The organism is Bifidobacterium mongoliense DSM 21395 (assembly GCF_000741285.1).
Classification (GTDB): Bacteria; Actinomycetota; Actinomycetes; order Actinomycetales; family Bifidobacteriaceae; genus Bifidobacterium; species Bifidobacterium mongoliense.
This window is the reverse complement of sequence record NZ_JGZE01000001.1, coordinates 1-57671: the sequence shown is the minus strand read 5'-3', so window position 1 is coordinate 57671 and position 57671 is coordinate 1. Positions and strand designations below refer to the sequence as shown.

General features: G+C 64.2%; 48 protein-coding genes (1 of these 48 running past the window's edge). 37 read left to right on the top strand and 11 right to left on the bottom strand.

All coding sequences use genetic code 11. From position 1 onward, the window contains the following. The 4 genes from BMON_RS00235 to BMON_RS00220 form a co-directional block, all read left to right on the top strand. A protein-coding gene (locus BMON_RS00235) for a tetratricopeptide repeat protein (RefSeq protein ID WP_156098602.1) crosses the window boundary here: on the top strand, positions 1–81 show its 3' end. 2712 nt of this gene lie to the left of the window's left edge; the window shows 81 of its 2793 coding nt (coding positions 2713–2793); its start codon lies beyond the left edge, outside the window; its stop codon occupies positions 79–81. A gap of 218 nt (positions 82–299) precedes the next feature. Further along, the gene (gene ligA / locus BMON_RS00230) at positions 300–2831 is read left to right on the top strand and encodes an NAD-dependent DNA ligase LigA (protein WP_152595736.1); all 2532 of its coding nucleotides are present in this window, start codon (positions 300–302) and stop codon (positions 2829–2831) included. Between the two features lie 196 nt (positions 2832–3027). After that, the gene (locus BMON_RS00225) at positions 3028–4149 is read left to right on the top strand and encodes an Mrp/NBP35 family ATP-binding protein (RefSeq protein WP_033511992.1); all 1122 of its coding nucleotides are present in this window, start codon (positions 3028–3030) and stop codon (positions 4147–4149) included. Positions 4150–4497: 348 nt separating this feature from the next. Then, a complete protein-coding gene (locus BMON_RS00220; RefSeq protein WP_034881684.1) occupies positions 4498–6150 on the top strand; it encodes an ATP-binding cassette domain-containing protein in 1653 nt (550 codons plus the stop codon). A 33-nt stretch (positions 6151–6183) separates the two neighbouring features. On the opposite strand, the gene BMON_RS00215 is transcribed toward BMON_RS00220, so the two are convergent. The 3 genes from BMON_RS00215 to BMON_RS00205 form a co-directional block, all read right to left on the bottom strand. Continuing rightward, positions 6184–6819: an ATP-binding cassette domain-containing protein gene (locus tag BMON_RS00215; protein WP_033511994.1), complete on the bottom strand. Its 636-nt coding sequence runs from the start codon at positions 6817–6819 to the stop codon at positions 6184–6186. A gap of 20 nt (positions 6820–6839) precedes the next feature. Further along, positions 6840–7094, bottom strand: a complete 255-nt coding sequence (locus tag BMON_RS00210) for a hypothetical protein (RefSeq protein WP_033511996.1) — start codon at positions 7092–7094, stop codon at positions 6840–6842. A 65-nt stretch (positions 7095–7159) separates the two neighbouring features. Beyond that, entirely contained in the window at positions 7160–8935 is a 1776-nt protein-coding gene (locus BMON_RS00205; protein WP_033511998.1) for a hypothetical protein, read from the bottom strand. A gap of 364 nt (positions 8936–9299) precedes the next feature. Here BMON_RS00205 and BMON_RS00200 point away from each other — a divergent pair, with 364 nt between their 5' ends. The 7 genes from BMON_RS00200 to BMON_RS00175 all read left to right on the top strand — a co-directional run bounded on the left by BMON_RS00200 (position 9300) and on the right by BMON_RS00175 (position 15627). Next, entirely contained in the window at positions 9300–9914 is a 615-nt protein-coding gene (locus tag BMON_RS00200; protein ID WP_237745276.1) for a response regulator transcription factor, read from the top strand. A 258-nt stretch (positions 9915–10172) separates the two neighbouring features. Continuing rightward, positions 10173–10991 (top strand): hypothetical protein, encoded by an 819-nt coding sequence (locus BMON_RS00195; protein WP_152595726.1) that lies wholly within the window; start codon positions 10173–10175, stop codon positions 10989–10991. 396 nt (positions 10992–11387) lie between these two features. Continuing rightward, positions 11388–11705: a lactococcin 972 family bacteriocin gene (locus tag BMON_RS09365; protein ID WP_161786308.1), complete on the top strand. Its 318-nt coding sequence runs from the start codon at positions 11388–11390 to the stop codon at positions 11703–11705. Between the two features lie 92 nt (positions 11706–11797). Beyond that, positions 11798–13783, top strand: a complete 1986-nt coding sequence (locus tag BMON_RS00190; protein WP_156098601.1) for a hypothetical protein — start codon at positions 11798–11800, stop codon at positions 13781–13783. A gap of 10 nt (positions 13784–13793) precedes the next feature. Beyond that, complete coding sequence (locus BMON_RS00185) at positions 13794–14492, top strand: ABC transporter ATP-binding protein (RefSeq protein ID WP_033512005.1); 699 nt, start codon at positions 13794–13796, stop codon at positions 14490–14492. A 174-nt stretch (positions 14493–14666) separates the two neighbouring features. Continuing rightward, entirely contained in the window at positions 14667–15098 is a 432-nt protein-coding gene (locus BMON_RS00180; RefSeq protein ID WP_033512007.1) for a hypothetical protein, read from the top strand. Positions 15099–15120: 22 nt separating this feature from the next. Next, positions 15121–15627: a HipA domain-containing protein gene (locus tag BMON_RS00175; RefSeq protein WP_081882706.1), complete on the top strand. Its 507-nt coding sequence runs from the start codon at positions 15121–15123 to the stop codon at positions 15625–15627. Positions 15628–15692: 65 nt separating this feature from the next. Here BMON_RS00175 and glnA read toward each other — a convergent pair whose 3' ends face one another. The 4 genes from glnA to BMON_RS00155 form a co-directional block, all read right to left on the bottom strand. Next, complete coding sequence (gene glnA, locus BMON_RS00170; RefSeq protein ID WP_033512008.1) at positions 15693–17129, bottom strand: type I glutamate--ammonia ligase; 1437 nt, start codon at positions 17127–17129, stop codon at positions 15693–15695. A 227-nt stretch (positions 17130–17356) separates the two neighbouring features. Next, positions 17357–18142, bottom strand: coding sequence for a DUF4191 domain-containing protein (locus BMON_RS00165; protein WP_033512009.1), 786 nt, complete (start codon positions 18140–18142; stop codon positions 17357–17359). A 98-nt stretch (positions 18143–18240) separates the two neighbouring features. Continuing rightward, positions 18241–19845, bottom strand: a complete 1605-nt coding sequence (locus BMON_RS00160) for a dihydrolipoyl dehydrogenase family protein (RefSeq protein WP_081882705.1) — start codon at positions 19843–19845, stop codon at positions 18241–18243. 13 nt (positions 19846–19858) lie between these two features. Continuing rightward, the gene (locus BMON_RS00155) at positions 19859–20467 is read right to left on the bottom strand and encodes a DUF3043 domain-containing protein (protein ID WP_033512011.1); all 609 of its coding nucleotides are present in this window, start codon (positions 20465–20467) and stop codon (positions 19859–19861) included. 110 nt (positions 20468–20577) lie between these two features. Here BMON_RS00155 and BMON_RS00150 point away from each other — a divergent pair, with 110 nt between their 5' ends. The 3 genes from BMON_RS00150 (at position 20578) to BMON_RS00140 (ending at position 25791) form a co-directional block, all read left to right on the top strand. Next, positions 20578–21945: a dipeptidase gene (locus BMON_RS00150; protein ID WP_033512012.1), complete on the top strand. Its 1368-nt coding sequence runs from the start codon at positions 20578–20580 to the stop codon at positions 21943–21945. A 249-nt stretch (positions 21946–22194) separates the two neighbouring features. Continuing rightward, entirely contained in the window at positions 22195–22821 is a 627-nt protein-coding gene (locus BMON_RS00145; protein WP_033512014.1) for an ECF transporter S component, read from the top strand. A 390-nt stretch (positions 22822–23211) separates the two neighbouring features. Then, positions 23212–25791: an ATP-binding cassette domain-containing protein gene (locus tag BMON_RS00140; protein WP_051917721.1), complete on the top strand. Its 2580-nt coding sequence runs from the start codon at positions 23212–23214 to the stop codon at positions 25789–25791. Here BMON_RS00140 and BMON_RS00135 read toward each other — a convergent pair. Together BMON_RS00135 and BMON_RS00130 are read right to left on the bottom strand one after the other, a co-directional pair. Continuing rightward, positions 25760–26692 (bottom strand): ABC transporter ATP-binding protein, encoded by a 933-nt coding sequence (locus BMON_RS00135; RefSeq protein ID WP_237745262.1) that lies wholly within the window; start codon positions 26690–26692, stop codon positions 25760–25762. The genes BMON_RS00140 and BMON_RS00135 overlap by 32 nt on opposite strands. A 91-nt stretch (positions 26693–26783) precedes the next feature. After that, positions 26784–28469: an ABC transporter permease gene (locus BMON_RS00130; protein WP_033512016.1), complete on the bottom strand. Its 1686-nt coding sequence runs from the start codon at positions 28467–28469 to the stop codon at positions 26784–26786. A 224-nt stretch (positions 28470–28693) separates the two neighbouring features. Between BMON_RS00130 and BMON_RS00125 the strand changes: the two genes are divergently transcribed. The 17 genes from BMON_RS00125 to BMON_RS00045 all read left to right on the top strand — a co-directional run bounded on the left by BMON_RS00125 (position 28694) and on the right by BMON_RS00045 (position 49262). After that, on the top strand, positions 28694–29566 hold the full coding sequence (locus BMON_RS00125; RefSeq protein ID WP_033512018.1) for a TrmH family RNA methyltransferase: 873 nt from the start codon (positions 28694–28696) through the stop codon (positions 29564–29566). A gap of 120 nt (positions 29567–29686) precedes the next feature. Further along, on the top strand, positions 29687–30742 hold the full coding sequence (gene pheS, locus BMON_RS00120) for a phenylalanine--tRNA ligase subunit alpha (RefSeq protein ID WP_193345826.1): 1056 nt from the start codon (positions 29687–29689) through the stop codon (positions 30740–30742). 6 nt (positions 30743–30748) lie between these two features. Further along, complete coding sequence (gene pheT, locus BMON_RS00115; protein ID WP_033512021.1) at positions 30749–33358, top strand: phenylalanine--tRNA ligase subunit beta; 2610 nt, start codon at positions 30749–30751, stop codon at positions 33356–33358. Between the two features lie 21 nt (positions 33359–33379). Next, a complete protein-coding gene (locus tag BMON_RS00110) occupies positions 33380–34096 on the top strand; it encodes a hypothetical protein (protein WP_033512023.1) in 717 nt (238 codons plus the stop codon). A 128-nt stretch (positions 34097–34224) separates the two neighbouring features. Further along, positions 34225–35316 carry an N-acetyl-gamma-glutamyl-phosphate reductase gene (gene argC, locus BMON_RS00105; protein ID WP_033512025.1) on the top strand — a complete coding sequence of 364 codons (1092 nt, stop codon included), beginning with the start codon at positions 34225–34227 and terminating at the stop codon, positions 35314–35316. Continuing rightward, a complete protein-coding gene (gene argJ, locus BMON_RS00100) occupies positions 35313–36482 on the top strand; it encodes a bifunctional glutamate N-acetyltransferase/amino-acid acetyltransferase ArgJ (RefSeq protein ID WP_033512026.1) in 1170 nt (389 codons plus the stop codon). Before argC ends, argJ begins: the two co-directional genes overlap by 4 nt. 36 nt (positions 36483–36518) lie before the next feature. Beyond that, positions 36519–37478, top strand: coding sequence for an acetylglutamate kinase (gene argB / locus BMON_RS00095; RefSeq protein ID WP_033512028.1), 960 nt, complete (start codon positions 36519–36521; stop codon positions 37476–37478). Then, the gene (locus tag BMON_RS00090; RefSeq protein WP_081882702.1) at positions 37465–38820 is read left to right on the top strand and encodes an acetylornithine transaminase; all 1356 of its coding nucleotides are present in this window, start codon (positions 37465–37467) and stop codon (positions 38818–38820) included. Before argB ends, BMON_RS00090 begins: the two co-directional genes overlap by 14 nt. Before the next feature lie 74 nt (positions 38821–38894). Further along, complete coding sequence (argF, locus tag BMON_RS00085; RefSeq protein WP_033512030.1) at positions 38895–39860, top strand: ornithine carbamoyltransferase; 966 nt, start codon at positions 38895–38897, stop codon at positions 39858–39860. Between the two features lie 4 nt (positions 39861–39864). Then, positions 39865–40410 carry an arginine repressor gene (locus BMON_RS00080; RefSeq protein ID WP_033512032.1) on the top strand — a complete coding sequence of 182 codons (546 nt, stop codon included), beginning with the start codon at positions 39865–39867 and terminating at the stop codon, positions 40408–40410. 58 nt (positions 40411–40468) lie between these two features. Continuing rightward, positions 40469–41725 carry an argininosuccinate synthase gene (locus BMON_RS00075; protein WP_184937179.1) on the top strand — a complete coding sequence of 419 codons (1257 nt, stop codon included), beginning with the start codon at positions 40469–40471 and terminating at the stop codon, positions 41723–41725. Positions 41726–41794: 69 nt separating this feature from the next. Continuing rightward, positions 41795–43282, top strand: a complete 1488-nt coding sequence (gene argH, locus BMON_RS00070; protein WP_033512034.1) for an argininosuccinate lyase — start codon at positions 41795–41797, stop codon at positions 43280–43282. A gap of 124 nt (positions 43283–43406) precedes the next feature. Beyond that, positions 43407–44765 (top strand): tyrosine--tRNA ligase, encoded by a 1359-nt coding sequence (gene tyrS / locus BMON_RS00065; protein WP_051917671.1) that lies wholly within the window; start codon positions 43407–43409, stop codon positions 44763–44765. Positions 44766–44841: 76 nt separating this feature from the next. Further along, on the top strand, positions 44842–47139 hold the full coding sequence (locus BMON_RS10275; protein ID WP_420307189.1) for a helicase: 2298 nt from the start codon (positions 44842–44844) through the stop codon (positions 47137–47139). Positions 47140–47152: 13 nt separating this feature from the next. Continuing rightward, a complete protein-coding gene (locus tag BMON_RS00050; RefSeq protein WP_033512039.1) occupies positions 47153–48196 on the top strand; it encodes an HAD-IIA family hydrolase in 1044 nt (347 codons plus the stop codon). After that, positions 48193–48363 carry a hypothetical protein gene (locus BMON_RS09760; protein ID WP_156098600.1) on the top strand — a complete coding sequence of 57 codons (171 nt, stop codon included), beginning with the start codon at positions 48193–48195 and terminating at the stop codon, positions 48361–48363. Before BMON_RS00050 ends, BMON_RS09760 begins: the two co-directional genes overlap by 4 nt. Next, entirely contained in the window at positions 48360–49262 is a 903-nt protein-coding gene (locus BMON_RS00045; protein ID WP_081882700.1) for a TlyA family RNA methyltransferase, read from the top strand. The genes BMON_RS09760 and BMON_RS00045 overlap by 4 nt, the downstream gene beginning before the upstream one ends. Positions 49263–49272: 10 nt before the next feature. On the opposite strand, the gene BMON_RS00040 is transcribed toward BMON_RS00045, so the two are convergent. Further along, complete coding sequence (locus BMON_RS00040) at positions 49273–49851, bottom strand: hypothetical protein (protein WP_156098599.1); 579 nt, start codon at positions 49849–49851, stop codon at positions 49273–49275. Between the two features lie 233 nt (positions 49852–50084). Between BMON_RS00040 and BMON_RS00035 the strand changes: the two genes are divergently transcribed. From BMON_RS00035 to BMON_RS00020, 4 genes are all read left to right on the top strand, one after another. Beyond that, positions 50085–51059: an NAD kinase gene (locus BMON_RS00035; protein ID WP_051917718.1), complete on the top strand. Its 975-nt coding sequence runs from the start codon at positions 50085–50087 to the stop codon at positions 51057–51059. Next, positions 51052–52764 carry a DNA repair protein RecN gene (recN, locus tag BMON_RS00030; protein ID WP_034885181.1) on the top strand — a complete coding sequence of 571 codons (1713 nt, stop codon included), beginning with the start codon at positions 51052–51054 and terminating at the stop codon, positions 52762–52764. The genes BMON_RS00035 and recN overlap by 8 nt, the downstream gene beginning before the upstream one ends. Positions 52765–52859: 95 nt before the next feature. Then, positions 52860–53507: an HAD family hydrolase gene (locus tag BMON_RS00025; protein ID WP_184937193.1), complete on the top strand. Its 648-nt coding sequence runs from the start codon at positions 52860–52862 to the stop codon at positions 53505–53507. 166 nt (positions 53508–53673) lie between these two features. Further along, on the top strand, positions 53674–54078 hold the full coding sequence (locus BMON_RS00020) for a GntR family transcriptional regulator (RefSeq protein WP_033512235.1): 405 nt from the start codon (positions 53674–53676) through the stop codon (positions 54076–54078). 15 nt (positions 54079–54093) lie between these two features. Here BMON_RS00020 and thrC read toward each other — a convergent pair whose 3' ends face one another. Then, positions 54094–55581 carry a threonine synthase gene (gene thrC / locus BMON_RS00015; RefSeq protein ID WP_033512043.1) on the bottom strand — a complete coding sequence of 496 codons (1488 nt, stop codon included), beginning with the start codon at positions 55579–55581 and terminating at the stop codon, positions 54094–54096. A gap of 139 nt (positions 55582–55720) precedes the next feature. Between thrC and BMON_RS00010 the strand changes: the two genes are divergently transcribed. Further along, the gene (locus tag BMON_RS00010; RefSeq protein WP_033512044.1) at positions 55721–57043 is read left to right on the top strand and encodes a glutamate-5-semialdehyde dehydrogenase; all 1323 of its coding nucleotides are present in this window, start codon (positions 55721–55723) and stop codon (positions 57041–57043) included. Continuing rightward, entirely contained in the window at positions 57040–57633 is a 594-nt protein-coding gene (locus BMON_RS00005; protein ID WP_152595729.1) for a phosphoribosylglycinamide synthetase, read from the top strand. The genes BMON_RS00010 and BMON_RS00005 overlap by 4 nt, the downstream gene beginning before the upstream one ends. The last annotated feature ends 38 nt before the right edge of the window (positions 57634–57671 follow it).

Below are 57671 nucleotides of genomic sequence, written 5' to 3'. Positions count from 1 at the left end.
GCTGCGGCCCGGATGAACGATTCCGCCGACGGGGGCATCGACATCGTGCAGGCGCAGTTCCTACGTTCGCTCAACACCTGAGACGAGAGGGCGGCTTCCGTCGCCCAGCGGTCGCACTATCCTCGGGTAGGGATGCCGGGTGAACGGCATATGGACGACGGGTATGAGGTGAGATGAGCGGGACGACGGACAGTCAGCGTGCGGACGGCGATCGGGACAACGGCCATCGGCGGGGCGGTACCTCGTCGACGGGCGAACAGCTTGCGTGGGATTTCGCGTCCCGGGGGAACGGCGACGCCATGTCGGATGCCGACGGTGCCATCGACCCCGGTGCCGATCTCGATGCCGCGTTGCGCCACACGACCACCGGGTCCTTGGCGTGGGTCGCGGCGCTGCGCGGCACGGATGCCGACGCGATGCTGCTTGAGACCCTCGATGTCTCCGCGTTGTCGGATGAAGCCGCGGCACGATTGTGGGCCAAGGTGGCCGCGTGGGTCGAAAGCGATCAGATCGCCTATTACGTCAACGATGCGCCCGTCTCCTCCGATGCCGCCTACGACGTGCGCATGCGCTGCCTGCAGGCCCTCGAGCGAGCCTTCCCCGCGTTGCAGTCCCCGCAGTCCCCGACCCGCCGGGTCGGCGGCGTGTTCTCGAACGACTTCGTTTCCGTGCGTCACCCCTCACGCATGCTCAGCCTCGACGACGTGTTCTCCATCGAGGAACTGCGGCAGTGGTACGACGGTGTGAGGCGCGACCTCGACTGGCCTGAGGGCAAGGCGTTGCCGATGACCTGCGAGGTGAAGATCGACGGTCTGGCGCTCAACCTCCTGTACCGCAACGGCGTGCTCGAGCAGGGGCTGACCCGCGGCGACGGCGTCATCGGCGAGGACATCACCATGAATGTGCGCACCATCGCCTCCATCCCGCCCAATCTCGGCGGTACGCGCGAGGACATCCCCGAATTCGTGGAGATCCGCGGCGAGGTGTTCATGCGGTGGGATGATTTCAAAGCACTCAATGCGCGCAACGAGGATGCCGGGCATCCGCCCTTCGCCAATCCCCGCAACGCGGCGGCCGGATCGCTGCGGCAGAAGGATCCGCGCATCACCGCCACCCGACGGCTCAGCTTCTACGCCCACGGCCTGGGCACCCTGCGCTGGCCTGCGGGAGACATGCGCCATGAGCGGGTCGACGACCAGTCCGAGGCCTACGGCAGCTATGAGTCCTGGGGTGTGCCCGTGTCCCCGCACAATCGCAAGGTGACGCGATTCGACGAGATCCTCGCCATGATCGACTACTACGGCCGTCATCGCGGCGATATCGAGCACGCCCTGGACGGCATCGTCGTCAAGATCGACGACTTGGGCCTGCAGCGCTCGCTGGGAGCGACGTCCCGGGCCCCCCGCTGGGCGATCGCCTACAAGTACCCTCCCGAAGAGGTCAACACCGAGCTGCTCGACATCCGCGTGCAGGTGGGTCGCACCGGCCGGATCACCCCCGTGGCGATTCTCAAGCCCATCTATGTGGCCGGTTCCACGGTGTCGCGCACCACGCTGCACAACGCCTCCGAGGTGGAGCGCAAGCAGGTGCTCATCGGCGACACGGTCGTGGTGCGCAAGGCGGGGGACGTGATCCCCGAACTCGTCGGCCCGGTGCTGGCTGGCCGCGCGGGCCGGGAGTCCGAACTGCGTCATTTCGTCATGCCGACCCGCTGCCCCTCCTGCGGAGCCCCGCTGGCCCCGGCCAAGGAGGGGGACAAGGACATCCGGTGCCCCAACATGGAATCATGCCCGGCCCAGCTGACCGAGCGCGTCATCAACCTGGCGGCCCGCAAGGCCTTGGACATCGAGCATCTGGGGGAGCAGAGCGCCGTCGCGCTGACCAACCCCGAGGAGAACCGGCCGTCCTCCGTCGAGACCTACGCTCCCGACCTGCGCGAGATCCACGTCAAGCCGGGGGAGGAGCCCGCGCCGTATGAGCCCGCGCCGGGACTCGCCCTGCCGCCCGAGCAGCGTCCGGTGCTCACCAGCGAGGCGGGGATCTTCGACCTGCGCGTCGACGATTTGCGTGGGGTGCGCGTCTGGCGCGAGGCCCCCATCGTCGAAATCAGCACAGTCACGGACGATCAGGGTCGCACCAAACACCATCGCAGACGACTGGGCGGTTCGGGTCTGTGGCATCAGGTCCCGGCTTTCTTCAACAGCACGGCCTCGGAAGGCCTCGCCCCCCAACCCTCCCGGACGACCGTGGCGATGCTCGAGGAGATCGACAAAGCCAGGCACGCGGATCTGTGGCGTGTGCTGGTGGCCTTGTCCATTCGTCGGTTGGGGCCGCCGACGGCCCGACTGGTGGCCGGGCGATGCGGGTCGCTCGACGCCATCGCCGCGGCGAGCGTCGACGACTTATGCGCCATCGACGGCATCGGCGAGGAGATCGCGCGCTCCGTGGTCGACTGGTTCCGGGAGGCGAAGAATCCCGACGACTGGCGGGGCGCGATATTGCGCTCCTGGAGGGCCGCCGGTGTGGGCTCCCAGATCGTCGAGAACACCGCCAAGCAGACATTGGCGGGGCGCACGGTGGTCGTCACCGGGTCGCTCGAGGGATTCAGCAGGGATTCCGCCAAGGAGGCGATCGTCCGGCACGGCGGCAAGGCCGCCGGATCGGTCAGTCGGCACACGGACTACGTGGTCGTCGGGGCCAACGCGGGTTCGAAGGCCGCCAAGGCCGAGGAACTGGGTATCGACACGCTCGACGAGGCGGGATTCGTCCGGCTCCTCGAGACCGGGGATCCTGGTGAGTCGGGCACGTCGACCGAGAACGCCGATTCGTGACGTCGATCCCGTTGGTCCCTGGGCTCTGGCATGCCGTGTCACGGAGCGCTAGGGTGGTGGGGGTCTGCTTCGGCGCGGAGCCGGGCAGGACGCACGGAAACGCTAGGTGTCGCGCGGTGCGGTGGTGCGAGGGGCAGAGCGTTGCGAGAGCACGGTAGTGCGTGATGCATTCGTGCAGGACACGCAAGGAGGAGGTATGGCGGTGCAGGACGAGTCGCGTCACATCGAGGCGGAGCTGTATGACCGGCTCAGCAAGGTCATCGATCCCGAGCTGGGGCGTTCGATCACCGATCTGGGGATGATCGCCGCCATCACCTCATGCCCCGTGGAGGGGGGCGGTGCCTTCGACGTCACCATCGACGTGGAGCTCACCGTCAAAGGGTGCCCGCTGTCGCAGACGATCACCAACCAGATCAACGGCGCCGTGCGCTCCTATCCCGACGCCGAGTTGCATCCGCATATCGAACTGTCGACCATGAGCAGCGACAAACTCAGCACCCTGGTCGCCGAGCTCAAAGCGGAACGTCGGCAGAACCCGTTCACCAAGCCCGGCACCAAGACCCGCATCTTCGCCATCGCCTCGGGCAAGGGCGGCGTAGGCAAATCGTCGGTCACGGCGAATCTCGCCGCCACGTTCGCGGCCCTGGGCTACGACACCGCCGCCATCGACGCCGACATCTACGGCTTCTCACTGCCTCGGCTCTTCGGCGTGCACACCCAGCCCACGAATCTCAACGGCATGCTCATGCCGGTGACCGCGTGGGGCGTCAAGATGATCTCCATCGGCATGTTCGCCGGTTCCGAGCGGGCCATCCTGTGGAGGGGGCCCCGCCTGCAACGCTCTCTCGAGCAGTTCCTCGCCGACGTGTGGTGGGGCAGTCCTGACGTGCTGCTCCTCGATCTGGCCCCGGGGACCGGCGATATGGCCATATCCGTGGCCCAGGCGTTGCCCAACGCGGAGCTGGTCGTGGTCACCACCCCGCAGCCGAGCGCCTCCGAGGTGGCGGTCCGTTCCGGACTGGTGGCGCTTCAGGTGCCGATGACGGTGCGTGGCGTCGTGGAGAACATGAGCTACTACGACCATGAGGGCGAACGGCTGAGCATCTTCGGCGAGGGTGGTGGCGAACGCGTCAGCGAGCAGCTCACCGATGCTCTGGGCGTGCCGGTGCCGCTCCTGGCCCAGCTGCCCTTGCAGACCGATATCCGGGAGATCGGCGAATCGGGTCGTCCCGCGGTGCTCAACGACCTGGGGGCGCTCGATTCGACGCCGTTGGCCGGGGAATTCAAAGCGCTCGCCGGGCGGCTTCTTCAGCGGTGAACCATGGCGTGCTACCATGACACCAGCAAGCATTCCCGATATGCCAGGGGATGGACGATACTGACGGAGGGAACCGGAGCGTTGCTCAGCCGATAGATGACGGATACAAGATCGTGGATCATGCGGTGCCGTGCACTGCGGGTTCGCCATCTCGGGTGCACCCCACACGGCGCACTGCCGTGACGCACGGGTCGACGATTCGACCAGCGTCACCGCCATCTCGGTTCCATTCCCAGCTGGGGTTCGCATTCCCGTATTCGTCGCCTTATCGATGTCGTCTTGATGTCGTTGTCGTTGCGCAGTTCTCGGTATGCAGTGCGCCGGTCATCACGATCGGAGTCGTTCATTATGCCTTCTACCACACCCATACGTTGCCAAGGATTGGCGTTCACCTATCCCGGCGCGCCGTCGCCGGTGTTCCACGGTCTCGACGCCGTGTTCACGCCAGGTTGGACCGCGGTCCTCGGTGACAACGGCATTGGCAAGAGCACGCTCATGCGCATGCTCACCGGTGAGTTGACGCCACAGAGCGGCGCCATCACACCATCTACTGCGGGTCTCGTCAAGGCCTATTGCCCCCAGCGCATCGACGAACGGCCCGCGACGCTCGACGATTTCGCCCAGGACTGGTCGCCCGAAACCATGGGCATTCGACGTGCCCTGGGCATCGGCGACGACTGGCCGTACCGGTACGGCACCTTGTCCGAAGGGGAGGCGAAGCGCGTGCAGATCGCCTGCGCCCTGGCCCGTCGCCCCGACGTCCTCATCCTCGATGAGCCGACCAACCATGTCGACGAACCGACCAGCCTCGCCATCAGCACGGCGATGAACGCCTTTCGCGGCGTCGGGGTGCTGGTGAGCCACGATCCCGAACTCATCGATGCGTTGTGCCAGAGGTGCGTGTGGTTCCTGCGCCGACATGCCGGTGACGTGAACGAGACGGTCGTGCGCACCTTCGACGGTGGATACACCCAGGCCCGGGAGCAGCTGGCGCACGATGACCGGCGCGATGAGCAGATGCGCGACCGGGCGGTGGGCGAGGCGAATCGTCTGCACGATGTGCTGCGGCGCAGATCCGCCGACGTCCAGCGTGCCGAGGCCATCAAACGGCATGGTTCGGCCATCGATCGTCGGGACCATGATCTGCGTGAGCGCCGCAACACGGCCAAGGCGCTCAGCACCGACGGCGTCGCCTCGAGGGCCTTGGCGCAGGTGCAGCGCCGTGCGGCGCGAGCCGGCGAACTCGCCGCATCGGCCGGTACGGCGGCGAAGCGCTACGCCGGCGACATCTGGTTCGAGGCCCGACCCAGCACGCGTCGCGAACTGATGAGGATCGGACCGGGACTAGTGGACTTCGCCACGGGAGCGTTGATCGGCGATCGCAGCGGGGAGACGACCCATGCCGATGATCGTCCGTTGCCCAGCGCCTGGTCGACCCTGGTGGTCGACGGGGAGCAGACACCCGGCGACACCGGCTCAGCCGCATCCATCCGGGACGAGGGCGGGGCGCCGACCGCATTGAGGATCCCGCTGCTCAGTGTCGGGCCACGCGACCGCATCGGTGTAAGCGGCCCCAACGGGTTGGGCAAAACGACCCTGCTCAGGGCGTTGCTGCGCAACGGCGCGGCCGTGCCGACCCTGGCCATCGCCCAGACGATGCCCGACGGCACCGCCGAACAAGCGATGGGGGAGTTGGGAGGACTGCGACCCCCGTTGCGCGCGCAGGTGCTGGCTTCCTACGCCCAACTCAACGCCGATCCCGATCGACTGTTGGAGGGAGCCAACCCCTCACCGGGTGAACTGCGCAAGCTGATGCTGTGTCTGGGCATCGCGCATCACCCCGAACTCGTCGTCATGGACGAGCCGACCAACCATCTCGATTTGAGTTCCCAGCAGGCCCTGGCACAGGCGCTGCGGGACTTCCCCGGTGCGGTGATTCTCGTGAGCCACAGTGGGTGGTTCCTGGACCGGACCACGACGGTGCGCTGGTCGGTAGGCTGAGGACCATGGTGCCGGCCCTCATGTATCCGTATCTCAGAGGTGACCGAGGTCAAGACGGGTGTCGCACGCGTCGATGACCGTGTGGTCGTGAGTGGCGATAAGAACGGTGGCCCCATGCGTGGCCATGTCTTTGAGAGTGTCGATGACCATGCTTGAGTTCATATCGTCAAGAGCCCCGGTCGGTTCGTCGGCCAAAATGATATCGGCCTTCTTGACGATAAGACGAGCAAGGGCAACGCGCTGCTGTTCACCACCTGAAAGCCGGTAGATGGGGCGTCGTTCGTATCCAGTCAGGCCGACCGCCCCAAGGGCGTTGGCGATGGCTCGTTTCTTTGATTTCGTCAGGTGCCCGGGTCCCAATGCGATGCGCAGGTTGAAGGAGACCGCGGCGTTCTCGATAAGCGCGTAGTTCTGGAAGAGATAACCTAGGCGGGTTCTGCGGTAGCGTTGGCAAGCACTTGGGCGTATGCAGGTAAGGGGTCGACCATCGAGATCAATGGAACCGGAAGTCGGTTGCTCCAGAAGTCCGATACAGTTGAGCAACGTGGTTTTGCCCGATCCCGACGGACCGGTTATCGCATGCAGGTGGCCTGCGTCAAATGACTTACTCACATGGGACCAAATAGTATGGTCCGCAAAGCTTTTGGAAAGATCGGTGAGTGTGATCATGGTGCTGGGGCCTTTCGGGATTATGCCACTTCGGTACTGTGTGCCCTGATAATTCTCTTGGCGCACCACACGACCGCACCCATGAGCATGCCAACGGTTCCGACGGATACCAGCAGTCCGGCGATCGGAATGATGAGACGTAGAATAGCGATGGCAGGACTCGCGGCTACGCCCGCTGAGGTCAGCGATCCCAGAATGGCCCATAGGCTCGCACTCACCCCCATGATGATAAGCGTGGTCAGTACCACGTCAAGAGTGAACAGCCATGTGAACATGGTCAGATACCTCCATCCGTTGATACGCGACGCAAAGATGAACTGCGCCCGACGGCGCGCATACACTACCGCCAAGCCAATGGTCGTGACGAGGGTGGCCGACAGCCCAAAAGGACATTGAGGATGCTGGTCGCCAGAGACAAGTGGGCGGTCGCAAGATTTCCCGCCGCATACTCAGCCGCGGGGCTGATGCCCAGCACGTCCCGCGTCAGTTGCGGCCGTATTGTTGTGTCCGAGATGGCCTGGCGTGTATCCAACGCAAGGATGCTTCCCCATGTTGTGTACCCGTAGTAGTCGCCTGAGGGCAGGAAGGGGGTATCATTGGGCAAAACCACCATGATCGGGTCCTGAATCACCGACTCGGGCTGGTATCCCCCTGGGATCGCGCTGATGTCGGCGGCTGTATATGTGAAGCGCCTCTGCCCTGACGTCGCGGTGATGATATCAAGATGAGGTGTGGCGTTGGGTATGATGTCACTATATTGTCCGCGTGATTTCATATCTCTGTCAATGGCGCGGGTAATGTGGGCCGATTCGTCCATATATGACTGTGGAATCACGATACCCACCCCTGTCCTGTCCTGGGGAGCTCGGATTCTCATGCCCCTGCTATCGGTTACGTTCTGAGCACGCAGATATGCGTCGTTGATGTACAGCACGTCACGGGGCCGTCCATGCACGGTCAGATCCTTGTTGTTGCTCATCCCGGACCTGGGATTCGCAACCGCAATGAGCAGTTTGCCTTGTCTGTTCAAATCCCGTTCCCATGATCCGACCCGGGCAAAGGTCGTCTTCATGTCCACCTGCCCGCCAGCGGAGAACGTTCCTCCACCCAAGGAGATTCGGCTGAGTCGTGTCGCGCCCGACCATAGGTCATAGCGTTGCTGTGCCTTGACCAGTACTACCGCATCGCTGATTGCCAAGGAGGAGACCGCAAATACCATAAACAGCGATAGGATTCTCACCATGTACATGGCCGTCAGTATCCAGCGCGACGACCCTGCTCCTTTCACGGCCTGATGAAGCGGTGAATGCCAGACCACCACAAGGGTGATGATATGAGTCACCAACGCAATCAGAACGCCGATGGCGCTGCTTATCAGCCACAGCAGCAGCCACATGCCCAATTGATGCCAATGGTTATACAAGAAGGAACCTGCGACGCCCAGTACCATGAACGCTCCCAGTGTTTCCATATACCACATGCCACTTGCCGACACATCAAGGATGAACGCTTCCGTGCGTCTTCGACCCTGAAGACGTTGAATCGCATATCCACGGTTGTTCGCCGCCACGCCCACCGCCACAAGCGAGACAAGAAGAATCAGGACCGTGAGTGGTGCGGCCATGAGCGACAAACCAGCGGTACCCAATAGTCCGAGGACCACACTGGGTTCAGTCACGCTCTGGAAATTCGCGGTGATATAGCCGAATGCGTTGAGCATGCGAATCAGACCTCGTGCATCGGCCTCTGAACCACTGATAAAATACTCTCCCGACGCTCTGGTGTCGGCCGATTCGCGTGCAGCATAGATATGGTATGACATTGACGGATTGAAGCCGTTATAGCCAGACTTCAGCCATTGACGTGCGAAGGAATCCCCGGACGATGACACCACATAGAGATGCGCCACCGTCCGAGGATTATCAGCATCGGCCACACGTCGAACCACATCGATCCCGTGCTCGCGACCATATGACATGATGGTCTTGTTCACCCGGACCACCGGTATCTGTCCGGAAGCGTCGCCATCAAGCATTTCCACATGCCAAGATGGGCCGACCGGAGCGTACTGCTTATATGAGAACAGTACGAAGAAACTCAGCAGACCCGAGAACATGCAGACCACTACACAAGAAAGACGAAGGCTCCTATTAAGCACGATATCCGGCCATCCTTTACGACATCACAAGAAGGTAGGGTAAGTAATCATCCACGACTGCTTTTCTCAGAGTAGGCAGGCAACAACGCCTACGACGTTGAGGATATGACAGTGTCGAGTCGCTGTGCAAGGTCCTGCCGTACCCTGTACGACAGGACCTTGCACAGCCTGCCGAATCGGTATGGTGTGGAGCTCGTTGCACCCATGGCGTGGGTTCTTGCCGAGGCGTGCACCGCACTCATGTGTCGTATGCTGTGAGGCAAGGGGTTCATATCTGTGAGGGCGTTTGTTCGATGCTCAGCACAAGGAGGATGGCTTGGATGTGATCGGTGTGGGGGTGTTGGACAATGATCCGCTGGCGCTGCGCATGTTCCGTGCGCTGCTGCATGACCGAGACGGCATCGATCTTCTGTGGCTGGTAAGTAGCCCTGCCGTGGCCGTTCAATCGTGCCTGTCGGCGGCGACCCGTCCGGATGTACTGGTGGCGGACATGGCTCTGGAAGGAATCAGCAGAACAAGCGTGTGCGCGAAGGTGAAGAATCTGGCTCCGTCCGTTCGAGTTATCGGGGTGACGGCCTACCGTACGAGCGTCTACCTGGATGATGCGCGCGAAAGCGGCATGGAGGCGGTTGTCAGCAAGACCCGGTTAAACGATCTTCTGGCCTGCATCCTCGACGAAGGTGCCGTGCATGGCGAGCCCCAACGCGAAAACACCGGGAGCCGACCCGTAGCTGTGGGCAGGCTGACGCTGTCGTCCCGAGAGCTGGAGGTGCTCAGATGTTTTTCGCGGGGACTGAACTCCAACGAGACGATGACTCGTCTCGGTATCGGCAAGAGCACGCTGGCGTCCTACGAGCACAGGGCCACGGCCAAACTCGGTGCACATAACAGGACGGAGGCGGTGGCGTTATGCATGCGCGATCATCTGCTGCCATGAGTAGGCGACCCGGCAACGGCATTTTGCGTGTGGCTCGTTGGCTGCCGGCCGTGTCATGCTTGCCGTTGATGGCGGAGGTCGCTGTCATGTATGCGCGGGGACAGATCAGGTGGCCATCCCTGCTGGCGGCGTTGCTGGTGGTATTGGCATGCCTGGGCATCGTGGCGCGAACCGACTTCGCCTGGTTGGTCGTGTTCCTGTGGCTGGCTCAGCAGGTTCTGCCATTCCCGGAGTCCACCAGCATCGTCCTTCCCCCTGTTGGCGGCGCTGCTGATTATAGGCTGCGGTGGTGCCACCCAAGGGGTGATCGCCGCACTGATCGCCTCGATCGCCTATCTGCCAGCACTGTCCCAGGGCGGTACTGCGGACATGCCCATCGACACGATCCTGATCCTGCTGGGATTCTTCACGCTTGCCACCGGCGCGGGAATCGCGTGGGGCGCGCATCAACGGCGAGCTGAGCGCGAGCAGCGCCGGATCAGCCAGACATACCAGCGCAACGTGTTACGGGTGACCGACCGATTGCACAATTCCGTGGCCAACGACCTCGTCTACCTTGACCGGGTTCTTGCGGGAGGGGACCTGGGTGTCGATGAGATCGAACGGGCCAGGGGAGTGCTCTCATCGGCCTTGGGCAAGGTGCATAAGGCCATTGACGAACTCTCCGTCGGTACGACCGTCAATGCCGACGTTCCGCTGCATTCCAGTCAAGAGGAAGAGTTGCGCCACCTATGCTCCGCGTGGGGCCGCAAGCTTGCAGACGCCGCGTTCACTGGTGTTTCGTTGATGGATGAGGGGATCGATCTGACCTGGATGAGCCGGGAGGCCGTCGAATCCGTCGCCGTCATGGTCGATGAGATCTATGGCAACGTGCTCGAACACGCCGACCCGGACGGTGGGTACTGCGTCAGTCTGGCCGATAATGGCAGCCGGTTTGAGATCTCGGTCGCGGATGCGCCCGTGGGCTTGCCGCGGAACGGGGGCATCGGGGCACGGGCGTCGCGCGATGCCGCCGTCTGGCGGCAGGGTTGCAAGGGAGATTGGGTGTGGGTGGAAACGAACGTCAATGGACTATGACCATCACCATCCCGCACTCCGACGTCCCGGTGGGTCAGTTGCTCGGGAGACTACACGCACCACTCCGGTCATGATAGGCGTCCTTCCGGATCGGTTTCCATAAGCCACCATGGCATCGTAGGCTTGTTGGCAACGGTTGCGCTCTCTGGTGCCGTACCACGTACGGCAAGGACCTGCCATCGCGCATCACGCTCTGCTATCATGACCCGTAGGGGTACACACCGGGTACGTAGTTGCAACGCCCGGACATTCCCCCGACATGTCTAACAACGAAGGGAAGGGTTATGAAGCAAATGACGATAGCAAAAATCTGTTCCTCCAGTATCGTTGTCGGGAATGACATTAATGTTGCGTCATTATAACATATCTTATCGGTCAAAGTTGATTGGAGGGTATATGGCTATTCATATTGGGTCAAACAAGGTTACATCCTGTTTCGCCGCTATGGTGTTGGGAATGGTCATGGCTGCCGGGACCACTGGTGTCGCCTTGGCGGCTGAACAATTTCCAGAGGAAGGCGGCAGCTGGCAGTACGGGGACAACGGTTTTTGTGCTTATTCGAATTATTGGCACGCCTCAAAAACCCATGGTTCTTCGGTAAGTGCTGGAAACAAGACCTCTACTTCAATCTGCACAGCTAGGAATAAATGGTCATATGCCCAGGTCAATATGCCCGGCACAAGCGCTCCTGCCTATCATTATCGTCTGTGCTGAGGTTTTGTCCGTGTTTGTTTGGTTGTGTTACCTCATGGGCGACAGTTTGTGGTTTTGTCCGTGCTGTTGGGATTGATGGGTAGGTGTGGGCAGTGACTCGTTACCTGCGTTGGTGGTGGGTTGTCCTGGTGGCGTTGAGCGCCGTGTTCGCTTCGTATGCTGTGGAGAACGCCGAGACGACGTATCCCCTTGGATCTACGTACGCGGTGTATGCGGACCTCTCCTCGTCGACGCTGTCCAAACAGCAGGTTGTCAAGGATCTGTCGGCGCAGGCATCTCGTACATCCTCGGGCGAGTTTTTGCTGACCAAGGCCAATTCCGAGGATGGCGTCAACGGTTTGGATGTGTACCGTTTCGGCGGTCGTCCTGCTGGGCATTCGGCCATGGTCTGGTTCAAGAACGCCCGGCATGGCCGTGTCCTCCCAGCCAGTGATCTGGGTCTGCTGAATCTTTCCGGTAACTATTCGTTTTATGACGGCGCGTCTGCCCGGGAGTTCGTTCAGACGGTCTCGCGTTTGGGCGGCTCGACCCAGGCCGTCACGCATCGTTCGCCGGGGAGCGTGTTCACCGATGCCTTGGGTGCGAATCGTGGGGCGAGTCTGTTGGCTTTGGCCGTGTTGTTCCTGAACGTCGCGGTCCTGTGGGCCTGGTCCGCCGGCCGGCGTCGGTCGCGGTCCGTTCGTTTCATGTACGGCAGGACGACCGTCTCGTTGCAGGGCGAGGATCTTCTCCTGTTCTGCAAGCTGTCCTTGCCCGCCATCGCTGGAGGAGTGCTTATTGGTGGCTGTATGGCCGCGTATCACCGATTCCATGATGTGGTGTTGTTCTTCACGGTGTTCCTGTCACTGGTCGCCGTGCATGTCGTGTTCAGCCTTATCGTGGCATTCTTCTTCCTGCTGCTGTTCACGCCCTCCGTGGGGCAGCTCGCCGCGCGCGCTGGTAAATCCACCCTGGTGCGGTGGGGCAACGGCGTGTGGAAGTACCTGTGTCTGGTCACCGTGCTGATGGCGTTGCCGTTATCGGTGAGCAGCGCTTCGTTGGCGTCGCAATCCCGTGCGGCGGCCAGTCGATGGGGCAACGCCAACAGCGCCGTGACTTTCTCCGTTCAGGGCAATGGTGACTACCACCGGTATGAGGACCGGTTCAGAAGATTCCTCACGACCGCCGACGGTGATGGGACGCTCGCCCTTTCCTATTCGGTGGCTCCGATGATGATCGATGACACCGGTTCGGACGCCCGCCCGTCGCAGAGCCTGATCGAACGGCAATTGGCGCCCTACGATGACGTCATCGTCACGAACCCCACGTTCCTGGATCTCATGAAGGTGAACCGGCGGCTCATGAAACCCGTGAATGGTACGACGCTGCCGCAAACGGTGCGCCGGGGCTGTCGGATTATCAGCATATGGTTCACTTCGGCATCGGCCTCGGCGTCATACCGGCTCTACGCGTGGAGGGGCGATGCCGTTTTCCCCGCGTTGGATTACACCTCGAATCCGGGCGAGATGTCCAACACCAGGTATCCGCTGATTCTCCTGGTCAATGAACCGGCCCGGTCGATGAATCTCGAAAATTTCCTGATTCCCAGCATGACGACAGGAAACGTGATATTCACCGACCTCGCTCGCACGAGGCCGGCGTTGGATGCCAGTGGCCTGACCCAGGTGGTGCACTCGGCCAGCACGGTGTCCGACGCCGCGCTCTACCGGGCCCAGCTCCTCGAAGGCAATGCGGTCGCGGGCATCATGGCCGCCATCCTCGCCATTCTTGCCGGTATGTTCTGCGCGGTTCAGTCCTCCTGGATCTGGGCGGTCGAGCATAGAAGCTTCATCTTTATCCGGCATACGGATGGAACGGCGTATGCAAGTATGCTTTCGCGGCGTCTGCTGCTGCACACGCTTCTGGAGGCGGGGCTCACCGGCATTGCCTACGTCGCGCTCCACTACGGGCTGCTGCTGCCTGGGCAAGCTCCGGTAGCTGTGGCGGTCGGCATTCTCTTCATCGCCCTGGAATGGGTATCGGCATTCATATCCTGTAGACGCGTATTCAATGGCTCGGTCCACCGGCAGGGCATATAAAAGGAAGCTCATGAACATACAAGTCAACGGCGCCGGCTACACGATCGGCCGCCATCCGCTCTTCGAACACGTGACACTGGAATGCAAGCCAGGAAGAACCTATGCGTTGACGGGTAGTTCGGGTTGTGGCAAGACGACGCTGCTGAACATTCTGGGCATGCTGCTGCGTCCCACTGCGGGCTCCGTCAGTGTGGACGGGCGCGATGCGACCGGGTGGGGGGACGGGCGGCGCCGGGCGTTCTGGAGGGACCAGGCGGCGTTCGTCTACCAGGACTACGGCATCATCCCCGGCGAAAGCGTCCTGTATAACATCACCCTGTCCCGTCGTGGTCGGGGCAGCGGGGTGCGCAGGCTCCCGCAGCGACTGCGTGAGATCATCGGCGACGTGGGGTTGCATGATCTCGTGGGGGAACGGGTGGACGTGCTCTCCGGGGGCGAGAGGCAGCGCGTCGGCATCGCGCGGGCGTTGTGGAAGAACGCGCGGTACATCTTCGCCGATGAGCCGACGGCCTCGTTGGATGCGGACAACCGGCGGCTCGTCACCGACCTGCTGTTCGCCGGCGCGGCGCAGGGGGCGTGCGTGGTCATCGCCACCCATGACGACGCGTTGAGCGGCGGATGCGACGAGATTTTCGACGTGGAGGGGCACAACACCGACCGACGGCGACTGGACCTGGAACAATATCTCGACAGGCTGCAACACCAGTGAACCGGATAAATCGCGCCTGGGTCCGTTGATCGAATCAGCACCACCCCGATCGATGCGTTCACGTCACGGCTTGATCAACGGCGCCTATGCCGTGCAGGCGGGCCATAAGAATCTGATCTGGTACGGGTTGCAATATGAAGTCTACTATAGATTCTGACGCATGGAGTGGGATCAATGAGCGGCGGCGCACTTGCGCAGGGGGATGAACATGGATCGGCGGGAAGCCGGCATCCGGTTCGGCGTGCGCTGATGATCGGGATCGTCGCCTATGTGTGCGTCTGGCTGGGTTGTTTCTGTCTGCTCAGGGAGGCGCAGCAGGGATGGGGGCTGCTGTATTCGGACCACTTGAACGCCATCGAAACAGCGGCCCAGGTCTCAACACTGCCTGCCGATCTCTTTGCCCGCGGCAAGGTGGAACCATGGCCCAAGGGCAAGGTGGTTCCCATGAACAGCACCCCGCCCGACAGCGTCAGTCCATGTATCTGGGATCTCATCTCCTTCCGGCGGCAGGTCATTGACCAAAAGCAGCGAGTGGCTGACGACATCGATGCGCAAACCAGCTACACGGCGCAGACCTTCGCCGGGTTAAAGAAACGCGAAAGCTGAACGCTATCACCAGTGCACAGACATTAAACCAGGCATCCTCAAGCTGCACGAACAGGCATGTAATGAGTATGTGTGTCTGAAGACGATAGCCAGGCTGCACGTGCCTGTATCGAATTGCGAATTCAGGGAGTTCGACGGACTGCCGGCGCTGGTCAGTGAGCGGTGGGACCGGGAATACACCACGAATCAGCACGGTGATACGGAGGTTGTCCGAATCCATCAGGAGGATCTGTGTCAGGCGACCGGGCATCCGACGTCCGAGAAATACCAGTCCGATGGTGGGCCGGGAGCAGCTGAAATCCTTGCGTGCCTGCGAATCAACGGATTGGATTCAACCAGCACCGGTCTGTTCTACATCGCATTGATTCTGAATTTCCTGATGGCAGGTACCGATGCCCATGCCAAGAACTTTGCGATCGAGGAACCGGTCGGCAAACGCCCGCAGCCGATGCCGCCGGTTCTGGTGACGCCGAACTTGTGGAACTGCTCCTGGTACGGTGAACCCTCATGCGCACGTCGCCTGACATGACAGGAAACCCCGCACCAACCGTGTGATTGGTGCGGGGTTTCCTTGTTCCGATGAGGCGATGCCGATCAGATGTTGAAGTACAGCTCGTACTCCAGTGGGGTCGGGGCCAGGCGGGCGAGATCGAGCTCGCCGTGCTTGAGGTCGAGCCAGGTCTCGATGAGATCGTCGGTGAACACGTTGCCGGCGGTCAGGAAGTCGTGGTCCTCTTCGAGGGCGTGCAGCGCCTCGGTGAGTGAACCGGGAACCTGCTTGATGCCGGCGTGCTCCTCGGGGGGCAGCTCATAGAGGTCCTTGTCGACCGGGGCCGGGGGCTCGATGTGGTTGAGCACACCGTCGAGGCCGGCCATCATCTGGGCGGAGAAGGCCAGGAACGGGTTCGAGGACGGATCCGGGGCGCGGAACTCGATGCGCTTGGCCGACGGCGCGGTGCCCGCGAGCGGGATGCGGATGGCGGCCGAACGGTTACGGGCCGAGTAGACCAGGTTGACGGGCGCTTCATAGCCCGGAACCAGGCGGTGGTAGGAGTTCATCGAAGGATTGGTGAACGCCAGGACGGATGCCGCGTGCTTGATCAGACCGCCGACATACCAACGGGCGATGTCGGAGAGTCCGCCGTAGCCGCGCTCGTCGTAGAAGAGCGGCTTGCCGTCCTTCCACAGGGACTGGTGGCAGTGCATGCCGGTGCCGTTGTCGTCCGCGATGGGCTTGGGCATGAAGGTGACGACCTTGCCGGCTTGAGCGGCGGTCTCGTGCACGATGTACTTGTACTTCATGAGATCATCGCCGGCGAACTGCAAGGAGTTGTAGCGGTAGTTGATCTCCTGCTGACCGGCGCCCGCGACCTCGTGGTGCGAACGCTCGAGGCTCAGACCGGCCTTTTGCAGGTTGGCGACCATGTCATCGCGCAGGTCCTGGTTGTGGTCCTGGGGAGCGGTGGGGAAGTAGCCGCCCTTGATGCGGTTCTTGAAGCCGATGTTGGGGGTGCCGTCCTCCTCGTAATCTCTGCCGCTGTTCCACGGGGCTTCGATGGAGTCGACCTCGTAGAAGGAACGCTGCATGGAGTTCTCGAAGCGGACCTTGTCGAAGATGAAGAACTCGGCCTCGGGGGCGAAGGAAGCGGTGTCCGCGACGCCGGTCGACTTCAGATAGGTCTCGGCCTTGCCGGCGACCTGGCGGGGATCGCGGGAATACGGCTCGTCGGTGACGGGATCGACGATCGAGAAGGCCACGTCCATGGTCTTGTGCTTGCGGAACGGATCGATGAACGCGGTGTTGACATCGGGGATCAACTTCATGTCGGACTCATTGATGGCCTGGAACCCCTTGATCGAGGAACCATCGAAGGGCATGCCGTTGGTGAACGCTTCCTTGATGAACTCGGAGGCGGGGACCGTGAAGTGCTGTTGGACACCGATGAGGTCGGTGAAGCGTATGGAGACGTACTCGACACCTTCCTTGTTAATCAGCGCCTCGGCGTCGGCTTTGGTTTGAAGTGCAGTCAATGGACCGCTCCTTTCCTATGAACTTACGGGTTCCAGTCTAGGGGGATGCGTTTCCTCAGCTCGCCTGTTGGGTTACGAACATGTTTCGTAGCGTGTGTTTGGATGCGGATACGACGAATCCCCGCAAGCCGGAAGCCTGCGGGGATTGATGATGGGCGGATATGCGGCCGGTCCGATGAGCCACACCGCATCGTTCGGTGCTCACATGGTGGTCAACGCCGGTTCGATCAGCGTCCGCGCATCGCGCGTCGGCTCATGCGCTGCGGCCTCGTCGGGTCGATGCCCTTGGGGATGCCGAAGCCCTGCTTGGTCTGCAAGGTGCGCAGACGGTCGTTCAGCGTGGCGAGTTCGGCCTTGGTCAGGATGAAGCGACGACGAGGGTGGATTGTTCTCATCAGGGCGTTCTTGTACCCGGTCGGCTCATAGCTTTTCTGCCGAAGCACTGTGCGGCGCAAATCGCTCAGCCGCACCTGCTTGTCGCCCTTGCCCACGGCGATGCGGTAGACGGGGATGGTGGAGCCGGCGGTCACGCCCTTGATGGCATGCTCCTGCTTGTCCATCTCACGCATGACGTGGCCGTAGCCGCCCTCGCCCAGCAGGTAGATGCCGTTGTACCCCGTGCCACGCCAGATGGCGTCCTTGCTGCGCGGATCCATCCAGACGGGCTCCTCGGGGAAGGTGTAGCCGGCCTTGTTGATATTGCTCAGCACGCTGACGGCGGCGCCCGGACGGCCTTCGATCTTGGCATAGCCGACCTTGTCGGCGCGGTTGGTCAGCACGATGGTGAACAGCAACACGCCCAACATGATCGCGGTGATGAGGAGCATGACCCAGATGACCGGCGACCAGTGCATGATGACGCCGAGCGCCACGGCCACGACGAGCGGCAGGAGGAAGACCCCCGCCAGCATCCAGGGCAGCAAAGGCACCTCGGGTGCCGTGTACCGGTAGATCTGGATGATCTGCTTGATGATGTTCTGCTTATTGGCCGGCTTCGCGCCCTTCGATGCCATCGACTTCCTCGCTTGCTGTGAACCTGACACTATTGATGACTGACAATACTGAGCCGATAGTCTACCAGCCGGGCCGCCAATCCGATCCGACCTGCGGGCTATCGCGTGTGCAACGGCCTGCCGTCGGCCAGCAACAGCGCCTCGCCGAATGCCTCGGAGAACGTCGGATGAGGGTGGGTGAGCGAGGAGGCCCGGTCCAAGGGGATGCGGTTCGCGATGATCTGCTCCGCTTCGCCGATCATGTCGCTGGCGTTGGGAGCCACGATATGGACGCCGAGCACGACCTCGACGCCGGGTTGCTCACGGCGTTCGCCGCTGACGATGGACATGGACCCCGCCGAACCGCTCATGAGCATGCGGGCGTTGGACAGCATCGGATACATGGATTCGCGCACGTGGTCGAGATCCTCCCGATCCCGTGCCTGCTCCATGGTGCACCCGACCGTGGCCGCCTCGGGGGAGGAGAAGACGACCTGTGCCACGGCGTCGTCATCCACCGGCGTGCAGTCGTGCCCCGCCATCCGTTCGGCGATGGTGATGCCTTGCGCGAAGGCCCTGCTGGCGAGTCCTGGTCCTCGGGTGATGTCGCCGACGGCCCAGATCCCGGACGCCTTCGTGCGTCCATAGGCGTCGGTCACGATATGACCATCGTCATCCATGTCGACGCCCAGGGCCCTGCACCATGCGTCGTCTGTATTCGGAACCCGGCCTATGGCGGTCAGGGCCAGTTCTGAGAAGATGGTCCGCTCCTGACCGGCGGCGTCCGTGTAATGGACGGTGGCTCCTAGATTGACCCCGACGTCGACTCCCGTGATTTGGGTATCGGGGATGATGTGGATGCCACGGCGTTTGAGTTCCCGGGTCAGGGTGGTGCCCGACCGACGATCCCAGTGCGACAGGGCGCGTCCGTGACGTATCAGCATCGTGACCTCGCAGCCTCCGGCGCTCCATATCGTGGCGAACTCGACGGCGATTGAACCCGAACCGATGATCGTGGCCGTGGCGGGCACATGCACCAGGGACAACGCCTGCGTGGAATCGATCAGGGCGCCGGCGAAATCATGGCAGGGCAGCGGCGTGGGTCTCGAGCCCGTCGCGAGCACGATGTCATCGGCCTGCACGTTCACGGTGGTTCCACAGGACTCGGACACTCCCGCCTTGCGGAAGCACAGCACCTGGTCACGTCCTCCGTTGGCCTGGATGGTGACCATGCGACGTGCTGGATCGGTGACCGTCGCCTCACCCTGCAACACCACCACGCCGCGATGCGCGAGGAGACCACGCAGCCCCTCCGTCATGGTCCGCACGATACGGTTCTTGTAGGTCACCATCGTACCGAAGTCGATGCCCGTGATCGTTGCGTCGATGCCGACATTCGGGGCCTGCCGGACGGCGTCGACGGCCCTGGCCGTCGTGATGAGGGCCTTGGTGGGGATGCATCCGCGGTTCAGACACGTGCCCCCCAAGGCGTCACCCCGTTCCACCAGTACGACCGATCGACCGAGTTCGGCCGCGCGCAACGCGGTGGCGTAGCCCCCGGGGCCACTGCCGATGATAATGACATCCGCCGTGCCGGGGGCGCCTGACGCCGCGGCATTCGCCGTGGCCTGGACGTCGTTTTCCGTCGTGTTCCGGTCTGCCGTGTCCGGGTCGTTCGCGCCGGTCTGCGGTGTATGAGTTGTATCGGCCGTCGATGGTGTCATAACCGTGCTCGGCCTACTTCGGCCACTGCCCGCGCTTGGGGCTGCGCGGCTTGGGCAGGCGCCAGCGACGCATCTGAATGGCGCGGCTCCACGCGTACGAACCCGAACGGGAGCCCTTGCCGACCGCGGCCTCGCCGTACTTGGCGACGAGCTTCTTTCTCAGGCCGTGCCACATGACGACCACATCGATGATCACCGCGATGAGGTACGCGTACATGAGTAGCATCATGGGTATCGACAGAGCCGGCCACTTGATGGTCACAAGCATCGAGAGGATGAGGATGGCGAAGGCCACGGGGATGAAGAACTCCCCGATGTTGAAGCGGGCATCCACGTAGTCGCGGATGTAGATGCGCCAGGGCAGGCGCTCCGCCTTGGGCATATGTGCGATATCGCCCGAGCGCATCGCGTCGTATTGACGGTTCTCGCGTTCGCGCATGCGGCGCCTGGACTCCTTGGCCTCGGCCTTGCGGTCCTTGGGTACCAGGGGACGGAGATTGCGTTCCTCCGCCAAGCGGCGTTTCGGTGTGGGGCGGCCTTTGCGCTCGCCCGGTTCTGCTTCGGTCAGAGGCTTCTGCGCCTCGTCGCCCGTACCGTTCTTCTTGAAGGGGTTCCATGTCATGCTTGCAGGTTACGGTGACGCCTAGACGCTGTGCCGTATGGGATACGGCGCGCAACACGGCGGGTTCCATACGGTTTGCGGACATCGCCATCCCCATGGATAGGAGAACCATGACATCGTTCAACGCGGATGATATACGCCAACGGGTGCACGCCGATTTCCCTAGGGTCGTCGACATGCTGACGCGCAAGATCGCGCTGCGTTCCGTGTCCTCCCAGGGCATCGATGGCGCCCATATGCGCCGGTCCGCCGATTTCGTGGCCGATGAGCTGCGTGGCGTGGGCATTGATGCGAGGGTCGTCCAGTCGACGAATCCCGACGGGACGGCGGGCGCCTGGGAGGTCGTCGGCTCACGGATGGTCGATCCCCAGGCCCCCACGGTGCTGCTCTATGCCCATCACGACGTCCAACCCGTGCCCGATGCGGGCGCCTGGGACACCGAACCGTTCGTCGCGACGACCGTGGGTGACCGGCTCTATGGCCGTGGATCGTGCGACGACGGTGGCGGCATCGCCATTCATTCCGGCGCCCTGCATGCCTTGGGCGACGCATTGCCCGTCAACGTGAAGGTCTTCATCGAGGGCGAGGAGGAGATGGGGTCCCCGAGCTTCATCCCCTTCATCGAGGCGCATCGCGAGGAATTCGCATCCGACATCATCATCGTGGCCGATTCGGGGAATTGGGCCCCGGACGTCCCCAGTCTCACGACGAGCCTGCGGGGCAACACCACCATGGACGTGAGTGTGAGGGTTCTGCGCCATCCGGTGCATTCGGGCCAGTACGGCGGTCCCGTCCTTGACGCGCACACGCTGGCCGCCATGCTCATCGCCTCGATGTATGACGACCGTGGCGATCTCGTGATACCTGGACTGCTCGCGCAGGAACCTGTCGGCGGGTTGCAGCGAGACCTGGATGAGGCGTCGGTGCGGCGCGACGCCGCGGTCGTCGACTCGTATCGGATGGCAGGTACCGGCTCGTTGGCCTCGCGCCTGTGGACCAAGCCCAGTGCGACGGTCATCGGCGTGGACGGCACCCCGGTGGACGATTCCTTCAACGTCATCGCGGACACGACCCGGTTCCGGCTCTCCGTCCGTACTGCTCCGGGCCAGCGGCCCGAGGAGGCGCAGCGGGCGGTGTCCGATTTCCTCGTCGCACATGCCCCGCATGGCGCGCAAGTGCAGGTGACGGCGTTGGACAACGGCATGGGATGGGCCATGGACCCTGACACCGAGGTAGCGAAGGACGCCTTGGCGGCGTTGCGCGAGGCATACGGCGTCGACCCGGTGAACAAGGGCGAGGGAGGCTCGATCCCCTTCATCCCCGAGTTGCAGCGTCTCTTCCCCGCCGCGCAGGTCCTGGCCACCGGCCCCGAGGATCCCATCTCGAACGCCCATAGCCTCAACGAATCAGTGAGCCTGTCCGGCCTGCGCAACGATGTGCTCGCCGAGGCGCTGCTGCTGCGGTCCCTCGGTCGCTGACCGGTCGTTGACTGCCGTTGGCCGCTGTTGCCCGGCCGTTGGCCGCCGTTGACCGACCCCCGTTCTAGACTGTGCGGTGACACGGGGGCTGCGGTCCGCTAGCGCGGGCCGTGGCTGAGATGAGGATGAGGATCCTCGACCGAACGAACGTGAATCCGGGTAATGCCGGCGCACGGAAGTCTCTCTTTCCCGTGCCTTACATCACATGGCGCGTGCATTGCGCCATGGTCGTACGAAAGGCACAATTCCATGAGTCAAGTTGCTGCAGCTTCTGCATCCAAACCCAATCTGCGTTGGCGGGTCGTCGACATCGCCGTCGCCTCGGTGATCGGCGTCGCAAGCGCATTCATCTACTGGGCCGTATCCCTGCTGTATACGCCCATCGGCACGCCGATGGAGGCGCTGGTACCCGGCCTGTCTGGCCTGTTCAATGGCCTGTGGCTGTTCGCAGGTCCGCTCGCGGCGGTCATCGTGCGCAAGCCGGGCGCCGCGATCTACGCCGAAGTGGTCGCCGGTGTCCTCGAGGCGCTGATGGGCAATATGTGGGGCGGTCTGGACACCCTGCTGATCTCCTTGGCCCAAGGTGTCGGCGCCGAAATCGTGTTCCTCGTCGTGGCCTACCGCGTGTGGAACCTGCTGAGCGTGACGCTCTCCGGCGTCGTCTCCGGTGTCGCCTGCTGGGCCTACACCTTCTTCACCCACCTGCAGGGCTTCGATTTCGGCGGCGCCTATGGCATCTGGTACCTCATCACGACGCTGATCTCCGGCGCGTTGATCTCCGGCGTGCTCATGTGGTACCTCTACATCGGCATCGCCAAGACCGGCGCGCTCGACGCCTTCGGCTCAGGACGCGAGATCCGCGGCATCGGCGCCTGAACGGGCCTCCTGTCGTGTGCGGCGGCCGGGTGCTCCCGGGTTCGTCCGCACGCGATCCGCATGCACGGGGTCCGGCGTCTTCGGGCGTCGGACCCCGTGTCCGTGAGGCGAGGCAATCGACTCGCGGCCATATGAATACTTGATAGTTGTACACGACGTTGTGGCGTAAGAATACGGCATCCCCGCGGTGAGATCGTGCGGGAAGCGTGCCGTCGGCGCCATTGAACAGATGGAAGAGGCATGGCCAGCTCCGCATCATCACAATCCGGTACCGTCATCGTCGAGGGCATGCCGGGTGCCGGCCCGAAGGTGTCCGTGGACCCCGCGGCGCGGCGGGACCCGCACGACGAGGGGTCATCGGACGGTGCCGCGCCCAGCGAACGCATCGGCATGAGCCTACGGTTCGAACACTGGGGGTACCGCCATGCCTCGCGCCGTCACTTCGCGGTGCGCGGGCTCGACCTGAGCATCGCCGCCGGTGAGCGGGTGCTGCTGCTCGGCGCCTCCGGCATCGGCAAATCGACCATACTCGAAGGGGCCGCGGGGCTGCTGGGCGACGGCGAAACCGACTCGGCAGGGTCCGCGCCCGATGACCGTGCCGACGACGCTGCCGGGGTGGTCGAGGTCGACCGCGCCGACAAGGTGCGTTTGGCCGATGACGGTACGGCGCATCCGGACCATGATGGCACCGAGGTCGCTCCGGCGGTCATGGACGTCGAGGGGGGCGTGACCGAGGGGTGCGTGCTCGTCCGGGGGATCCCTGTGCAGAACGCCCGCGGCAGCGTTGGTCTGGTGCTCCAGGACCCCGATGCCCAGGCCATTTTCCAGCGGTTGGGCGATAACGTCGCGTTCGGTCCGGAGAACATGAATGTGCCGCGTGCGCGCATCTGGCCGCAGGTGAGGCGCAGTCTCGAGGATGTCGGGCTGGGCGGACTGCAACTGCACCGCTCCACCATGCATCTGAGCGGCGGGCAGATGCAGCGTCTGGCGCTCGCCGGTGCATTGGCGATGCGACCCGGCGTGCTGCTGCTCGACGAACCGACGGCGAATCTCGACCCCGCGGGTGTCAAGCAGATCGTGGGGGCCGTATCCGACGTGGTGCGGGGCAGCGGAGCCACCATGGTACTCGTCGAGCATCGCGCCGGTCCCTGGATCGATCTCATCGATCGCGTCGTGGTCCTGGGGCGGGAGGCCGTCGATGGCGACGCCGTCGAGGATAGGGCCGCCGGCGACGCCGCCAAGAATGGCACCGCCGGCGACGCTCACGATGATGATGGCGTGTCCGGCAACGCTTTCGGCCGGACCGTGGTCGTGGCCGATGGCACCCCCAATGAGGTGTTCTCCGATCCGAGTCTGGACTTCGCCGCCCTGGGCATCTGGGTCCCGAGGCGATATCGCAGGGCCGGCGACGAGATCAGCCGTATCCACACCGCCCAGGAGCCCGTCTACGATCCCGCCGAAGGCGTGGGCGAGCCGATCCTGAGTACCCGCGATCTGGCCATCGGTCGTGACGGCACGCCGATCGCAGAGCATGTCGACCTGGCGTTCCGCAGCGGACAGATCACGGCGCTGATCGGCCCGAACGGGGCTGGTAAATCGACGTTGTCGCTCACGCTGGCCGGCCTGCTGCATCCGGTGTCGGGCGAGGTGCGTGCCGGGGATGATCTCGCCGAGGGGCTGGACGACCGTTCGCCGATCGACTGGCGTTCGACGGACCTGGCCTCGCGCATCTCGTATGTCTTCCAGAATCCCGAACACCAGTTCGCCCGCGGTTCCGTCCTCGACGAGGCGATGCTCGGACCTCTGCGCACGGGCATGGACCCGCAGGAGGCCCGCACACGGGCCCTAGCCCTGCTCGAGCGGTTCGGCCTGCGACGCTATGCCGCGGTGAATCCCTACACCCTGTCGGGCGGCGAGAAACGGCGACTCACCGTGGTTTCTGCGCTTGCGGCCGCACCACGGGTCCTCATCCTCGACGAACCGACGTTCGGGCAGGACCGGCGCACGTGGATGCAGATGGTGCGTCTCATCCACGACCTGCGGGCCGACAAGACCTGCATCATCGTCGTCACGCATGACCGTGACCTGGTCACCGCGTTGGGCGCCAGGGTGGTCGAGTTCGGCCCGGCCTCCGCCGGTCCCGCATCCGGTGCGGAACGGGTCGCGGTGAGCGCCATCAACGCCCGTGCCGAGCAGGAGGCGGACGCCAGTCGTTCGCCCTACCTCGCTTCATTGAATCCCAGCTACCGTCTGATGGGCGGATTCCTGGCCTCCCTGCCGCTGCTGGTGTCGCTCGACTGGGTTTCGGCCAGCACCGCGTTGGCCCTCGAGGTCGTGGTGCTCATGGCCATAGGATTCAGCCCTCTGCGCATCGTGCGATCGACCTGGCCGATCTTCGTCGGCGCGCCGGGATCGGCCCTGGCCGTGCTGTTGTATGGCAAATCCGGTGGTGCCGTATGGTGGCAATGGGGGATGATCAACATCACCGACCGCTCGTCGCAGCTCGCGGTCGCGACCGGCATCCGTATCCTCGCGATAGGCATCCCCGCCATCATCGCGGTGCTGGGCATCGACGCCACCGATCTGGCCGATTCCTTCAGCCAGGTCCTGCGGCTGCCCGACCGGTTCGTTTACGGAGGCCTTGCCGGCATCAGGCTCTTTTCCGTGCTGAGCGACGACTGGACCGCACTGACCGCCTCACGACGCTCGCGTGGACTGGGCGACGACAACGCCGTCAAGGCGTTCCTGCCGCAGGCGTTCGCGCTGCTCGTGCTGTCCATCCGGCGTTCGACCATGCTCGCCACCGCCATGCAGGCCCGAGGTTTCGGTGGTCTGGGACCGCGCAGCCACGCCCGCTTGAGCGCCGTGCATACGCGTGATTACGTATTTCTGATCGGTTGCGTATCCATGCCCGCGGTGGCGCTGATCGTGTCCATCGTTACCGGCGCCTTCGCGCCCTTCGGCGGCTGATCGTATCGCGCCGATTGCCTCCATCTCCTTGTCGTATTGACGATACCCCGTCGTGGACCACGGCACTACGGCGCGAGGTCTGCCGGAGCGGGGACAAAGCGAAGGTCTCATCGCAACCGTGCGCCACTTCGGGGCTGTGTGTGACGATGATGACACAGCGCCCGGCGTCATGGGCCATGGATCGGAAGATGTCCATGATGTCCTCCTGTGTCGCCATATCGAGATTGCCGGTGGGCTCATCGGCCACGATGATGTGCGGGTCGGTGCTCAATGCGCGGGCGATGGCTACGCGCTGCTGTTCGCCTCCCGAAAGATGCAGGATGCGTTCATGGGCGTATGCCGCAGGTAAATGGACCTGTTCGAGCAGCGCCACGGCCCGTTCGCGCTTCGAAGGGTATCGCTTGCCGGCCGCGTCCATGGACAGGATGATGTTCTCGGCGACGGTCAAGCCGGGGAGCAGGTTGAAACTTTGGAAGACCACCCCGATGTCGTGACTGCGGTAGTGGTAGCGATCCTGATCGGCCAGGTTCCGGCCCCGATACAGCACTTCGCCCTCCGAGGGGTTGGTCAGTCCCGAGATCAGCGAGAGCATCGTGGTTTTGCCCGCCCCGGACGGTCCGGTGATCGCATACATCCGTCCGGCACGGAAACGGTGGTTGATATGGCGCAGCACGCGTTTGCCTCCTTTCGTGTATGAGTAGCTGACGTTGCGCATCTCGAGCACCACTCCTGGCGACGGATCAAAGGACTGGACGTCGCTGCGGATCTCCGCTGCCGGCTCATCGGCTCGTATTGCGCTCGGGGCTGCCGGGGTGTCCGAGGTGCCTGGGGTCGGGGAGGGTGTGCCCGTCGTAGGGGAAGGCGTGCCCGTCGTTGGTGTCGATGTGTTCGGTGTGGTCATGATGATCCTTGGTGTTGTCTGTTGTGTGATGTGCGAGGCGAGGTGGTGAGCGCCGTGCCGTTCTCGGCGGACTGCACGTGCACGTCCGTCGCTAGGAGCGGTCCGCGAGAATCTGCAATGGTTCATAGCGCATGACGAAGATGACGGCGACCAGCGAGGACAGTGCGGCCAGACCGATGGCGATCAGAATCAGTTCGCCAAGTACGGTCAAATTGACCGTGGAATTGACCGTGGCGATGTATGAGGTCGTTCTGGTCAATGGCGAGTTGGCACCGGAGAACAGTGACCCTCGTCTGCCGGTGGAACGATTGCCGGTGATCGATGGTGCCGTGCCACCTCCCGATGCGGTGCCACCGTTCGACCCCGTGGCGCCGGATTGCCCGGGGTCCCTCTGCTGGAAGCCACGCCCGAACTGTTGTTCCTGGCTGCTGCGCTCACTGGTCTGGGCGGCGACTTGGTTGGCAAGCAGCTGGTTCGAGATCGGCACGGAGGTGGCCGCGCCGATACCGGTACCAATGGTCAGACCGATGAGGGTGACGATGAACAGCTCCACCACGAATTGCGCCGCCACCGTGATTTTGTTCACACCGATGGCGGTCAGCACGCCGACTTCGTACTTGCGCTCACGGATGTTGAAGACGTTCAGCACCACCAGCACCAGAGCGCCCACGCCGAGGACGATGAGCAGCAGGGTCAGCGCGAACGTCGACAGGTTGTTCAACGGGATCAGGCTGGAGTCGTAGGCCTCGACGTCCGCCGACGAGACCGTGTAGTCCGAGGAGAGACCGGCCTGCTTGGCCTGCTTGACGAAGGTCTCATAGCCGGCCTTGTTGGCGAAGACATAGGAGTAGCTCAACTGGGTGTCACCGGTCGTGCCGGAGTTCGTGGAGCCGTTGGACGAGCTCAGCCCCAGTGCGTTCATGGTGGCCACCGAGGTGTAGATGGCGTTGGCCGGATCAGCTGCGGTCGAGAACGATGGCCCCGAACCGCTTAAGGAGGCGTCGCCGTTCTGGTAGATGCCCACGACGGTCAGCGGGTAGGTTGTGGAGGAGTCCGATGCGTTCGCGACGCTGATCGTGCTCCCGACCGACAGATTGTCGAAGTCGGCCAGCGACTTGGAGACGATGACCTTGCCGGTGTCGGCGGCGGCATAGCCGAAGACCTTGCCCGCGCTCATGGTGAACGTGCCGTTGGGGGCGTTCTTGACCGCGGTGTCCGACGAGAATCCGATGAGTTTGAAATCCCCGTTGTCCCTCATACCCCCGCCCATCTCGCCCTCCTGCATTCTGCCGGTCGAGGTGCTGTTCCTTGCCTCGCCCTGCGGTGAGCTCGATGACGAGGAATCCGATGACGATGAGGAGGAGCTCGACGATGACGTGTCGGTGCTGGACACCGGTTGGAAGTTGGTCGTTTTCGCCACCGCCGCCGTTTGCGTGTAATACGCTCCGGTCAACGTGGAGGAGGCCTTGCCGTATTTCTCGTAATCCGCGAGTGTGAGTTCCTTGCCGGCGATCGAGGCCCGAAGGCTCTTGAAATCAGGGGTGCCGGTGTTGTTTCCCGACGATCGCATGGCATTGAACAGCTTGCTGCGGTCGAGCGAAATCTGGGCGGTGACCGACGTGTGGGACAGGCCGCTGGACCGTGCCGCATCCGCGGCCTGACGTATGGAGAGGCCTATGGTCGCGGAGGCGGCGATGACGGCGACGACGATGATGATCAGGACGTTGCGTCCCTTGTTGCGAATGACGCTTCTCCATGCATGTGAAAGCACGAACATAGGATTGTGACCTTTGGCTTGGTGATCATTGCCGCAGCGGGGTGCTCCGGCTGGTTGATTCCGATACAAGACCCGATATGCGGATGCTGCCTTCGACCGGACTGGAATCTTGCTTCACCGATGCCGTCAATGCGCTGTGAACGCTCGTTGCGGCGCGGGTGACGGCAACCCGTGTCCGTGCCGTGAACCCGGTGATGATGATCGACCGGAGGTATGCTGGGCCCATGCCCATGAACCCCTCGCTGCTCGACAATCCCAAATCCGACCGTATCCGCCGCGTCGCCGATCTGGCCAACGCCAAGGCCCGACGCCGTTCGGGCCGCGTGCTCGTCGAAGGTCCGCAGTCGGTGCGGGAGGCCGTCGCCCATGTCCCCGACGCGGTGTCGGACCTCTATGTGCTTTCCGAGTCCGAGGGCGCAGACACGGAGGAACGATCCCCGACCCTGGCGGCGATCGTCGACCGGGCGGAGCAGTGCGATTCCATCTATATCCATCGGGCCAGCGAGGCCGTCATGCACCGCATCAGCCCCAATGCCCAGGGCATCGCCGCCGTCGTCGATATGGGAGCGCTGACGAGTGAGGAATCCCAAGTGGCGTGGTCCGACACGCCCACCATCGCGGCGTTCTGGCAGGTGCGCGATCCGGGGAATGCCGGGGCTGTGATCAGGGCGGCGGATGCCGCCGGGTGCGACGCGGTGATTTTCGTCGATGACTGCGTGGATCGCTTCAATCCCAAGGTCGTGCGATCCACCGCCGGCTCACTGTTCCATATTCCCGTCCTCACCATGGGCGCCGACGAGATGCTGGCGTGGTGCTCCGCGCACGGCATCGCGGTCGTGGCCGCGGACATCTACGGCACGCCCGGCAATGCACCCCGCACGCTGCCCGACATGTTGGCCGACCGGGTCGCCGTGGGCCAGTCCAAGGCCGTACTGTTCGGCAACGAGGCGCGGGGGCTGCCCCGTCAGCTGCTCGAGCGGGTCGACCGGATCGTGACGATACCGATCTACGGCAAGGCCGAGTCGCTCAATCTCGCGACGAGCGCCGCCGTGATGCTCTTCTCCCTGGCTATGTCGAGTCATATGGGGAGAATGTGAAGTCGTTCAAATGCTGAGGACGGCGTGATTGCACCGGTGTGCGAGGCTGACGTAGCCCCGTGTCCGGGCCGTGCGCAGTGTGGAGTAAGCAGTAGGGAAAGGGTACTCGTGGCAGAGGATATGGCATTCGATGCGCAGGCGGTGAGCGATGAGGTCGCCGCAGGCATCGAGCAGATCGGCAAGGCCGACGATATGGATGGGCTCAAGGCCATCAAATCGCGCTATGCCGGTGCTGACTCCATGATGACGGCGATGAGCAAGGCCATCGGGGCGTTGCCTGCCGACCGCAAGAAGGACGCCGGTCAGCTCATGGGCAAGCTCCGCGCCGATTTCGGACGTGCGTTCGGTCAGAAGGCCTCCGCGATCAAGGAACGTGACGAGGCCCGTGCCCTCGCCGCGGAGAGCGTCGACATGACCATGCCGGTGCGCCGCCGCCCGCTTGGAGCCCGGCACCCCATCGCCAAGGTCATGGAGGACGTCGAGGACCTCTTCGTCTCCATGGGCTGGCAGGTCTCCCGCGGCCCCGAGGTGGAAACCGAATGGTACGACTTCGATGCGTTGAACTTCGGTCCCGACCATCCGGCACGACAGATGCAGGACACGTTCTACGTCAAAGGCAATCAGGCGAAGGACGCCGCCGGCTTCGTGGGGTCGAACATGGTGCTGCGCACCCAGACCTCCTCCGATCAGGTCAGGGCGTTGCTCACGCGCGGTGTGCCGCTGTACATCGTGTCGCCGGGACGGGTGTTCCGCACCGACCAGCTCGACGCCACCCATACGCCGGTCTTTCACCAGTGCGAGGCGCTGGCGGTCGACAAGCACCTGACCATGGCCGATCTCAAGGGCGTGCTCGATAAGCTCGCGGTCGCCATGTTCGGCCCCGAGGCGAAAAGCAGGTTGCGGCCCAGTTACTTCCCCTTCACCGAGCCGAGCGCCGAGCTCGACCTGTGGTTCCCCGACAAGAAGGGCGGACCCGGTTGGATCGAGTGGGGCGGATGCGGCATGGTGAATCCGAACGTCCTCAAATCCGCGGGCATCGACCCTGATGTCTACTCGGGATTCGCGTTCGGCGTGGGTATGGAGCGCACGCTGCTGCTGCGCCACGACATCAATGACATGCACGACCTCGTTGAGGGCGACGTGCGGTTCAGCAAACAATTTGTGATGGGGGAGTGAACGCCCATGCCTATGGTCGATATTGACTGGCTGCGGGAGCATGTCGAGGTTCCGCAGGATCTGACTTACGAACAACTGGCGAAGGACCTCGTGCGCGTCGGCCTCGAGGAGGAGGAGATCCACGCCTCCCAGGTCACCGGACCGATCGTCGTCGGCTATGTCGTCGACGCCGTCGAGGAACCTCAGAAGAACGGCAAGAACATCCACTGGTGCCATGTGGATGTCGGTGAACGCTACAATGACACCGATGATGCGGGCAACAAGGTTCCGCGCGGCATCGTGTGCGGAGCCCCGAACATGGCCGCCGGCGAGAAGGTCGTCGTCACCCTGCCCGGCGCTGTGCTGCCCGGTGATTTCAAGATCGAGCCGCGCAAGACCTACGGACACGTGTCCGACGGCATGTGCGCCTCGGAACGCGAACTGGGACTGGGCGACAACCATGACGGCATCATCCTCCTGCGCCACTACGGATTCAGCGCCGAGGAGTACGCCGCGCTCAAGCCCGGCGACGACGCCATGCATCTGTTGCACCTCGATCAGCCGATCCTCGAGATCAACATCACGCCGGACCGTGGTTATGCCTTCTCCTATCGCGGGGTAGCCCGTGAATACCACCATTCCACCGGCGCCGTCTTCGTCGATCCGGTGACGGATCTCGCCGCGAAGGCCCCGGTCACGCAGGGCATTCCGGAGGATCACGCCACGGATATCGAGGTGGCCGTCGAGGACCATGGTCCGATCCACGGTGTGGTCGGCTGCGACCGGTACTATGCCCGGGCCGTGCGCGGGTTCGACCCGGCAGCGCACACGCCCAACTGGATGCGTCGCCGACTCGTGCGCGCCACGATGCGGTGCATGTCGTTGGCCGTGGACGTCACCAACTACGTCATGATGGATCTGGGCCAGCCGATGCATGCCTACGATCTCGATAAGATCTCCGGTCCGATCGTCGTGCGGCGCGCCCGTGCCGGCGAGCGGCTCACGACCCTTGACGGCAAGGACCGCGAACTGAGCGTCGAGGATCTGCTCATCACCGATTCTCCCGACGGCCAGCGCGGATCGCGCATCCTCGGTCTGGCCGGCGTGATGGGCGGCCTGTACGGCGAGGTCACGGCCTCGACCACCAACATCCTGTTGGAATCCGCGCATTTCGATCCCATCTCCATCGCGCGGTCCGCCCGGCGCCACAAGATTCCCTCAGAGGCATCCCGCAGGTTCGAGCGCGGCGTCGACTTCGACATGCAGCCGGCCGCCGCTCAGATGGCGTGCGAACTCATGGAGAAGTACGGCAACGGCGACCCCTCGCCGTATCCGGTCGATCTCAACACCGCGCCGCGCAGGCAGGCCATCGCCTTCAAGGCCAGTGAAGTGGCCCGTGTGGCCGGGTTGGACACCCCGGTGAATACCATCAGCGAGATTCTCACCGACATCGGGTGCAGTGTGGCCGGTGGCGGCAACGGCATCTTCTCGGTCACTCCGCCCACGTGGCGGCCGGATCTTGGGGAGCCTTGCGATCTGGTCGAGGAAGTTGCCCGTTTGGTGGGCTATGACGAGATTCCGGTCACCGTGCCGCCCGCACCCGTCGAGGGTGCCGTCGGGTTGAGCCCCGATCAGCGCCACAGTCGCCAGGTCGCCGACGAACTGGCCGAGTATGGCATGGTGGAGACGCTGAGCTACCCGTTCGTGGGCGACGATGACTTCTCCAAGGCCGGATTGGATCGCGATGCGCTGGCCCCGATCAGCGTCGAGGTCGCCAATCCCTTGGCGGCGGATCGCCCGTATCTGCGCCGCAGCGTGCTTCTGACGTTGGCGCAGACCGTGCAGCGCAACCGGCGCCGTGGCATCGACGACGTATCCATCTACGAACTGGGTCACGTGTATCTGCGCGATCCCAACGCCCCCGCCATACCAGCATTGCCAGGCGCACAACGGCCCACCGATGACCAGCTGGCCGCGTTGGACGCCGGTCTGCCCAAGCAGCCCCTTCATGCGGCGGGCATTCTCTCGGGCAAGGCGGTGCGCACCGGGTGGCTTGGTGAGGAGCGCGACGTCGACTGGACCGATGCACTCGAAGCGGTCAACCGTGTTCTGGACCGCCTGGGTCTTGCTGTCGCTATCGAACAACCGTCAGCCGATCAGGTGCCGGTATCGTGGCACCCCGGACGGTTCGCCTATGCGACCGTGGACGGCACGCGTGTCGGTTGCTTGGGTGAATTCCATCCCACCGTGAACGAGCGGTTCGGTTTCCCCGCGCATACCGGCGGATTCGAGCTCGATCTTGATCTGGTGTTCGCCGCGATCGACGGTAAGCCGGTCCAGGCCAAACCGGTCTCCACGTTCCCGCCGGTGCGTCAGGATCTGGCGTTCACCGTCCCGAGCACCGTCAGTGCGGCTCAGGTGCGTGACGCCATCGTTGAGGCTTCCGGAGATGATTTGGAACGCATCGAGCTCTTCGACGTGTTCACCGGCGACCAGCTGGGCTCGGGCGTGAGGTCCTTGGCCTTCGCCGTCACTTTCCGTTCCTCGAGCAAGACCTTGGACTCCAAGGACACCGAGGCGTTGCGCCGGGCTATTGTGGATGGTACGGCGGCATTGGGTGCGCAGTTGCGCGCCTGACACGCCCGGGAAGAGGCAGCCATGAACGAGTCCCAGCAGCATGAGTCCGACAGCGCGTCGGAGTCCCGCGGCGACCAGGCGGATCAACCCGCGTATGGTCGCCGCGTCAGGCCGGAATACGGGGCTTTGGCCAGCGATCTTCCCGCCGGATACAATCCGTATCTGTATGGGGCGCCCGAGCGCAACGGTGGTTCGGCCGCCTCGCACGGCAGTCGGACCGATCCCCATGGGGCCGCATCGTCCCGTACCCCATCCCCGCGTCCCGCCCCGTACGGGGTCGGACCATGTGACGGCGCGCCGCGCGACGGGGCTGGACGCAGTACTTCTGGACACGGTGCTTCTGAACTGAAGGGCCCTGGGCCGAATGGCTCCGGGGTCGACGGCACTGGCCGGGGCGGGGCCCCGCGACAGTATCACGGCATCGATCTCGATGATCCGGCGAGCAACCCCCTGTACGGGCATTGGGACCCCTACGCCATCGTGGCGTTCGTCTTCGCGTTGTCGAGCATCCCCGTGCTGCCCGCCGTCATGGGTGGCATCGCCATGTGGCGCACCCGCACCTTCCGCATGAAGGGGTTCGGTCTGGCCCTCGCCGCCGTGATCCTCAATGTGCTGGTGACCATCGTGGATGTGTGGATGATGCTTGCGGGGGTGTCGATGGACGATCTGACGCAATGGCTGCAACAGCAAAGCGGTCTCTTGGGCGGCGAAGGCGGATCGGGGTCGGTCTCGGCCTGAAGCACGCCCGGGGCGGGCGATGCGGTGCGGGGCGACGGAGCCACGCCCGAACATCTATGCATAGTTATGCAATGTAGTGCATATCGTGTATGCTGTCCGGTATCGAAACCACGAGAAAGGTGCGATGCATGGCTCACTACACGGTTGCCGTCGCCGGCGCGACGGGATACGCCGGGGGAGAAGCGCTGCGCATCCTCGCCGCACACCCCGAATTCGAACCCATGCGGGTCACGGGGCATTCCTCGATCGGTCATCGGCTGGGTGAATATATGCCGCATATACCGCCGCTTGCGGATATGGTCGTCGAAGACACCACGCCGGAGAACCTGAGCGGTTGCGATGTGGTGGTACTCGCCCTGCCGCATGGCGCATCGGGGGCATTGGCCGAGAGGCTCGATCCCGAGTGCGTCGTGGTGGACCTGGGGGCCGACCATCGGCTGGAGCGGCGTGAGGCATGGGACCGGTTCTACGGCGGCGATTTCCATACCGCGTGGACCTACGGGATGCCCGAACTCATCGTGGGCGAGGACCACGGCGCCTATCGCAGGCAGCGCGAGCATCTGGCCGGCGTGACGCGCATCGCCGGACCGGGGTGCAACGTCACCGCCACCACGCTCGCCATGCAGCCGGGCATCGCCCAAGACCTCATCGAACGCCACGGCGTCGTCGCCGACCTGGCGGTCGGGTATTCCGGAGCGGGCAGGAAGACGGGTCGTATGAACCTGTTGGCGGCTGAGGCTTTCGGTTCGGCACAGCCGTACGGTGTCGGCGGCGTGCACCGTCACATCCCCGAGATCCTGCAGAACTTCGCCCATGCCGCCGGTCTCGACGCCTCCCATGCCGCCGATTTCACTTTGGGATTCACCCCCATGCTCGTCCCGATGGCCCGCGGCATCCTCGCCTGCGTCTCGGCCGAACTCAGTGACCGGGGGAAGGCCTTGAACGATGCGGATATCAGGCACGCGTGGGTCGAGGCCTACGATGGTCAGCGCTTCATCAACGTCCTGCCCGAAGGGGTGATGCCCGCCACGGCCAATGTGCTGGGGTCGAACGCCGCCGACGTGCAGGTGGCCGTCGATAGGCCGGCGGGCCGACTGCTCGCCTTCGCCGCGATCGACAACCTCAACCGGGGCACGGCCGGCCAGGCCGTGCAATCTTTGAATGTCGCCCTGGGGTTGCCCGAGGACGAAGGACTGACGACGATTGGAGTGGCGCCATGAGCGTGACATATGCACAGGGGTTCAGGGCCGCGGGGGTGCAGGCGGGCATCTCGGCCGTGGAAAGCAAGCGGGATCTGGCCATGGTCGTCAACGACGGCCCGCTCCAGGCCGCCGCCGGGGTGTTCACCTCCAACCGTTTCTGCGCGGCGCCGGTGCAATGGAGCCGCGGCGTCCTCGATGACGGCAAGGCCCATGCCATCGTGCTCAATTCCGGTGGTGCGAACGCCTGCACCGGCCCGGAGGGCTACGAGCAGTCGGCCTCGACGGCCGAGGCCGCGGCGACGGCCTTGGGTTGCCGACGCGAGGATGTCGCGGTCTGCTCGACCGGGCTCATCGGTGAACTCCTGCCGCTCGATCGCATCATCGCCGGTGTGGGGATCGCCAACGGCGCGCTCGATGCGGGCGAGCGGGCCGGTCTCGATGCCGCCGAGGCCATCATGACCACCGACACCACACCCAAGACGTTCACGGCGCAGGGTTCCGGCTATCGTCTCGGTGGCATGGTCAAGGGCTCGGGCATGATAGCCCCGCAGCTGGCGACCATGCTGTGCGTACTGACCACCGACGCGGTCGTGTCCGCCGGGGCGTTGCAGGCGGCGTTGGTCTCGGGCGCCGAGATGTCGTTCAACCGTATCGACGTCGACGGCTGCATGTCGACCAACGACACGGTGATCCTGCTGGCCTCCGGTGCGTCGGGCGTGGAGCCCGACCCCGAGGAGTTCGGGCGGCTCGTCGCCCAGGGGTGCGCCAGCCTCGCGCGACAGATCATCGGCGACGCCGAAGGATCGAGCCATGACGTGCGCATCGCGGTATCCGGGGCGGGCAGCGAGGAGGCCGCACTGGCCTGCGCTCGGGCGGTCGCTTCGTCGAATCTGCTCAAATGCGCCATCTACGGCAACGATCCCAACTGGGGTCGTGTCGTCAGCTCGCTTGGCACGGTACCGGTCGCCGTCGCGGCCTTCGAGGCCGATGAGGTGTGTGTGGACATCAACGGTGTGCGGGTGTGCGACGGTGGCAGGCCGGGGCGCGACCGTTCCGAGGTCGATATGACGCCCCGGGAGGTGCATGTCGACATCGATCTGCATGCCGGTGACCAACGGGCCGAAGTGTGGACCGACGATCTGACGGTCGATTACGTGCATATCAATGCGGACTATGAGTCCTGAGTCGCGGTGCCTCAACAAGCACGGAAGGCTGGCAATATGACGAGCGGTCTGAAGGGCCCCGGGCACCATCTCGACGTGCATACCGATCTGAATGCGGACGAGAAGGCGGAGGTGCTCATCGAGGCGCTGCCATGGCTCGAGGAGTTCGCGGGGCAGTGCGTGGTGATCAAGTACGGCGGCAACGCCATGATCGACGAGCATCTCAAGACCTGCTTCGCCGAGGACATGGTCTTTCTGCGTCAGGTGGGCATGCATCCCGTCGTCGTGCACGGCGGAGGCCCCCAGATCTCCCATATGCTCAAGGCGCTGGGCATCTCCTCCGAGTTCCGTGGAGGCCTGCGCGTCACCTCGCCCGAAGCCATGGACGTGGTCCGCATGGTACTCACCGGCAAGGTCTCACGTGAGCTCGTCGGCCTGATCAACGCCCATGGGCCATTCGCGGTGGGGCTGTCCGGCGAGGACGGCGGTCTCTTCTCCGCCGCCCAGCGCACCCCGGTGATCGACGGACGGCGCACCGACATCGGGTTGGTCGGTGATGTCGTGGGCGTCGACGCCTCCGCCGTGGAGGATCTCGTCGTCGCCGGCCGCATCCCCGTGGTCTCGTCGGTGGCGCCCAACGAGTCCGACGCCACCGAGGTGCTCAACGTGAACGCGGATTCCGCCGCTGCCGCGCTCGCCGCGGCGCTCGGCGCCCGCAAGTTCATCATCCTCACGGATGTCGACGGCATGTACGCGGACTGGCCCGACAGGAATTCGCTGGTCGGCAGCATCGGGGTGGAGACGCTGCGTGACATGCTGCCCGAACTCCAGTCCGGGATGAGGCCGAAAATGGAGGCATGCGTCCGCGCCCTGGATGGCGGCGTGCAACAGGCCCATATCATCGACGGGCGCAAACCGCATTCGATACTCAACGAGATCTATACGACATCGGGCATCGGCACCATGGTCGTGCCGGGTTCGGGCATGGAAATGAGGAATACATATGTCACAGCATGATGTCACCGACGGCGGCCGGCTCGCGGCCGATCGGGATCGCGCAACGGGGTCGGTGTCCGCATCGGCGCCTTCGGAAGCGCAGGACGAGCACTGGCTCGATGAATACTCGCGCGTGCACATGAACGTGTTCGGGATTCCTCTGCGGGTCATGGACCATGGCTCCGGCACCCGGCTGTGGGACGTCGACGGACGGGAATACCTCGATTTCCTCGCCGGCATCGCCGTCAACGCTCTGGGATACGCCCATCCGGCATGGGTCAAGGCCGTGAGCGAACAGGCGGCGAAGGTCGCCCACACGAGCAACTACTTCGCCACCAAGCCGCAGATCCAACTCGCCGAGAAGCTCATCGCCCTGGCGGGCGCGCCCGAGGGGTCACATGTGTATTTCGGTAATTCGGGAGCCGAAGCGAACGAGGCGGCGCTCAAGCTGGCACGGCTCTACGGGCGGACCCTGCCGGGCGCATTGCCCGCCATGGGGGGCAAGCCCGCGAGGATCATCGCGCTGACGCACGGGTTCCACGGCCGTACCCTCGGTGCCCTGAGCGCGACCTGGAAGCCCGTCATCAGAACGCCGTTCGAGCCGTTGCTGCCCGCCGTCGAATTCGTCGAAGCGGGCGATAGGGTGGCCATGCTCGAGGCCTTCGCCCAGACCGGTCAGGGGCGCTATGGCAAGGGGCCGGTCGCCGCGGTGATCCTCGAACTCATCCAGGGGGAGGCTGGTGTGCGACCCCTCGGTGCCGACTACGTGGCCGCGGTGCGACGGATGTGCGACGCCCATAACGCCCTCATGATCGTCGACGAGGTGCAGACGGGCATCGGTCGCACCGGCCAATGGTTCGCGTTCCAGTGTCCCGCGTTGTCAGGCGGCATCATCCCCGATGCGATCACCTTCGCCAAAGGCGTGGGTTCGGGATTCCCCATGGGTGGGCTGATCGCCTTCGGCTCGAAGCTCAGCGCTCTGTTCACGCCGGGATCGCATGGCTCGACCTTCGCGGGCAACCCGTTGGGGGCGGCGGCGGCGCTCGCCACCCTTGGCGCCATCGAGGACGAGGGATTGCTGGCCAACGCCCGTGCGCGCAGCGCGCAGATCAGGCGCGGCATCGCCGAATCGACCAATCCGCTGCTCGACTACGCCCGCGGGCAGGGACTGCTGCTCGCCATTCAGCTGTCGCATCCCTGCGCCCACGCCGCCATGCGCTGGGCGCTGGACCACGGGCTCATCGTCAATGCGGTCGCGCCCGGCGCGCTACGCATCGCGCCGCCGCTCATCGTGAGCGAAGCGGACGTCGACGAGGCCCTCTCGATACTCAACGCCATCCCCGACGACCTGGTCGACGACTAGAGTGCCGGGGATGGCGCGCATACACACATCACATCCACGGACAACCACGACGATCGACAAGTGAGGAACATATCATGACAGGACAGCTGCGGCACATGCTGCGTGACGACGACATCAACCACGAGGAACAGAAGGCGATTCTGCGTCTGGGTATGCGCTTCCGCTCCGACCGCTTCTACAAGAGGCCGTTCGAAGGACCGCAGGCCGTCGCCGTCCTCTTCGATAAACCCAGCACCCGAACCCGTTCGAGCTTCTCCATCGGCGTGGCGGAGCTCGGCGGATACCCGCTGGTCATCGACAAGTCGGGCTCCCAGTTGGGGCGCGGCGAACCCGTCGAGGACACCGCGCGCGTACTCACCCGCATGGCGTCGGCAATCGTGTGGCGCACCTATGGTCAGGACCGCGTGGAGCAGATGGCCCGGTATGCGACCGTGCCCGTCGTGAACGCCCTGACCGACGAGTTCCACCCGTGCCAGGTGCTTGCCGACTTCCTGACCATCGCCCAGATGCGTGGCGGTGTCGACGCGCTGGAAGGCAAGACCATCGCCTACCTCGGCGATGCCGCGAACAACATGTCGAACTCCTACCTGCTGGCCGGTGCGGTGGCAGGCATGCACGTGCGCGTGGCCGGACCTCAGGGGTATCTGCCCGACCCGGTCATCGTGGCCGATGCGCAGCGGATCGCCGCGGACAACGGCGGCTCCATCCTGGTCACCACCGATCCGCGTGAGGCGGTGGCCGGCAGCGACTGCGTCTTCACCGACACCTGGGTGTCGATGGGGGAGGAGTCCGAATACGCCATACGGTCCAAGCCGTTCACCCCGTATCAGGTCAACGACGAGCTCATGGGTCTGGCGAAGCCCGATGCGCTGTTCCAGCATTGCCTGCCCGCCTACCGTGGCAAGGAGGTGACCGCCTCGGTCATCGACGGCGCCCAATCGGTGGTCTGGGATGAGGCGGAGAACCGCCTGCATGCGCAGAAGGCCCTGCTGACCTGGCTCATCGGCGTGCAGCGTGGCGACGAGGGTCTGCTGGCCTGACGTCATGGATAGCCATCAGGAATCGAGACTGCAGCGGCCCGCCACGAGGGCCGCGCGTCTGAGCGCCATCGAGCAGGCGCTCATGTCCCATATCGTCACCTCGCAATCCCAGCTCTCCACCATCCTCGCCGACGAAGGCATCGACGTCACTCAGGCGACCCTGAGCCGCGATCTCGACGAGATCAATGCGGGCAAGGCCCGGCTGGCGGATGGCACGATGGCGTACGCCCTGGAACCCGCCGAGGCCGAGCGCGATCCCGCGCCGGATGAGCAGCGCGACCACGTCGACGCCATGGCCCGCGCCGAGCAGCAGCTGTCGAAGGTGCTTTCGGGTCTGGTCGTATCGGTGGCGCACGCCCACAACCTCATCGTGGTGCACACCCCGTCGGGCGCCGCCCAGTATGTGGCCAGCGTCATCGACCGCCAGCCGCTCGACGCTATCCTCGGCAGCATCGCGGGGGACGATACCGTCATGCTCGTGTGCGCCGAGGACGACATCGCGAGGGATTTCTCCCAGTGGATGCTGGGTGTGGCCTCGCGGGCGAAATGAGCGGGCGCCGCACCGATTGCATATTTATGCAGGGTATTGTATATAATTAAGACATTGTATGAACGAAAGGCTGAAGATGAGCGATAAGAACCGTATTGTACTGGCCTATTCCGGCGGGTTGGACACCTCCGTCGCGATCTCCTATCTCAAGGAGCGCACCGGCAAGGACGTCGTCGCCGTGTCCCTTGATGTCGGCCAGGGCGGCGAGAGCCTGGAGACCATCAAGCAGCGTGCGCTGGACTGCGGGGCCGTGGAGGCCTACGTGGTCGACGCCCGCGAGGAGTTCGCCAGCGAGTACTGCATGCTGGCCCTCAAGGCGAACGCCATGTACGAGGGCGTCTACCCGTTGGTCTCGGCCATTTCCCGTCCGCTCATCACCAAGCATCTGGTCAGGGCCGCCCATCAGTTCGGCGCCGATACGATCTCCCATGGCTGCACCGGCAAGGGCAACGACCAGGTCCGCTTCGAGGTCTCCATCCAATCGATCGACCCGACGCTGAAGGCCATCAGCCCCATCCGGGACCTGTCGCTCACGCGTGACGTCGAGATCCAATTCGCCAACGAGCACCAGCTGCCGATCGTGCAGACCGCGAAAAGCCCGTATTCGATCGATCAGAACGTCTGGGGACGCGCGATCGAGACCGGGTTCCTCGAGGATCCGTGGAACGGTCCCACCAAGGACTGCTATGCGTACACCGACGACCCGGAGTTCCCGCCGGTCGCCGACGAGGTCGTCATCGAGTTCCGCCAGGGCATCCCGGTGGCCATCGACGGCCGCGCCGTGACCCCTCTGCAGGCCATCGAGGAGATGAACCGCCGCGCCGGCGCCCAGGGGATCGGGCGCATCGATCTGATCGAGGACCGTCTGGTCGGCATCAAGTCGCGCGAACTGTACGAAGCGCCCGGTGCCGTGGCACTCATCACCGCGCACAACGAACTCGAGAACTGCTGCCTGGAACGCGAGCAGCACCGCATCAAGCGCGACATCGACAAGCGCTGGGCCGAGCTGGTCTACGACGCCCAGTGGTTCTCCCCGGCGGTGCGTTCGCTCAACGCCTTCATCGAGGACACGCAGCGGTATGTATCCGGTGAGATCCGCATGACCTTGCACGCCGGCCGCGCCGTGGTCACCGGCCGTCGCTCCGATACTTCGCTGTACGACTACAAGCTGGCGACCTATGATTCGGGCGATACCTTCGATCAGGGCGCGTCGAACGGATTCATCGAGATCTACGGCCTGCCGAGCAAGGTCGCGGCGGCCCGCGACGTGAAGTTCGGCAACGGCATCGAAGTGCCCGACCGCGACGTCCGCTGAGGCGGCCGTCAGCCCTGTTCATCGGTGCGCCGGCCCATACCCGGCGCACACCAGCTAAGGAGTACCGTCATGGCGAGCGCATCATCGTCCACCCCCGAGCATCTGGCCTTGTGGGGAGGCCGTTTCACATCGGGACCCTCCGCCGAGTTGGCGCGTTTGTCCAAGTCGACGCAGTTCGACTGGAGACTCGCCGACGACGACATCGCCGGCTCCCGGGCCCACGCGCGAGCGCTCGGGCGCGCCGGGCTGCTCAGCACGGAGGAACTCTCGAGGATGGAGGAGTGCCTCGACGAGTTGCAGCGCCAGGTCGATTCCGGTCGGTTTGCACCGGACGAGGACGACGAGGATGAGGCCACGGCGCTCGAGCGTGGTCTCCTGGCCATCGCGGGGGACGAACTGGGCGGCAAGCTCCGCGCCGGCCGCTCGCGCAACGATCAGATCGCGGCGCTTATCCGTATGTGGCTGCGTCGTCACGCACGCGTCGTCGCGGGACTGACGCTGGACGTCGTTGCGGCGATCATCGAGCAGTCGCGCCGGGCCGGGGATGTGGCCATGCCCGGCCGCACCCATATGCAGCACGCCCAGCCCGTCCTGCTCGCGCATCAGCTCATGGCCCACGCTTGGTCGTTGATCCGGGATCTGCGCCGTCTGGTCGATTGGGATGCCCGTATCGACGAAAGCCCCTACGGTTCCGGTGCACTGGCGGGCAACACCCTCGGACTCGACCCTCAGGCCGTGGCGAAGGAGTTGGGCTTCTCCAAGGTCGTGGACAATTCGATCGACGGCACTTCGAGCCGTGACACCACCGCGGAGTTCTCGTTCATCGCCGCGATGATCGGCGTCGATTTGAGTCGCCTCAGCGAGGAGATCATCATATGGAACTCGCAGGAATTCGGGTTCGTCACGTTGGATGACGCCTATTCGACCGGATCGTCGATCATGCCGCAGAAGAAGAATCCCGACATCGCCGAGTTGACCCGCGGCAAGGCGGGGCGCCTCATCGGCGATCTGACGGGGCTGCTGGCCACGCTTAAGGGCCTGCCCACCGCCTACGCGCGCGATCTTCAGGAGGACAAGGAGGCGGTGTTCGACCAGGTCGACACCCTCGAGGTCGTCATGCCCGCCTTCGCGGGGATGGTGCGCACCATGGTCTTCCACCGTGAGCGACTCGAGAGCGAGGCTCCCACCGGATTCGCCCTGGCCACGGATATCGCGGAGTGGCTCGTCAAGCAGGGCGTGCCGTTCCGTCATGCCCATGAACTGTCCGGCGCCTGCGTCAAAACCGCCGAATCGCGAGGCGTTGAACTCTTGGATCTGTCCGACGATGACTTCCGGACCATCTTCCATGATTTCGTTCCGACCGACCGTGCACCGATGGTGCATGAGGTGCTCTCCACCAGCGGGTCGGTCTCGGCCCGCAACGGCAAAGGCGGCACCGCGCCTGAACGCGTAGCCGAACAGATCGAGTCCGCCGTCGACGCCATTGCGCCGCTGTCCGCGTTCGCGTCATCGATCAGCGACGGCACGGCGTACAAGGCACCTTCCAGCCTGCGATAGGAACGCGCTCCCGACGCCTGCGGGTATGGGTCGGGAGTTGGCGTCGGTGTCGTGATGTCCTGCGAAACTAAGGGAGTTTGCATATCGCCGAACGACACAATTGGATAGGGAGATGCTTAGGTATATGGCGCAGGTGACCGATTTCAGGCAGGCGGGATTCGAATCTCTCTTCGATGAGCTGCAGTGGCGCGGACTTATCTCACAGTCCACCGACCCCGTCGAACTCGCGAAGAGGCTCAACGGCGACCCCATCTCCTTCTATTGCGGATTCGATCCGACGGCCGCGTCGCTGCATGTGGGCAATCTCGTGCAGCTCATCATCATGCGGCATCTGCAGGCCGCCGGGCATCATCCGATCGCCCTGGTCGGCGGCGCCACGGGTCTGATCGGCGACCCTCGGCAGAGCGGTGAGCGGACGTTGAATCCGAAGGATGTCGTGGCCGCGTGGGCGCAGCGGCTTCAGTGTCAGATCGGCGGAATCCTCGAGACCGACGGTGATAATCCCACGAGGTTCGTGAGCAATTACGACTGGGTCAAGGACATGAGCGTCATCGACTTCCTGCGCGACGTCGGCAAGCATTTCCGCTTGGGCACGATGCTCGCCAAGGACGTCGTTTCGCGCCGGCTGAACTCCGAGGAAGGCATCTCGTTCACCGAATTCAGCTATCAGGTCCTGCAGGGCAATGATTTCCTGCATCTCCACGACGATTTCGGTTGCATGGTGGAGCTGGGCGGTTCCGATCAGTGGGGCAACCTCACCTCCGGCATGGAGCTCATCCACAAGGTCCGCGGCGTCGACGTGAGTGTGTTCACCAGCCCGATCATCTCCGACAGTCAAGGCAAGAAATTCGGCAAGTCGGAGGGCAATGCGATTTGGCTCGATCCGACGATGCTCAGCGTCTATCGGTTCTATCAGTTCTGGATCAACCAGCCCGACGACGAGATGTCCAAACTGCTGAAGGTGTTCACGTTCCTGCCGCGCACGGAGATCGAACGTCTCTCTCGCGAAACGGCGCAGAACCCCGGCGCGAGGGCCGGTCAGCGTGCCTTGGCATGGGAGGTCACCAGTCTTGTGCACGGCGAGGTCGCCACTCGGGCGGCGATCGACGCATCGACGGCTTTGTTCGGCCGGGGCGGCGATCTCGCCAGCATCGACGAGGACACGCTCGGGGCGGCGATCGAGGGGCTGAAAGTGGACGACGGCACGGGTGTTCGGGTGTTCGCTTCGGCTGAACCCGATGAGCGGGTTACCGAGGCGGGCGTGGCCGCCGGATTGTTCCGCTCACTCTCCGAGGCGCGCAAGACCATAGCGTCCGGTGGCGTATACCTGAACAACGAGCGGGTGCAGGACACCGATCGGGTGTTGGGCGACACGGACTTCCTCCATGGGAGGTTCGCTCTGATCCGGCGTGGCAAGAAGGCGCTTGGCGTCGTCCAGCGGCGAGGACTCGGCATGACGTTGTCGGATCCGAGGATGCGATGACGATAGACGCAGGTAGATAAGACGGGCTCGACGTGAGGTATGACGCGCGGGCAAGAACACAATGTAAGGAATGATGATGGCAGAAGAACAAGGCGGACGAGAGCAGGGCGGACGACGTTCGGAAGGCTCCTACGGATCGGGCCACGGCGGATCGCGGTCGGGCGGCCCTGGTCGTGGCGGTCGTGGCGGTCGGGGCGGATTCTCGCGTTCCGGAGGCAGAGGCGGCAGCGGACGTCGCTTTGGTGATGACCGTCGTTCCGAAGGCGGTCACCAGGGTGGCTATCAGGGTCACGATCGTCGCCGCGAGGACGGGGACCACAGTCAGGCGCGCCATGACGGCCACGGGTTCGGCCGGTCCCATGAGGGGCGGTCCGACTTCCACGGGCATCGTGACGGCGACAATCCCCGGTATCAGCATCACGATCGCCGCGATTTCCATCGCGATGACCGACATCAGGATCGTGATGGTTCGGGACGTCCCGCGTTCCATCGCGATGACCGACACGGTCAGCGCCGTGACGATCGCAAGGACTTCCACCGTGGAGATCGTCGGGACTTCCATCGTGACGACCACCGCGGTGGCGAGGGGCGTCCCGATTTCCATCGTGATGATCGCCGTGGCGGCTATCGTCGTGACGATCGCGGTGGTGATCGCCGTGATTTCCATCGTGACGATCGCGGTGGTGATCGTCGTGACTTCCATCGCGACGATCGCAGGTCGGAAGGCCGTGGCGGTAATGGCGGTCATAGGGACTTCCATCGTGACGACCGCCGTGACTTCCATCGTGATGATCGCCGTGACTTCCATCGTGATGATCGCCGTGGCGGCTATCGGCGCGACGACCGTCAGGATGATCGCGGCGGTAAAGGCCGCGAGGGATCCCATGGTCACGGCCGGTTCGATCGCGACCATCGTTCCGAAGACCGTGGTGATCGCCGTGACTTCCATCGTGACGACCGTGGCGGCGATCGTCGGGAGTTCCGCCGTGACGCAGGCCCGTCCGAGCGCCGGTATCACGACGACCGTCGTGGACGTGGCGGCGATCGGGGTGGATTCAGGCGAGATGACCGCGATCAGCGGCATAACGACGGACGTGCCGAGTTCGTCAGTGAACCGCGGCGCAACTCCGACGGGACCATATCCTTCCCGTCCCAGAACCCGTACACGAACCGGCGTCCGGATGAACCGAGAATGCCCCGTGGCATGGAGTGGTCCATGCTGTCCAAGGATGAGAAAGAGCGTCTGAGGGGTCTGTCCAAGGAGCATGCCGAGAACATCGGTCTGCACATTCTGGCGGCGTACACGCTTGAAGAGGACGATCCCGCGGCGGCGCTGGAGCACGCGAAGTGGGTGGCCCGCCAGGCCTCCCGAATCGATTTCAGCCGCGAGACCCTCGCATTCATCGCCTATCGTCAGGGTGACTACAAGCTGGCGCTGCGTGAGTTCCGCACCGCCCATCGCATGAACGGATTCCCGGATTATCTGCCGTTCATCGCCGATTGCGAACGTGGCCTGGGCGACCCCAAGAAGGCCATTGCCATGGCGACGTCGGATGAGGGCAAGGCGCTGGAAGGCGAGGCGAAGGCCGAGATGTTCCTCGTTTACGCGGGGGCGCTCGGCGATCTCGAGTTGTGGGGCAAGGCCATCGACGTCGTCGACAGGCTCGCGGACACGCGGGGACTCCCCGGTGCCTACCGCATGCGCGCCATTCAGGCCGAGCAGTATTTCCTCGAGGAATCCGGTCAGGGAGAGAAGGCCGCGGATCTCGATCCCACGCTTGATGAGCTCGAGAACCAGTATGCCGAGGATGACGAGGACGAGACGAGCGATGACGTGGTCATCGATTACGACCTCGAGGAGCTGCCCAGCGCGGTGCTTGAGAAGGCCGGTATCAGCTGGGATGACGCGCGGTACGCACCCGAAGAGCGCAGGGAGACCGAGGAATCCGTCGAGGAGGAACGATCCGGCGAACCGGCAGTATCCACGAATGACGATGATTCGTCTGATGGTTCGTCTGATGATGTGGCCAATGGCGCGGCTGATGGTGAGACTCATGATGCCGGCGACGCCGCAGCTCATGATGCCGCCGATTCGCCGGCGCAGTCAGGCGATTCCGACGTCGCAACCGCATCCAATGAGGCCGCCGTATCCCAAGAGGACAACGTATCTCATGATGACGCTGCCTCCGAGTCCGATACCGCAAACTCCGATACAGAGACCTCCGATCCTGAGGCCGCCGATTCGGCCCAGTCCGAATCGGCGGTATCCGACGCATCGACGGCCCCAATGGCCGCAACGGACGATCCCGTCGAGAGTACTCCGGGCACCGATACCTCCGCTACGGCTGATGCTTCATCCGTAACGAATGAGTAGGGGGAGTAGCCGCATGCATGCCTTCCTCGCCGGCACGACCGAGCCGCTTGAGCGGGCCTATCGGCTGGCTTTGCTTGATCTCGATGGCGTGGTCTACCGCGGCAAGGATCCGGTCGAGCACGCCGCCGAAAGCATCCGTACCGCCGAACGCGCGGGGCTGTTCGTGCAGTATACGACCAACAACTCCTCGCGGTTCCAACGTGTCGTCGCCGATCAACTGCGCGGATTCGGTCTCACGGTCGATCCCACGCAGATCATCACCTCGGCGGTGGTCGCGGCGCGTATGGTGGCCCGGCATGTCGAGCCTGGGTCGCGTGTGCTGGTGCTGGGCGCCGAGCATCTTCGTCAGGAGGTACAGTCGCAGGGCCTTACCGTCGTCGATGACGCGGCCAGTGATCCGCAGGCGGTGATCCAGGGGTGGCACCCGGGCCTCACCTGGCGGGAACTGGCCGAGGTGTCGAACGCCGTCGAACACGGCGCACGCTACTTCGTCACGAATCGTGATCTCACCCTGCCGCGGGAATGGGGCATGGCCCCGGGTTGCGGCGCGATGATCCGGGCGGTCATCGAGGCGACGGGCGTGGAGCCGGTCGCCTCCGCGGGCAAGCCCGAGTCGGCGATGTATGACGAGGCGCGTGTGCTCGCCGCCGAAGGCGAGGAGCCCGTTCCCAAGGAACGCTGCCTGGCCATCGGCGATCGGTTGGACACCGATATCGAGGCCGGCAACCGTGGCGGCTATGATTCGATGGCCGTGCTCACCGGCGTGACCAATCCTCGGGAACTCATACTTGCGGCACCTGAATATCGACCGACCTACATCGTGCGTGATCTGCGCGGCTTGCAGGATGCGCAGCCGACGCCGCATCGCGTCGACGAGGCCATGTGGGGCTGTCGTGAGGCGTGGGCTCGACTGCGCGGCGATGCGGTCGAAGTCAGTGCCGAGGACGACCTCGATGCGCTCCGCGCCGCCTGCTGTCTGCTGTGGGAACATCGCGACGCCGGTGACGCCGGTGGGTGGAGCCTGCCGGAATTTCATGGCGAGGCGTTCGCGCGATGACCGGTGAGGGAACCGCCCCGGCGGATGAGCCGACCGATGACGGCGGTACGCTCAAGCGCTTTCCCCAGCTTGTCCGACGTGGGGACATGGATGATGACGCGCTGGTGCATGCCTATGCTGAAGCGCTGGAACAGCTTCGGCATGACCTAGATGGCGAGCGGGCATGAACGACGCACGTGCGCCACGCGGTGATCGCACCACCGGGTGGTCACAGGACCCGCATGCCGGTGATGGTGCGGATCACGACCGACGGGGAGTACGGGCCGATCGGGCTCTGGTGGATCGGGGACTGGCACCGTCACGAACCAAGGCCCAGGCGTTGATTCGAGAGGGACGGGTCATGCTGGGCGGTCGACGTGTGGGCAAGCCATCGACTTCGGTCACGGCCGCCGATACGTTGAGCGTCCGGGCGGGTGACGATTACGTGTCGCGGGGCGCCTACAAGCTGCTCGGCGCCTTCGCGGCCTTTGAAGATTGTGGTCTGCGATCCGGCGAGGGGCTGACCTGCCTGGACATCGGGGCTTCCGCCGGGGGGTTCTGTGATGTGTTGCTGCGCCATGGCGCGCGGCGCGTCATCGCTCTTGATGTCGGGCACGGTCAGCTTGATGGCCGCATCGCCAATGATCCGCGCATCATCGAGATGAGCGGAGTCAACATTCGGGAGGTCGATGCGGCGATGCTGCCGTTTCTGCCCGAGATGGTCGTCTCCGACGTCTCTTTCATCTCCCTGACCTACGTCATACCCGTGATATCACGTATCGCCCGCGACGGCGCCGATGTGGTCCTGTTGGTCAAGCCACAGTTCGAGGTCGGCAAGGGGCATCTAGGCAAGCACGGCATCGTGGTCGATCCGGCGTCGCGGCAAGGGGCCCTCGATCGCGTGGTCGCCTGCGCACGGGACCATGATCTCGACGTGCTCGGCACCGCCCCGTCCCCGATTGAGGGAACGATGGGCAACGTCGAGTATCTGCTCTACGCGCGGCGGCGTGGACGGGATTCCTCGGACCATTCCTTCGACATGCGTGACACCGAGGCCGACGAGGCGATGTGGCAATCCTCCCGATAGACGATGTGTTCTACGTCGCATTCGCACCGACATCCACCACCGTGCCGCACAGTCGTTGACACCGCAATCCGGACACGCGAACCGTCGATCCGTCCACGGTTTCCACGACGCTCGGGTCCGTATACCGCGTGATGCCGTGACGGGCAAGCAACGTCGACTCGAAGGGTGCGATGGTGACGCGTCGACCGGTGATCCGATCCGCGTGCACCGTACCCTCGATGCCGAGGTCGCACGCGCTCACCGTGTGGGCGTTCAACGTGCCCACGAGTCTGACATCCCCCGAACATCGCACGGTCCCGTCGACATCGACATCGCCCACGAAATCCAATACGCCGCAATGCGCGTCACCGCTGACGCGCAGGCATCCTTGCCCACGTAGGGATTTCGCCCGCATCTCGCCGGCACACACGATGTTCCCCGCGTCGCAGTCGATCTCCCCGGCCGTGCCGCCGCGCATGTGCGCGGTGCCCCGAAGCACCATGCGTTCGAACCGCACGCCATGGCCCAAGGTGTGCTCGCCATAGAGCGTGAGCAGACCGTAGGATCCGGGGCGTACCGTTCCACCGGACGATGTGAGATGAATGCCCATGCGTCCTCCCGACCGTTCATCCACGTCGGACCATTCCGTTATCTCATATCGTCGAAGGTCATGGTGTCTTATCTGCAGGAACCTGCAGATGCTCGTTGTCGTGCGGCTCATGGGTGTACCTCGCCATGGGCGCGATGTTCGGCTCCGACCTCGTTCATCTCACTGGGAGTCGGCGCGGCGTTCGGCTAGGATGGAACCGCGATGGACGGTGTCGCGGAAACGGGGCGAAGATGATGGGCAGTCGGCATGCCGTGGTGGTGACGCATCCTGGTCTACGGAAGCAAGGCGTGGTCTCCGACGCCATCGAACAGTTGGTCGTCGCCGGGTTTGACGTTTCGGTCATCGACAACAGCACCGCGCCGGCGTTGGGGGAGAAGACGGAATCGGTGGAGCCCAATACCGAGATCGTCGTCGTCCTGGGCGGTGACGGCACGATTCTGCGGGCAGCCGAGCTCATCTACTGCACCGACGTGCCGATTCTGGGCATCAATCTGGGCCATGTCGGTTTTCTGGCGGAATTCGAGAGCTTCCAGATGAGCGAGGCCATACGGCGCATCGCCGACCACGATTACTCCATCGACGAACGCATGGTCGCGCACGTCGACATCTGGTTGCCCGGGGCCAAGACGCCCATCACGGACTGGGCGCTCAATGACATCACCCTCGAGACCGCGGAGCGCGGCAAGATGATCGAACTGTCGGTGCGGGTGGATGGCGTCGCCATGAACTCGTTCTCCTGCGACGGGATGATCGTCTCCACGCCGACCGGCTCGACCGCCTATGCGTTCTCGGCCGGTGGCCCGGTGATCTGGCCCAATGTCCAGGCGCTGCAGCTGGTTCCCATCGCGGCCCATACCCTGTTCTCACGCCCGCTGATCATCGGCGCCGGGTCGACCTTCTCCCTTGAGGTGTTGGAAGGGTCGGTATCCAACGGGTGGGTCTGCTGCGACGGCAGGCGCTATCGTGAGGTGCCCCGAGGCACGCGCCTGGAGATTCGCGAATCCCACGACACGCTGCATTTGGCGAGGCTCTCCGGGGTGCCGTTCACCAACCGTCTGGTCTCGAAGTTCAATCTTCCCGTGGTGGGATGGCGCGAGCAGGATCACGCCAAGACCCGCCTGCGCAGCGATTCTGGGCCCGGTTCGGCCGTCGACTTCGGTTCGGGTTCCGGTTCGGATGTGACGGGCCAGGGGGAGCGCCATGCTTGAGGAGCTTGAGGTACGCGATCTGGGGCCGATCCATCACGCCCTGCTCGCTCCGGCCCGGGGCATGACCGCCATCACCGGTGAGACCGGAGCCGGTAAATCCATGCTGCTCAATGCGATACGACTCATTTCAGGTCAGACCCCTTCGACCGGCCTGGTGCGCGGCGACGCCAAGCAGTCGTGGGTCCAGGGGGTCTTCGCCGTCGCCCCGGACGGCGAGGCCGCGAGCATAGCCCGCGAGGCGGGGGCCGTGCTCGAGGAGAATGACGATGAGCTGTTTCTTACGCGTACCGTACCCGCGTCGGGCCGTTCCCGGGCCATGCTCTCAGGGCGCAGTGTGCCGCGCTCCGTGCTCGCCGATATCGCCGGCGAGTTGGTGACGATACACGGCCAGTCCGATCAGCTCAGGATCGCCGCCGAAGCGAAACAACGGGAGTTCCTCGACATGGTGGCCGGGGATGACGACGAGCTGCGTGCCTACGGTGCGGCGTGGGATGCGTTGCGCGAAGTAGATGACCGTCTGGCCCGGCTGCGCACCCAGGAGGCGTCGGTACGGCAGCGTGCCGATTACCTCCGCGATTCCATCGACCGGATCAACGCGGTCGATCCGGAACCCGGTGAGGATGTCGAACTGAAGGAGAAGCGCGCCCGCATCGAACACGCCACACAGATTTCGCAAGGTGTCGAGGGCGCGTTGGGTGCGTTGGATTCCTCGCAGATCGACGTCGACACCGGGGAACAGGGGGCGATCGATCTCATCACCCATGCGTCCCAGGCATTGCGTTCCATTCATCTCGATGGCGTATTCGCCCAGACCGCGGACCGTCTCGACTCGCTCAACGCCGATCTGAGCGACATCGTGTTCTCGCTGGCCCAAGAGTCTGAGGACGAACCCAAAGTCGACGACCTCGACGGGCTCAACGCCCGCATTCATGCGCTGGCCGAACTCACCCGCAGCTGGGGGCCGGATCTGCAGGACGTGATCGCGTGGCGTGACAAGGCGATTCTCGAGGTCGAGGATCTCGATGCCTCACCCGAGAAGGTCTCCGCGCTTGAGGAGCGGCGTGTGCAGTTGCACCGCGAGGCCCTGCGGTGTGCCGATGCCCTGAGTGCCGCGCGGCGCAGGGCTGCCCGGGTGTTGTCGGAACAGGTCGGGCGAGAGCTCGAGGCGCTCGCCATGGCTGGTTCCCATCTCGAGGTCCGGGTGGAGACGCGTTCCGGCACTGGCCGGGAGTCGCTCGATGCGCATGGGCGCGATGACATCGCCTTCCTCTTCACCCGTTCCCCGGGCCCGCAGTTGTCGATGGGACGCAGTGCTTCAGGCGGTGAGCTGAGCCGGTTGATGCTGGCGTTGGAATTGTCCGCCGCGGCACAGCGGCCCGAGGCGTCGGCCGTCACCTTCATCTTCGATGAGGTCGATGCCGGGGTCGGAGGCAAGGCCGCGGTCGAGCTCGGCCGGCGGCTTGCACGGTTGTCTCGCCACGCGCAGGTCATCGTCGTGACCCATCTGGCGCAGGTCGCCTCGTGGGCCGACGCCCAATTCGTCGTGAGCAAACGCGACGAGGGCGACGGCGTCGTCACGGCCGTGGCCGAGGTCTCCGGCGAGTCTCGGGTACGGGAGGTCGCCCGGATGTTGTCGGGCAGCGAATCGCGCACCTCCCTGGAGCATGCGCGGGAGCTCATCAGGGCGAGCGACCTCGATGGATAGGTGTGGTGGCCGAGGTGGCCGAGGTGACCTCGCTAATGGAACACGACGTCTAACAGAAGGGCATTGAGATGGTGCAGGATACGGAACTGGTGAATCTGGGCAAGGGTGCGATCTTCGATCTGGACGGTACGTTGCTGGACTCCATGGGGGTCTGGGATCAGGTGGACGCCGACTTCCTGCACGCCCGCGGCTTCGCGGTGCCCGATGATTACGGTGCCAAGGTCGCCGCCATGGAGTTCCGGCAGATCGCGGAATACACCATCCACCGGTTCCAGCTCGACGATACTCCCGAGGCGTTGATGGCGGAATGGAACAGCCGGGCGGCACACGCCTACGGCACGGTCGTGGAGACCAAGCCGCACGCCATCGAATACCTGCGGTACCTCAAAACCACCGGCGCCCGCTTGGCGGTCGCGACTTCGTTGCCGCCGGCCTTGCGCGGTCCCGCGATGGAGCATACCGGCATCGCTCCGTACTTCGATGTGGTATGCGATGTCGAGGAAGCAGGCGGTGCGGGCAAGACATCGCCTGACGTCTACCGCCTGGCGGCGTCCCGGATGGGGGTCGAGGCGGAATCCTGCACGGTGTTCGAGGATCTGCTCACGGGGATGAAGGCCGCCAAATCGATCGGCATGCAGGTATGGGCCATGCATGACGACTCATCGGACAGGGAATGGCCTGCGATAAGCGACGTCGCGGACGGCGTGCTGTTCGACTTCCTGGGAGCCCCCAGGATACTGTGAGGCAAGCCGATGGTCGGTGTTGTTCCGACGGCCGATACGGTGTTGTCGCCCCGTGGTTTCCCGTGTCATATCGCGACTCGTCGGAAGACCCACTGTTATAGATATGTATAATACAGTTATCGTACTGTTAACTGTCGTGTATAACATTACGATGACGGAGGTGGACATGCGACTGAGTATCTCGAAGACCTCGGGAACCGCGATCTACGAACAGATCGCGCGGCAGATCCGCGCCGCGATCCTGTCCGGCGAACTTGCGTCCGGACAGGCGCTGCCCTCATTGCGCGAGACCGCGCGCAGGCTGCATGTATCGGTGCTCACCGTGAGCAAGGCCTATGCGCGGCTCGCCGAGGAGGGCCTGGTCCGCAACGTCCAGGGCAAGGGGTCGTTCGTGATGCCGCGGGGCAATCGAATCATGCGCCGTTCGGCGGAGCGTCGCATCAAGGGGTTGCTGGCACAGGCCAGCGGGCTGGCGAAGGATGGTGGCATTGGGCTGCTGGATCTTCTGGGCATGCTCGAGACGAGTTACGATGCCGCGCCGGCGCCGCCGTCCGGACGCGCCGAATCCTGACCCGTCCTGCTGAGATCAGAGGTGTGCGGCGGCCCGGGAGACCAGTTCGCCCATATGGTCGATGTCGATGACCGTGTCGAATCGCTCGCTCGCCCATTCGAGATCGCGCAACGCCTTCGGGGCAGTGGTGCCGGTTGCCTTCGCGAGCGTATCCATGCATGTGAAGTCGGTGCCCGTGGTGTCCAATCCAAGCGATTCGCTCACCGCACGGGGGAACTTGTAGGGGCTGGCTGTGCTCAGGAGCACGCGGGGCGTGGCGGGGTCGCGCGGTATGCGCTGCATGACGAAGTAGCCGCAGGCGGTATGCGGGTCGATGACGTAGTGGTGGTCGTTCCAGCAGGAGCCGATGGCTTCGCGTACCTGAGTTTCGTCGGCCCAACCGCAGCCGAAGAGGGACCGGATCTTATCGAGCAGCGGGGTCGGCGTCTCGAAGACGTACTCCTCGGCCAGATCGTTCATCATCATGTTCACGAGACGGGTGTCGCGGTCGGCCATGTAGTAGAGCATCCGTTCGAGGTTCGAGGATACGAGGATGTCCATCGAGGGCGAAATCGTCTGGTAGAAGGGGCGCTTGCGGTCGTAGGTCCCCGTGGTCAGGAAATCGAAGAGGACCTTGTTGCGGTCGCTGGCCACGATGAGGTGCTTCACCGGCAGCCCCAGCATTTTGGCGTAGTAACCGGCCAGCACATCGCCGAAGTTGCCCGTCGGGACGCAGAATTCGACGCCGTCGCCCACGGATACGTCCCCACGCTCGACCAGCTGGCAGTATGCGGCGAAGTAATACACGACCTGGGGCGCGAGACGGCCGATGTTGATGGAGTTGGCCGAGGAGAGCACGACATGGTGCTCGTCGGCCAGGCGGCGGGCCTGCTCATGGTCGGCGAAGATGGCCTTGACCGCGCTCTGGGCGTCGTCGAAGTTGCCGCGCACGGCCGCGACGGTGACGTTGGAGCCCGACTGGGTGGTCATCTGCAGTTTCTGCACGGGACTGACCTTGCCCTGGGGGTAGAAGACGGTGATGCCGGTGCCGGGCACGTCGGCGAAGCCCGACAGCGCCGCCTTGCCGGTGTCTCCGGATGTCGCGGTGAGGATCATGATCCTCTCGTCGCGTTCCTTGGCGTTCGTGGCGGTGCGGGACATGAGGCGGGGGAGCATCTGCAGCGCGACGTCCTTGAACGCACTCGTCGGTCCGTTGAACAATTCCAGGACGTAGTCGTCGCCCAGTGGTTTGAGCGGGGTGATGGCCGGGTCGGACCATTGTTCGCCATAGGCTTCGGCGATGCATTGCGCGAGTTCCGCCTCGTCATAGTCCGGCAGGAGCGCGCCGAGCACGGTTGCGGCGATACGTTGGTACGGGGCGCCGACCAGGGAGGCGACGTCGATCCGGTGTTCGGTGATGGCATCGCTGACGTACAGGCCGCCGTCGGCGGCCAGTCCCCGGCGGATCGCCTGCCTCGCCGTCAGCATCTCGTCGGTGCTTCGTGTGCTGTGGAAGGTGTTCACGTCTCGTCCTTACCCTCGTGCGGTGCCGGCGGTATGGCCGGCGTTCGACCACGATTCTACCGGTACGAGTGGGCAAGGGGAGTTCACGGACGGGCGTTGCACCCGGTGCGAGGCCATGTCCTGCGGTAGACTGTGGCCTATGACGCAAGAGGATCAAACCGAAGTCGGAGTCGCGCAGGGTGTGGATGGCGACGTGTTCGCGCGGGTCTGCGCGCGATGCGACGCCGCATCGGCGGCGGGTGCCACCGTGGCCAGGGCCCATACCGCATACAAGAACGAACTGCTGATGGCGATCGCCGCCGCGCTGGTCGATGGCGCTCCTGACATCGCACGCGCCAACGCCGTGGATATGGCGGCCGCCACCAAGGACGGCATGGATGCGGGCAAGCTCGACCGTCTCCGGTTCGACGCACCCCGCATCGCCGACGCGGCCCAGGGCGTGCGGCACGTCGCCTCCCTGCCTGATCCCATAGGCGAGGTCGTGCGCGGCTACACCCTGGAGGACGGTCTGCGCCTCAATCAGGTGCGGGTGCCCATGGGGCTGATCGGCATGATCTACGAGGCTCGGCCCAACGTCACCGTCGACGTGACTTCGCTGTGCCTCAAATCCGGCAACGCCGTGGTCCTGTACGGCGGGCATGCCGCGCGACACACGAACGAGGCCATCCTGGAGGTCGTCCATGCCGCGCTGCGGGCGCATGGCGCCGATCCGAACATGGTCTCGTCCGTTGATGCGTTCGGCAGGCCCGGCGCCGACTCCATGATGCGAGCCCGCGGGCATGTCGACGTCCTGGTGCCCCGCGGCGGTGCCGGCCTCATCCAATCCGTCGTGCGCCACGCCACCGTGCCCGTCATCGAAACGGGGGCCGGCAACGTCCACATCTACATCGATGCCAGCGCCGACTTCGACAAGGCCGTGCCGATCGTCATCAACGCCAAAACGCAGCGCGTGGGCGTGTGCAACGCCGCAGAGAAGCTCATCGTGCATCGTGATGCTGCCGCGGGGTTCCTGCCGATCGTGGCGCGGGCCTTGGGCGAGGCCGGCGTGCAGCTGCGTTCCGACGATGCGGCGTATGGCATCATCCATGACAGCGGCGTCCCCGTCGAGCTGCGTCATGCCACCGAGGAGGACTGGGACACCGAGTACCTGGCCCTGATCATGGGGGTCAAGGTCGTCGATTCGCTCGACGACGCCATCGCGCATATCAACCGCCATTCCACGGGTCATACCGAGGCGATCATCGCGGAGGACTACTCCGCGGTCGAACGGTTCACCACACGCATCGACTCCGCCGTGGTCATGGTGAACGCATCGACGCGCTTCACCGACGGAGGGGTGTTCGGTTTCGGCGCGGAACTGGGTATTTCGACGCAGAAGATGTACGCCCGCGGACCCATGGGCCTGCGCGAGATGACGACCACGAAATGGATCGGATACGGCATGGGGCAGGTGCGCGCATGAAGGATCTGAAACTGGCTGCGGATCGCGGCATCGACGTCACGGACCGCAGGCTCGCGCTCAAAATCGCGGCCGAACGGCTCAGCATCGTGCGATACGTGTTCATGGTCCAGATCGAGGACGGCATCGCCACGGCCACCGAGCGGGCCACGCTCGAATACGCCGATGCGGTACTCATCGGATGGCCCGAACATGATTCCGCCGAGGTACGCGACCTGGGCGACGAAGAGTACGAGACCGTTACGCGCCTCATGGACATCATGGAGGGGCATATCCATGTGTTCAGCCGCCAGGAGGCCGCGGGCAACATCGATCCCATGACGGACATACTCGAACGCGTCACGGACTGCGTGGCGCAGATCCGGCGGCTGTACCAACCCGATTTCCCGCTGCCCACATTCGCGGAGATCAGCCGCGTGGTGCAGGAGGAGTGGGACGAGGACATGGGAAAGATCGATTCGCAGGACATCGAACCCACCGTCGAGACGTTCGAGGAACAGACCGAGCATGCCGACGAGCAGCGTGAACGCCAGAAGGCGAACGATGCGGGCGGGGCGAACACGGCGAGTGGTATGGACGGTGCGGCCCGATGACGGTCGACGGCACGCCCGCCGCACGGCCCGACGCCGGC

Excerpts from the sequence above, each read along its gene's own strand:
- ligA (WP_152595736.1), top strand. The coding sequence starts at position 300 with ATGTCGGATGCCGACGGTGCCATCGACCCCGGTGCCGATCTCGATGCC.
- BMON_RS00225 (WP_033511992.1), top strand. The coding sequence starts at position 3,028 with ATGGCGGTGCAGGACGAGTCGCGTCACATCGAGGCGGAGCTGTATGAC.
- BMON_RS00220 (WP_034881684.1), top strand. The coding sequence starts at position 4,498 with ATGCCTTCTACCACACCCATACGTTGCCAAGGATTGGCGTTCACCTAT.
- BMON_RS00215 (WP_033511994.1), bottom strand. The coding sequence starts at position 6,819 with ATGATCACACTCACCGATCTTTCCAAAAGCTTTGCGGACCATACTATT.
- BMON_RS00210 (WP_033511996.1), bottom strand. The coding sequence starts at position 7,094 with ATGTTCACATGGCTGTTCACTCTTGACGTGGTACTGACCACGCTTATC.
- BMON_RS00205 (WP_033511998.1), bottom strand. The coding sequence starts at position 8,935 with ATGTTCTCGGGTCTGCTGAGTTTCTTCGTACTGTTCTCATATAAGCAG.
- BMON_RS09365 (WP_161786308.1), top strand. The coding sequence starts at position 11,388 with ATGGCTATTCATATTGGGTCAAACAAGGTTACATCCTGTTTCGCCGCT.
- BMON_RS00185 (WP_033512005.1), top strand. The coding sequence starts at position 13,794 with ATGAACATACAAGTCAACGGCGCCGGCTACACGATCGGCCGCCATCCG.
- BMON_RS00180 (WP_033512007.1), top strand. The coding sequence starts at position 14,667 with ATGAGCGGCGGCGCACTTGCGCAGGGGGATGAACATGGATCGGCGGGA.
- BMON_RS00165 (WP_033512009.1), bottom strand. The coding sequence starts at position 18,142 with ATGGCATCGAAGGGCGCGAAGCCGGCCAATAAGCAGAACATCATCAAG.
- BMON_RS00160 (WP_081882705.1), bottom strand. The coding sequence starts at position 19,845 with ATGACACCATCGACGGCCGATACAACTCATACACCGCAGACCGGCGCG.
- BMON_RS00155 (WP_033512011.1), bottom strand. The coding sequence starts at position 20,467 with ATGACATGGAACCCCTTCAAGAAGAACGGTACGGGCGACGAGGCGCAG.
- BMON_RS00150 (WP_033512012.1), top strand. The coding sequence starts at position 20,578 with ATGACATCGTTCAACGCGGATGATATACGCCAACGGGTGCACGCCGAT.
- BMON_RS00145 (WP_033512014.1), top strand. The coding sequence starts at position 22,195 with ATGAGTCAAGTTGCTGCAGCTTCTGCATCCAAACCCAATCTGCGTTGG.
- BMON_RS00140 (WP_051917721.1), top strand. The coding sequence starts at position 23,212 with ATGAGCCTACGGTTCGAACACTGGGGGTACCGCCATGCCTCGCGCCGT.
- BMON_RS00135 (WP_237745262.1), bottom strand. The coding sequence starts at position 26,692 with ATGACCACACCGAACACATCGACACCAACGACGGGCACGCCTTCCCCT.
- BMON_RS00130 (WP_033512016.1), bottom strand. The coding sequence starts at position 28,469 with ATGTTCGTGCTTTCACATGCATGGAGAAGCGTCATTCGCAACAAGGGA.
- BMON_RS00125 (WP_033512018.1), top strand. The coding sequence starts at position 28,694 with ATGCCCATGAACCCCTCGCTGCTCGACAATCCCAAATCCGACCGTATC.
- pheS (WP_193345826.1), top strand. The coding sequence starts at position 29,687 with ATGGCATTCGATGCGCAGGCGGTGAGCGATGAGGTCGCCGCAGGCATC.
- pheT (WP_033512021.1), top strand. The coding sequence starts at position 30,749 with ATGCCTATGGTCGATATTGACTGGCTGCGGGAGCATGTCGAGGTTCCG.
- BMON_RS00110 (WP_033512023.1), top strand. The coding sequence starts at position 33,380 with ATGAACGAGTCCCAGCAGCATGAGTCCGACAGCGCGTCGGAGTCCCGC.
- argC (WP_033512025.1), top strand. The coding sequence starts at position 34,225 with ATGGCTCACTACACGGTTGCCGTCGCCGGCGCGACGGGATACGCCGGG.
- argJ (WP_033512026.1), top strand. The coding sequence starts at position 35,313 with ATGAGCGTGACATATGCACAGGGGTTCAGGGCCGCGGGGGTGCAGGCG.
- argB (WP_033512028.1), top strand. The coding sequence starts at position 36,519 with ATGACGAGCGGTCTGAAGGGCCCCGGGCACCATCTCGACGTGCATACC.
- BMON_RS00090 (WP_081882702.1), top strand. The coding sequence starts at position 37,465 with ATGTCACAGCATGATGTCACCGACGGCGGCCGGCTCGCGGCCGATCGG.
- argF (WP_033512030.1), top strand. The coding sequence starts at position 38,895 with ATGACAGGACAGCTGCGGCACATGCTGCGTGACGACGACATCAACCAC.
- BMON_RS00080 (WP_033512032.1), top strand. The coding sequence starts at position 39,865 with ATGGATAGCCATCAGGAATCGAGACTGCAGCGGCCCGCCACGAGGGCC.
- BMON_RS00075 (WP_184937179.1), top strand. The coding sequence starts at position 40,469 with ATGAACGAAAGGCTGAAGATGAGCGATAAGAACCGTATTGTACTGGCC.
- argH (WP_033512034.1), top strand. The coding sequence starts at position 41,795 with ATGGCGAGCGCATCATCGTCCACCCCCGAGCATCTGGCCTTGTGGGGA.
- tyrS (WP_051917671.1), top strand. The coding sequence starts at position 43,407 with ATGGCGCAGGTGACCGATTTCAGGCAGGCGGGATTCGAATCTCTCTTC.
- BMON_RS10275 (WP_420307189.1), top strand. The coding sequence starts at position 44,842 with ATGGCAGAAGAACAAGGCGGACGAGAGCAGGGCGGACGACGTTCGGAA.
- BMON_RS00050 (WP_033512039.1), top strand. The coding sequence starts at position 47,153 with ATGCATGCCTTCCTCGCCGGCACGACCGAGCCGCTTGAGCGGGCCTAT.
- BMON_RS09760 (WP_156098600.1), top strand. The coding sequence starts at position 48,193 with ATGACCGGTGAGGGAACCGCCCCGGCGGATGAGCCGACCGATGACGGC.
- BMON_RS00045 (WP_081882700.1), top strand. The coding sequence starts at position 48,360 with ATGAACGACGCACGTGCGCCACGCGGTGATCGCACCACCGGGTGGTCA.
- BMON_RS00040 (WP_156098599.1), bottom strand. The coding sequence starts at position 49,851 with ATGGGCATTCATCTCACATCGTCCGGTGGAACGGTACGCCCCGGATCC.
- BMON_RS00035 (WP_051917718.1), top strand. The coding sequence starts at position 50,085 with ATGGGCAGTCGGCATGCCGTGGTGGTGACGCATCCTGGTCTACGGAAG.
- recN (WP_034885181.1), top strand. The coding sequence starts at position 51,052 with ATGCTTGAGGAGCTTGAGGTACGCGATCTGGGGCCGATCCATCACGCC.
- BMON_RS00020 (WP_033512235.1), top strand. The coding sequence starts at position 53,674 with ATGCGACTGAGTATCTCGAAGACCTCGGGAACCGCGATCTACGAACAG.
- BMON_RS00010 (WP_033512044.1), top strand. The coding sequence starts at position 55,721 with ATGACGCAAGAGGATCAAACCGAAGTCGGAGTCGCGCAGGGTGTGGAT.
- BMON_RS00005 (WP_152595729.1), top strand. The coding sequence starts at position 57,040 with ATGAAGGATCTGAAACTGGCTGCGGATCGCGGCATCGACGTCACGGAC.